This is a genomic window from Microcystis sp. BLCC-F209, assembly GCF_041928595.1.
GTDB lineage: Bacteria > Cyanobacteriota > Cyanobacteriia > Cyanobacteriales > Microcystaceae > Microcystis.
Genome location: NZ_JBHFLL010000290.1, coordinates 1 through 48,129, shown reverse-complemented (window position 1 = coordinate 48,129; position 48,129 = coordinate 1). Strand labels below are relative to the sequence as shown.

The window sequence follows — 48,129 nt, the reverse complement described above, 5'->3', positions numbered from 1 at the left end:
ATTTTAGCAAATGGAGAGAATTCTTGTCCATTAAGAAATGTTACAAATTACATGGGTACATTAAGAAAAGTTAAGCGGGTGCATCCATTGATGGATAAGGGTTTTCGGCTATTGTAGTATATATGTATGGGGAAAGTTCAGACATAACACAAACCGAAGAACCTAACTGATTACTGATAACTGATTACTGATAACTGATAACTGATAACTGATAACTGATAACTGATAACTGACAGCTATAAAAAAACCGACCAACAAGAGAGAATTCCTGTCAGTCAGTCGGTGATGATAGGCTGAATTTTAGTCAGCTTTATTTCTTAGCGGGGGCAGCCTTAACGAGTTCCAATTCACTTTCAGCGAAGTTATTGGTATTCAGTCCACCGGCGCTACCACTAAAACCGTGGTAGTTAACAGTGTTAAAACGGACGATAACGGGATAGAGGATACCACTTTTATCAACACTGGCTACGGTTCCTACATCGTTGTACCAGTAAGACTCTTTCCGTTTGACTCTAACTTCGGCTCCGCGTTCGATTCCAGGCATAGCTGTTGTTTTTTTTTAAGGGTTTAGTTAACAGGTTACAATCAGAGCGAATTTGCCGAAAGGGTTTTTACTTTAAGTTTTATTGCAAATCTTGCCACTCTGTTTGGACGAAATGCCCCGAACGTCCCCATAGGTCTGCCTTTGGGGCAATATTAACGATTGTTAAGTTAAAGGGAATGGCCGTAGTCAGGTATTTTTGGGCCGACATTCCCACATCTGGCCCGATTTGAAAAGCGGCTGCAGTGGCTAAACCTAAGCCTAATAACTGAGAAATCGGACCTCTGGGGAAGATAAGATGAGTTCCTAAGACTAAGCCGGCGGTTAAGGCTAAAGTTACCGATAAATTGGTGCCACAACGCGGATGTAGTGCCAATTGCCCCTCGCCATTTTTGAGACGATGAAGAGCCTGTTTGGCCGCCATTTGCAGTTCATTTGTATTAACCTGTCCGTAGAGATAAAAACCCCTATCGGTGGACAGTCCCCCCAGGGCCTCGTTATCCGCAGGGGAATGGTCAAAGGGTGATTGACGACGGGCAGCCATTTCGCTTAATACCCAGACGGTGGCGTGTTCCAAGGCGTGAACCTGTCGCAGGGTGAGAAATTCTTTCAAACCGGGGATAAAGCCGATTTGTGCCAGTAAATCGCTGTCTTGCCGGGGGGAGGGGTTTAACCAGTCAAAAGAGAGGTTAGAAGGGCTACTAGGGGTCATAAAGTTGTGGTAGGGGGCGTTTTTTCGAGGAGGACGAGGGTGCTATAGGGTTGCAAGGCGGTGTCCCAGTAGGTGTCTTTAATGGGGATTGACCAGGGTGGTTTCGGCAAAAGGTGGAAAATCTGGCCACAGGGAAACCGCTGCTAGTTCTTGCTTTAGGTAAGAAGCGAAATGATTCCAGTTATCTGGATTGCTGGTCTTGGTCATAGAAACTCTAGTCAATTAGCTGTCTAAATAGGCGTTAATGATAGCAAGAGCCACTAAGGGAGCGGTAATTGTTCTCAAAATGCGTTTTCCCAATGATACAGGTAGAAAATCAGCGGCGAGCGCTTGTTCTATTTCTGCCTCCGTCCATCCCCCTTCCGGTCCGATGGCCATGGTTATCTCGGTTGATGTTTGCAATTGAGAAAGTAGCGGGGCCACTGTTCTACGGGTAACACCAATATAACAAGTTGTCTGTGGGTTAGCTCCCCGCTTAAGGATGGCTAAAAATGATTGTGGTTCTTCGATAATGGGAATAATCTGTCTTTCTGATTGTTCTACAGCTTCCCGGGCAATTTTTCGCCAACGGTCGATTTTTTGAGGACTAGGATTGACTAAACCCCGTTCTGTCAGCAGCGGGATAATCCGATAAACTCCTAATTCGGTGGCAGCGCGGACGATATCATCAAAGCCATTTTTGGGAATTGCTACCATTAAATTCACTTGTACTGGTAGTTCGCTAGTTTCGTTTATCGCTTCTAAAAGATGGGCCGAATTATCAATTATTTCTGCTAACCACGCTTGTCCTTGTCCATTGAGGGCAATAAAACGTTCATGGGATTTTAAACGAACAACTTTTTTAAGATAATGACTTTGTTCGGGTGTTAAGGTAATTAACCCGTTTTCTAGGTTGTTAAAATCAAGAAGAAGACGGTAATACAAGGCGGTTTAGTCTATATTGATATTGTGATTAGGATCACTGTCAGCTATCTATTTTAGCTTTTATGGTGTTTTTGTATAGGGTTGAGAGTAGATTAGCTTATAGCAGTTATCTTAATGATGAAGTACGTAGTTTTCCTTTTGGGTAGTCAGTCGTCAATACCAAATTAGGTTATACTTCCTGTTGATGACAAAGGCTATAACTTACTATGGCCTCACCTACTCATATCTGTTATAAAATTTATCCTCATCAAGGTATCTCTTGGCAAATAAGAATTAAGACTTGACAATCTCCACTCCCCAACCCCTAACCCCCAGAAAATCCATGGACATCACTGCTAAAATTAAAGATCTGGCACAAAAATATGATATACCTCCTCAACTGCTCAAAGAAGCCATGGCTTTAGAAGTGGAAAAATTTGCTCTAAAAAATCGGCGGCTGTCACCTAAAATTATCGAACTTATCGAAAAATATACCGACTCCCCACAATCATAAATTTTATAGCTCTCTTGCATAATTTATTTTTGGTAAGTAGGGAGGCACAATTATTTGTAGGATGGGTTAGCGGTAGCGTAAGATGATCAGGCGTTGGTTTTCATGCTTCAAACCAACCTACGTTCATCTTATATTTAATGCCACCCACCCACTTAGTTTAAAAACGACAAAAATAAATATCAAGTTGCATAAAATCTCTAAATAAACCATTTAATTGGATTATTATTCATTCTTAATTCTCCTGATTACTGACTACTGGTTACTGAATCCTACCCAACCACAAAATTTTTGATTTTTACAAGAGTTATTATGACTTTGAGACTGAAACAAATTCGCTTAACTAATTGGAAATGTTATCCTAGTCAAAATATTACTTTTAACCTGCATCCCGACAGAAAAATTCAGATTATCTTCGGTAATAATGGCCACGGTAAAACTTCTCTGATGACAGGGATTTTATGGTGTCTCTATGGGGTAGATATTGTATCTAAAGAGACTCTGAAAACCTATTTTTATCGAGGTAAGGATGATTCTTCATCAGCAGAAGAAAAAGAAATGCGGGTAGAATTAAATTTTACTAAAAACGAGAAAAATTACTTTATCAGTCGCACAGCGAAACTAAAATTTAATGGTAGCAGTTCCTATCCTAGCGTAGAGGAAGCATTATTTTATGAAGATGGAACCATGAGAAGTAACTCTAGGGAATATATCGAAGCATTGCTTCCTAAATCTATTCGAGATTTTTTCTGTTTTGATGGCTCAAAAATCGAACAATATACCCAGATAACTCAAACTAAAGAAGCAAAAGAAGCAATTGAAAAAGTTTTGGGTATCCCTGAATTAAGAAACCTGCGCGATGATACAGAAAAAGCCTTACAAGAATTAGAAAAACGTTTAAATAAAGCAGAGGGAACCAGTCATGATTTTAGAGATAAGCTGCAACAATTGGGAGAATTAGAAGAAGATATTGACCTTAAAAAAGGTCAGCTTAAAAATGCCAAAGATAACGAAAAAAATGCTGTAGTTATTCATCAGGATGCTCAAGAAAAAGCTGCTCAGATTGAAAGTTTACAAGAAAAATTGGAGGAAATTCATGATTTAGAGAACAAGCGTATTGATTGGCAATCTCAGTTAAATAACCTACAAAAGTCTATCGATTCTTGGTTAAAAAAAGCTGCGATACCTTTGCTGATTAACTTTGTGCAGGAAATGGCTGACGATTTACAAGTTACTAGCTTAAAAAGCACTTCTAAAACTAATTCTACAGCAGTTTTAAAAGCAATACTTGAGGATAAAAGCTGTCTATGTGGTCGTTGTTTAGATAAAAATTCTCGTGATTTTATCCTTGAAAAAATTGCCGAACTAGAGTCCTTAGAAGTGGACAACGTCACCAGAATAGAAAAAGAGCAAATTAGAATTGATTTACAGGGAATTATCCGAGATAATGCCAAATTTAGTAATTATAGTCAATGGTTTTTACAAAGAGATCGTTTAGAAGAAGAAATTGAAGAAATTAATCAACATATTAGACAGCTAAAACGGGAAAGCACAGGAATAAATCAAGACTCGGTGAGGGAGATTTGGCGAAAAGTTATCGAATCGGAAGGAAAAGTTAAGGAGATTGAAGAAAAGATCGAACGCTTGCAAAAGGAAATCGAAATCAAAGAAAAGCAATTAGAAAATTTACGCAAAGAAGTGGAAATTTTAGCTAGTGAAAATCAAACCACCTCGATGTTATCTAATCAGGTTAAAATGGCCAGAGGTTTAAAAAATGCCACTAACGAATTAATCGAATGGCATATCGATAATTCCCAAAAAATGATTAATCAAGTAACCAGCGATCGCTATTTACAAGTAACCAATAAACCAGAGGAATATAGAGGAGTAGAAATCACTCCCGAATACACTTTAGGAATCCGTACCATCACGGGAAAATTATTAAATCCCGATGTCTTAAGTGCCGGAGAAAAGGAAGCTTTAGCCTTTGCTTTTATCACTGGTTTAAATCAAATAACCGATACTTGTGTACCCCTAATTATGGATACACCTTTCGGCCATTTAGACAAAGAACATCAAAAAAATATTATTAATTCCCTCCCTAATTTAAACTCCCAAGTAATTATTTTAGCCACCGATCGCGATCTTCCCGATCGACTTTTAAATCTGCTGCTCCCCTATACTACTGATATGTTCAAAATACACCGTTTGGCTGCCGATGAAGATGCTTCCGTGATTGAAGTGATGGAGAGTTACTAATGCAGAGAATCGATCCCAGTTTGAAGATTTATGCCTCAGAAACTTCCAGAAATTATCTACAGGTACTAAAAGATAATAAAACCTTTGAGCGCATGGTAGATGCTTATTTATTCGCCGCTGCTTTTGCCATTAAACAAGACTTCAGTATCTACGGAACCACTTTGAGCAATCGACAGGATTTAATTACTATTAGCCAAATCGAGCCAGAAGTTATTTTAGCTTTAACCGCGGGAATTTATATTATCTGTAAAAAGAATTCCTATCCTCAACCCAGCGACGGTAAAGAAGTTTTAGATAAGATCTGTCAATACGCAGAAGTGGGATTAAGGGAATTAAAAGAACGCTGGCAAGGCAAAGTCAGCAATCAAATCCAAGCTGACATTGAGAGAATTATCAATAATCTCTAAAATTCTCCCTATCTAACTATCTTTTTTAGCGATAACGACAAATTAGATTCTTTCCACACTGCCAAAAAAGACGGGTTCCACACGAATAGCAACGATACTAGCCGGACGTAAAACCATATATTCCCCTTGGATATTTCTGATCGGAACATTGATAAAATCGAGGGAATCGGCTTTCGGAATTAATTCGTTACTGTACCACTTTTGAAATTCTTGGATGGTCAAAAAACGGACTTCCTCGCGATGTCCACTGCTTAAGAACAAATGTACAGCGTACTCGTCAGCTTTTCTACTCATTTTTTTAACTAATCAGATGGAATTTTTGTAATAAAGTTGCCATTAAAGGCGGAAAAGTGAGACGCAATTCGCTCAGATCCGAGAAAATTAATTTTTGGTAGCTTGGCAGGTCAAAAGCTAGTTTACCCTTTAATTCCGCCCGATTTTGATAGGTTAGCAGAATTTGTCCGCCCTGTTTACAAGCGATCGCATAACCTAATTCTACACCCACTAGGGGACTAGGCAGTAATTCCGTTTCCTTTTGGCTAATCGCCGTAGCATCGGCAATAAATAATAAACTTTTGCGAATTTGGCGTAATTGACTATCACTCAATCTGGTGACATTGCCCTCAGTTCGGGGCGTTTCTTCGATTTTTAAGGGCAAACGGGAGCGTTTATTGAGATTTTCGACGGTTTCGGTCAAAACTGTTTTTAAAGCGGTGCTAGAGTCCTTAAATTGGCTTTGGGAGCTAAAATAAATGACGGGATCCAACCAAGCGCTGAGGTCCTGTTTAGTAAAATAAATTTCTTGGGAAATCAGGTCAATATTCGAGATGACGTAACCGCCACTACCTTCGAGGTAAAATTCCACCCTTTCCCCTTCTAGATAGCGTTGGAACCAGACAGAACCCTGTATTGTCAGACTATCATCGAGAAAATCGGCTCTTAAACCCGATTTTAAGAGACTATTGCGACTTAAGCGCAAGTCGTGGGGACGTTTGACAACCTCGCGGATAGGTTCGTATTGGTCCAGATACCAAGCTTTCAGGGCAATGATGGCCATAGGTGTGGCGATTAAAGACACTCACCCATTTTAGCAGTAAGCACCGATATCCTCTCCACATTCATCGGCAAGGTAAGAAAGAGCGCGAAATCTTAACATCATCAGGTTTTCGTAGAGGGGATTTAGCTTGCAAAGGGGCGGAATCTCTAGAATTTTCCAGCTAAATAGGGTAATTTTCCGCGCAAAGGGACATTGAGCCGGAATTAGACGACAAATTCGATGAGCTAGTGCGGGTGTATTAATCTCTAGGCGATCGATTCGTTGCCGCAGGGGTTGCCATAAATCCCATTTTGGTTGCGGTGACGGATTTTTCCGATTGCCTTTCGACCAAGGGGCGATCCAATTAGACACAATTATTTTATTTGTGGTATAATCTGATACATCAGCATCGGCCATAGCTTTATCTTCAATTGATTGACTCATAAGGTTCTATCTGAGACTACGGGAGGGCAAATGCTCTTTGCCTAAAATCCTCTAGGACTTTCGGACATTTGACCGCTTTAACGATAACATCTCTGGGATAAAATTACCCGTTAAGACTGCACGGGAACGCTGGGGCTGCGGCGAGGAAACTTGAACATTTGTACTAACTTTCCATCTCCGAGTTATCACCTGAAAGCTAATAGGCAACAGACGACAATAAGATAACGTCACCAGTGAGTTTAACTAGATTAATCTCTAAGCTTCCCCCAAAGATATTGGCTCTGATTAGAGCTATTTCTAGGTTAGCAAAAAGTCAGGTTTTTTCACGTCAGCATAGTACACTTTTTCTGGGTATAAAATGGCACCCAGTTTTGTCAAAGATACGCAATGCAAGGGGTGGGGTGTGGGAATTATCAATTATGAATTATCAATTATGAATTGGGTAGTTGGCTCTCTTAGGTTTGGTGGGCAAAATGTATTCTAAGATACAGTCCTGCTGGCGGTCGCAACGCGCTCGCTACGCGAGACCGAGTGGAAGGAACCACAAAGACACAAAGGACACAAAGATTGATCGATCATAGTGTAAGTTAAACTTATCACACAGAACCTAGAAGAGCCAGGAGTTTTTTGCTGTGAACTGATAACTGATAACTGATAACTGATAACTGATAACTGATAACTGATTTACATTCTTTCCAAAACGGGAATTCCCAGGAGATATAAGCCTAATTTTAGGGTTCTTGCCGTTAAATCACACAAAACTAAACGAGAGGTTTTAATCGGTTCTGCTGCTTTCAGAACGGGACAATTCTCATAAAAACGATTATACTTTTTACTGAGTTCATAAAGATAATCACATAAACGATTGGGTAATAAATCTTCTTCCACGGCACTAATTACTTCCGGCAGTTGCAGTAATTGTTTAGCCAGAATTAATTCGCTTTCATCCTTGAGAATTAGCGGTGAATTGGCACTTAAATCCTGAAAATTAATACCACCTTCGCGACTGATACTCTGAACCCTAGCGTAAGCGTACAGCATATAGGGGGCGGTGTTGCCTTGCAGATTGAGCATTTTGTCGTAACTGAAAACGTAGTTACTATTGCGATTTTGGCTGAGATCGGCGTATTTAACGGCACTTAATCCGACAGTTTCGGCAGTCTTAGCCATAAAATCGCTGGTTTCTTCTCTTTCCTCGCTTGTCAGTCTTTTTTCTAAGTCAGCTAGGGAACAGGCGATCGCTTGATCGAGTAATTCTTGTAATTTTACTGTCTCCCCGGAACGAGTTTTTAATTTTTTACCATCTTCCCCTAAAACTAATCCAAAAGCGACGTGAACCACTGCCACATTATCGGGTAAAAATCCCGCTTTTTTAGCCACCTGAAATACTTGGGCAAAATGGTTAGCTTGTCCAGCATCGGTAACATAAATTATTCTTTCGGCTTTATCTTGACGCACTCGATAACAAATTGCTGCTAAATCGGTGGTAGCGTAATTATAACCGCCGTCGGATTTCTTGACAATTAGGGGCAGAGGATACCCCTCTTTGTTGGTAAAACCATCGAGAAAGACGCATAAAGCGCCGTTGTCTTCTGTTAGCAATCCCTGTTGCTCTAATTCTCTGATTACTGTCTCAAGGTAGGGATTATAAAAAGATTCACCCCTTTCGGTTAGTTTTATATCGAGAATATCATAGATTTTCTGAAATTCCCGTCGTGATTGTTGACAAAGTAACTGCCATGCTTGACGACTTTGAGGATCACCCGACTGTAATTTTACTACGGCTTGGCGGGCAGTTTCTTTAAAGTTTTCGTCTTCATCAAAACGAATTTTGGCCTTTTTATAAAAGCTAACTAAATCCCCTAAATCCAGAGCATCTGCTTGGGTTAAAGCACTAGGATAAGCTTCTTGTAGATAGGTGATTAACATCCCGAATTGAGTCCCCCAATCCCCGACGTGATTAAGACGAATTACTTGATGATGACGAAATTCCAAAATCCGAGCAATACAATCACCGATTATAGTCGATCGCAAGTGACCGACGTGCATTTCTTTGGCAATATTGGGACTGGAAAAATCGACAATAATTTTTTGACTGGGGTTAGCAGCGGCAACTCCTAAACGGTTGTCAGTAATTAGGTCTTTTAATTGGGTTTCTAGATAACTGGGTTTAAGGGTAAGATTGATAAAACCGGGTCCGGCAATTTCGGGGGGTTGACAGAGATCATCTATCTCTAGATTTTTTAGTAAAGTTGTCGCCACTTCCCGGGGTTTTTGTTTTAATTCTTTGGCTAAAGAGAGGGAAATATTACATTGATAATCGCCAAAACGGGGGTTACTAGCGGCCACAATTAGGGGATCGGTAGCGGCGAAGTTTTCCCCAAAGGATTTAACTAGGGATTGGGAAAAACGTTCTTTTATTTGTTGGATAATGGCAGTCATAGAGAGAATTTAGGAATGAATGTTAGAAATCTATGGGTAATGAGGAAATTTATCTTGCTCTCATCTTGAATAGAATTGAGCCGGACGGGGTATTATGTCCATTTTCTTGGTACATTATAAGCATCAAATTTAGTATCTTTACTAATTAGAATTAGTGATCTGTTTAGAGACTGAGCAATTAGCATTCTATCAAATGGATCACGGTGATGCAAGGGTAAAGTACAAATTTTTAGAGTATCAGAAAATGATATAGACAGTAAGGTTATATCTGATGCTTCTAGTTTAGTTTCAATGGTTTCATAACTTTTTTGTAGGGCTAACTTACCTAAATTTAACTTAATCGCGATTTCTCAGAGACTAACAATACTGACATAAACTTCAGGAGCAAAATCAATTTCCTCCCGAAGATTATTAGGCAAGTTAGAATCGTTTTCAGTTAACCAGATGAAAGTATGGGTGTCCAGAAGAAAAGATGTCATCACATATATTCCTGAAAATCTTCCAAAGACTCATCAAAATCATCGGACAAAGGTAAGGTAAATGTACCTTGCAAAATTCCTGAACGACGTTTTCTAGGAGAAGGTTTCTCTATAATAACATCTGATTGATAATTGGCCATCAAATATTCAGCATAGTGAAGCAGTTCTATTTTTAATAACTCTGGCATTGCTTCGACAGTTTCTAAGATTTTTGTGTCTATATTCATAGGTTTGGCATACTTAATCTCAGCAAATTTTTACTAATTACTTATTCCTTAACCAATAAAACCACGGCATAAACTGCGATACCTTCTTCTCGTCCCACCGGTCCCAATTGTTCGTTAGTAGTGGCTTTAATTCCCACCTGGTCAGGATTAATCTTGAGAGTTTCTGCTAATTTGGCTCGCATCGCACTGAGGTGAGGTTTCATTTTCGGTTTTTCGGCGACAATTACCGAATCAATATTATTAATCTGCCAACCTTTATCGATAATTAATTGATTAACTTGTTCTAATAATTTTAAACTATTCGCCCCTTGCCATTGTGGGTCTGTGGGGGGAAAATAATGACCGATATCGCCTAAACTAAGCGCACCCAGCATGGCATCCATAATAGCGTGGGTTAAGACATCGGCATCACTGTGACCCAATAAACCCACAGTATGGGCAATTTCTACTCCTCCCAAAATTAAAGGTCTTCCTGTTACCAATCGGTGGATATCGTAGCCGTTACCAATACGAATATTCATAGAGCAGTCCTCATTGTCGGTGTTTCTGCAAATGTGAGATGCACCCAAATTGCGGTAGAATTTTCTTGGGGATAATCTCCTAACTTCTGACTATCCACTGCCGATTCCCGCAAAGGATAGCCATTTATTCTATCAAATTGAGAAGATATTAGGTAAGAACTAACTAAACACAATTAATTACACATATCTAACCACCTCTTGCCTTTTGCCTCTTGCCTTTTGCCTATCCTAACCAAAAAGTTAATTTTATCCTACTTACTTATGATAACACTTGTGACTATATTTTTCACTGCCTTGCTGGCAGTTACGGATTTTACTTACCAAGTTTTGATTCATTTTCCCATACAAATCATCAATTTTTTGGGGTCGTTGTTGTCCTATGGAGTAATCGGACTGATAATTTTTGTCCTAGTCTGGATTGTGGGTGACTGATTTCTCGGTAGAAAAAAATGAGAGAATCAGCCTTAGCCAATTCTCCCCAATTTAAGCCAACTTTTAATTTTTACTGTTCACTAGCCACTGCTTGGGGTTGTCCTTGCGGTTGGAATTGGAACATGGAATAAACCACATTGCGACGGATATCAATCATCATTTCTAAAAACATCTCGTAACCTTCCTGTTTATACTCAATTAGGGGGTCTTTTTGACCGTAACCGCGTAAACCAATCGACTCCCGTAAAGCTTCCATAGCTTGCAGGTGTTCGCGCCATAACATATCGATTTGTTGCAGGATAAAATAACGTTCGGCATCGCGCATTAAACCGGCGCGAATATTATCCACTTGACGTTCCTTAATTTCGTAGGCTTTGCGAACTTCTTCGTGTAGGAACATCTTGATATCATTGACACTCATATCCTCGACATCTTTAGCGGTAATATCTGCCAATAGATAGACGAATTCCTGAGATTTACTAATCAGTTTTTCCAAATCCCATTCTTCCGCCGGCAGTTCGGGATTAACATAAGCCATGACGATTTCATCCATGGTTTTTTCGGCGTATTGCAGCACCTGTTCTTTTAGGTCCATCCCCTCCAAAACCCGACGACGTTCGGCATAAATAGCGCGCCGTTGATTATTCATCACCTCGTCGTATTCAAACACCTGTTTCCTGGCATCATAATAGAAGGTTTCCACTTTTCTTTGCGCTCCTTCCAGAGAACGAGTTAACATTCCCGATTCAATGGGCATATCTTCTTCCACCCGGAAGGCATCCATTAAACCCGCCACGCGGTCGCCCCCAAAAATCCGCAATAAATTGTCTTCTAGACTTAAAAAGAAGCGTGTAGAACCGGGGTCGCCCTGTCTGCCCGCCCGGCCTCGCAATTGGTTGTCAATACGGCGGGATTCGTGGCGTTCCGTCCCGATAACGTGCAGTCCGCCTCTTTCTACTACCTCATCGTGTTCTTTACCCGTGTAATCTTCATAACTTTTGCGAATTAATTTATAGACTTCGCGTAACTTTTGAATAACTGGGTCATCCGTGGGGGCTTTTTCGGCTGCGATAGCGATTTTTTCTTCTACTTCTAATTCCGGTAAACTTTGAGTTCCGTGGGTATCAACGGCAAATTTAACCGCTTCTTTCAGGGCATTTTCTACCTCTTTCGGTAACTCGGTGGGAAAAATTTCCGCCGAGGCGCGCCAGTTTTTTTTCTTCTTACCCGGGGCGAATCCCTGCGGGCGATTGCGTTCTCCTAAACTGGGTAAACTAAAGGCCAGATTGTCATCCTCGGGCATAACTAATTTGGGCATTAAATACTCGCGAATTTTCAATCGGGCCATATAGTCGGAGTTACCACCGAGGATGATATCGGTTCCCCGTCCCGCCATATTCGTAGCAATAGTTACGGCCCCGGCCCGGCCTGCTTGGGCGACGATTTCCGATTCCCTTTCCACGTTTTCTGGACGGGCATTAAGTAAGTTATGGGGAATCTTTCTTTCCTGTAATAACAGCGAAAGCACTTCCGATTTTTCCACACTGGTGGTACCGACTAAAACCGGGCGACCCTGTTCGTGCATTTGTTGACATTCTTCGGCGACGGCGTTCCATTTTGCCTGTTCATTTTTATAGACCACATCGGCTAAATCTTGCCGGCGAGAAACGCGGTTAGTGGGAATAATTGTTACTTGCAGGTTATAGACTTTTTCTAGTTCCGTTTCTTCGGTTTTAGCCGTCCCGGTCATGCCAGATAATTTCGGATAGAGTAGGAAAAAGTTTTGATAGGTAATCGTGGCTAAGGTTTGGGTTTCCTGTTGAATTTCTACCCCTTCCTTAGCCTCCACTGCCTGATGTAAACCATCGCCCCAACGTCGCCCCGGTAATACCCGTCCCGTGAACTCATCAACAATAACAATTTCACCACTGCGGACGATATAGTTAACGTCTTTTTTCTGGAGTTCTTTGGCACGAATAGCGTTAGAAATATAGTGCGCCCAGGGATTTTCTTGGTCGTATAAATCGGTAACTCCTAATAGTTCTTCCGCTCTTTTAAAGCCTTCATCGGTCATTAAAACGTTACGGTCTTTTTCGTTAACTTCGTAGTCTCCCGGTCCGTCTTCTACTTTTTGGCGCACTAATTGTTTGGCGATTTCGGCGGCGAGAATATATTTTTCTGTGGGTCGATCGATCTGTCCTGATATAATTAATGGAGTTCTGGCCTCATCGATAAGAATGGAGTCCACTTCGTCGATAACGCAGTAGTTAAAGGGTCTTTGGACAACTTCCCCCATCACTGTAGCCATGTTATCGCGCAGATAATCAAAGCCGAGTTCGCTGTTAGTGGTGTAGGTGATGTCACAGGCATAATTTTTCTTTCTTTCTTCCGGACTCATGCCGGCTTGAATTAGTCCCACACTTAACCCTAAAAAGCGGTGTACCTGCCCCATCCACTCCGCGTCACGACGGGCGAGATAATCGTTGACGGTGACGACGTGAACCCCTTTTCCGGTCAATCCATTCAAATAAGCGGGGAGTGTGGCAACTAGGGTTTTTCCTTCCCCGGTTTTCATCTCGGCGATTTGTCCTTTGTGCAGTACCATTCCCCCCAATAACTGCACGTCAAAGTGACGCATCCCTAAGACTCGGATTCCCGCTTCCCGGACAATGGCGAAAGCTTCGGGGAGGATTTCCTCGAGAATATCCTCTCTTTGCTCATAATTTCTCGCTTTGTCCAATCTTTCCTTAAATTCGCTGGTTTTGCTCCTTAATTCCTCATCGGACAGGTTTTTAATGTCTTCTTCCAGCAGGTTGATTTCGGTGACGAGGGGCTGAAATTTTTTAATTTTGCGGGCGTTGGGATCTCCGAGTAGGGCTTTTAACATAGCAGTTTTTATTCTCTCGCTTCGATTGGCTCTTGATCTGTGGTGTTAACAATTGTATCACTCTCGTTGGGAGTAGAGAGTCATTTATCGCTGAAAAGGGACTCTTGCCAGTGGGCAAAAATTAAGTTAGAGATGGTATCTTAGAGATAAGAATATACTGATCTACTTTGATTCCCTAAAACCTTAAAAAACTTAGTATTGCCGACAAAGGAGGGTGAAACCATGACAGAAAGCCTTACCATGGCAGCCCTCTACGGGAAACTCTCAAAAATCGGACTAAAAAAAGATTATGTCCGAGAAAATGGCTTGCCCAGTTGGTGGGATGATGAACTCAATGATAAACCCGTTGCAGTCCTAGAAGGGGCAGGTTATATCGCCAAAAAGCTCAATCTTGACCTCTCATCCTTATTAACCCCTCAAGAAAAGGTCAAATTTAATCGACCTCCTCATACTAAATTTAAACAGCACAATAGCCAAAATAACCAACATCCCCATCTAGCACAAGCTTTAGCGAGTCGGTTTGCTGAGTTAATTTCCTTGGGGGTTGAAGTTAATTATACCCCTTTATCTAAGGATGCTAAAACCATCAGAGAAGACATCTTAAGTCACTGGCCAAAGGTTGACTTGACCTCTCTTTTAGATTATTGTTGGTCTCGGGGAATAGCGGTGGGATACTTTGATCATTTTCCTGACAAAACTAAGAAATTTGCTGGATTAATTCAATGGTATTCCACTTGTCCTGTAATTATTCTTAGTTCAAAATATCAACAGTCGGCAAGACTCGCTTTTGACTTAGCGCACGAATTAGGACATTTAGCATTAGCACATCTAAAAGATGGGGTATTAGTTGATGAAGACATTAAATTTGATAATGATAGCGAAGAAAAAGAAGCTAATCAATTTGCCACTGAATTACTCCTAGGTGATTGTGATAACTGCCTTGGGGATAGGAAATTCCCAAATACTGAAAAATTCAGTATATATGTTCAAGAACATTTTATCTCTCATCATCCGGATATTGATATATGTGCAATTATTCTGAACTATGGATGGCATAACAGGCGCTACTTTGCTTTAGCCATGGCTACTTTAAAATTATTAGAACCCAACCCAAATGGCAATAAGATTATTAATGAATATTTGGCCAATCAGTTAGACTGGGATAAATTTGATGACGAAACCTACGAGTATCTAGAAAAGGTGTTAGGAGTTTAACCTTGATAGGTTCTGTTTATTGTTTGGATAATGACATTATCCTAAAATTGTCCACCTATGGCTTATTTGAGAAAACCCTCAATACCTTTGGAGTTGAAATTAATCAAGTTAAAATTCTTCAGACATTTCAATATAAATTTAAAAGGCAAGCGCAACAAAAAAGGAAGAAAAACCCTGTTAAATATAACCTAGAATACGCTTTATCTGTGGTTGAAACCTGCGATAAAATATCAATCAATAATATCAATCAAGAGGATTTTATTCAATTACAGAAAATCGAAGGAATAGATATAGGTGAGGCTATTCTCATCAGTTATGTTAGCTACTTGAATAAACAAAATAATTTAAGCTATTTACTCACGGGAGATAAACGCTGCTTGAAAAATTTAAATGTTCCTGAAACTAATCAGATTACTGACTACCTTCAAGGTAAAATATGGTGTTTAGAACAATTAATTTTAAAAGATATTGAAATTTATGGATTTAAGTGTATTCAAGAGAAAATTTATCCCGTTCGAGATTGTGACACTAATCTTAAATTTATATTCGGTTATAGCAGAGAATCAGCAGAGCAGGAAGTCAGAGAATTGTTAAAAACTGAAATTAGGGAATTAAGAAAAGAAACGGGAAACTTACTTTATCCCTACCCTCCAGGATAGCAAAATTTGTTGTTTATTTTCGTTGATACAGTCCTGTCAGCAAGCGAGTGGAAGGAACCACTCCAGACACAGAGGACACGAAGAATAAGAGAGCATCCTTGGGAGTGGAGAATCATTTAAGTAGGGAGGCACAATTATTTGTAGGATGGGTTAGCGGTAGCGTAACCCATGCAGGCGTTGGGTTTCATGCTTCAACCCAACCTACGTTCATCTTATATTTAATTCCACCCACCCACTTATCGGTGAAAAGGGACTCTTGCCAGTGGGCAAAAATTAAGTTAATCTTCTCTCACCGGTGGCTTAACTAAAGGGGAAACCACCATATTTATTGATAATTATATCTATAGTTTCCATAATTGCGATCGATTCGCCCAAAATGGAGATAATTTGTTGATAATGTTCTAGGTCATCATAGCTAAGGTGGCGACCTTTGCGGTCTTTTAGCCACTTCTGACACACTTGATAACCGCCGATATAAAAGTTCCAAATTTGGGGCGGAATCCCCGCAAAATACTGGTCAGAATTAATCGAAATTTGTTGTTTATTTTCGTCATATTTCACCTGTTCGACTAGATTGGAACCCGCCACGGGATAGCTACTAATTTCTTTTCCCGTTGCTTTCATCAGGTGTAAATGTACTAATCTGTCACCTTTTTTGACTAATTCCCAGAATAATTCTTGATTACTGGTGAGAGGAACACGAGGAAAGTCTATTTTTAAAAATTCGGCGTAACGTTGGCGATATTGGGGAGAGTGAAAGACAGCATAGATATAGTTAAAAATGTCTTCTGGTCCAAAGGTTTTCTTTTTGTCTCCTTTGCCATCACTGATAAATTCTAATTCAAGTTTTGCCGAAAGTTCCTTAATAAATTCAGGCGCTAGATTGGGACGGCGTTTTATTTGCATTTCACCGAATAGAGTTAGTTGATCACTTGGATAAAAGTAAAGAGGGAAAAGATAAGCTGAACCTTTATTGCTGACAGTTACCCGATTATCAATTACATAATCAGTGGCAATGGCATGATTAAAAATAGATTCAGCAACTTGTCTAGTTGTAATCAAACCTAAATTATCATCAATCATATTATTCATAACTTCTTGCTTAGGTCGATCTACTAATTCCTGATGCTGAAAATATTTTCGGATGTCAAAGGGACGATATAAACAATTGATTATTTTTTCTTTCCAATAGTTATCTTTAGCAAGAGTTTTCCTTTTTTCTCTTAGATTCCAATCTTTTCTATCATATTCTCCATAAATAGATTGAAAATCAATTTCAGAAATATCTAAGTTTCTAAAATCATTGATACGTTTTTCTAAATTATCTATATCTATATCAAAAACTAATTCATCTCGGTGGGTTTTAATTCCAGTTGAATTAACTGGCATAATTTCAGTAATCTTCCAAAATTGATCGTATTCCGAGCGCAGATTAATATTCTGAGGTTTAAATAGATAAAAAGGAGAATCAGGTTGTAATTCCTGCCAAGAAGTAGAATAAAGATCATTTTCCTCTAACCAGTGATACTTACCACCGACAATAACTTGATTCTCAATTATCTCTCTTTTCCCCCATAAATCAGCATGATAAACTTTAGCTAAATTTGAAGAACTATTGTGATATTTAATAAAAATACCAATAGCTACACCTTGCTGAATATCAAACACATTTTGATCCAGTGAACCGTCGGGACAGATTTCTTTTTTCTTACTATTGCCGTGTAAATCGAGAATATAAATATCATCAAAAGTTTTTAATAAACTTTGACGCATTCCCCGAAAAGTTAGATTATCTAAATAGCTGTGATTAGTTATAAATGCAAAAACTCCGTAACCAGTGGATGACAATCGATACTGAGCAAAACGAATAAATTTTACATAATCATCAAGTAATAATTTAGAGTTACTCTCGCCTAATGGTTTTCCATCTAATTGATAATAATCTCTGACCAAATCTATAATCCACGGATCAGTATTCTCTGAAACCGCAGAATAGGGTGGATTGCCTAAAATAACCATAACTGGCATTTCTTGCTTAACATCTTTTGCCGCGGCTGCTTCATCGCGAATGCGATTTAAAAACCCATCAGCAGGGGGAATTTGAAAAGCTTCCTGTAGGGTGTTGGTGAGATAGATTCCCAAGCGTTCATCGGCACTAAAATCATAGCCTAATTCCTGAAGTTGTAAACCTAATTTCATGTGTGCTACGGTGTAGGGAGCCATCAGTAATTCAAACCCAAAGAGACGGGGTAATAAATGTTTACTGACATAACTAGACCACATCCCTTTCTGTTGACGAAAACTATCATAGATATGGTCGATAACAGAGTGTAAAAAAGTGCCAGTTCCCACAGCAGGATCGAGGATTAAAACTTGGTGAACTTCCTGAGTTTCTTGGCTATTATTAGGATTTTTAATCGTAATTTTTTTGGCATCGGCCAAACCTTTAGGAATCTGAAACTTATTTTTTAGAATATAGTCCACACTGCGAACCATGTAAGAAACCACGGGTTCAGGGGTATAATAAACCCCCCTAGACTCACGCATTTTACTATCGTATTCGGCTAAAAAAGTCTCATAAAAGTGAACCACAGGATCCTGCTTGCGCGTGCGTTTTCCAAAGCTGCCCAGAATCCCCTCCATGTCCGTTTGTTGTAAAATAGTCGCTAGAGTATCCACGGCCCAAGTAATCCGCTCATCTAATTCTGTACCAGCAATTTGATGAAAAATTCCCCGCAAAAAAGGGTTAGTTTTCGGGAGGCGAAATGCTGCTGTTTCCCTGGAAAAAGAACTTATTTGATCCGTATTACAGCGTGCTGCGAATAAACCATAACAGATTGTTTGTGCATACATATCCGCGAACTGCGCTTCATTGAGATCACTAATTAAAACTCGTTGAAAAGATTGCAATTGTTGCCGCAACATTCCCCCGCAATCTTGATCTTTTAAAGCTTGGCCGATTGCATCTCGAATTAACTGCGCTAAAGCGGCCATTTTTTTCGCTAATTCTCGCGGTGTTGTTATCTGAATAACTTTTGAGAGGAAAAATTGACAGAACAATTGTTCTACTTGTAAAATACCCTGGGAATCAGGTTTAATTTGCTTTTTTTGATTAAGACTTGCCACGGCAGCTGATAGACGCAATTCTCCCGATACATACCAACGAAATTCTAAATGATCGGTGATAATTAAATTACCTAAAGCCTGTAAATAACGTTTTATTTGGGGAGTATTTTCAACCTTTTTGAGAGAAGTTCCGATATCTTTTGCTTCCAGATGGCCAATTTCTACCATACCCTGATTAATCACAAAATCTGGAGCGCCACAAGCAATCCTTTTGGGTTCATTGAGAGCTTGTAGGTTATTATTTAGGGATTCAATTAATTTTTTTAAAGCAGGACGATAACTGTGTTCTGTGGCGTTACCCTGTTGATAAATGCCTGTGATTTCCTCTAGATATTTTGGCAGTGAATTACTCATTATCGTTGCGACATACAAACGTTCTTCTCTAGATAAAATATAACCTCATTTAGCCCCAATGTCCACTGAGATGCCCTCATCCTACTTTATGGCTGCATCTGACATTTGCAGAAATACCGACAATCAGCAATTATCAGTGATTCTTGAATTATCACAGATATATCAGCAGCTGCCTGTAAGCATCCCACCGAAAAGCTAATGCGCTGCCGGGTTTGGGGGGTTCTACCCCCCAAAAGCTGGGATTGAGTAATAAAATCGGAAGTAATGCCCAATTTTATCAGAGAGTTTTTGCGTAAAAATCCCAACTTGCTAGATTTACAAAAATAAGATGTACCCTGCTTTATCCCTCTCCTCAAGGATACCAAAGTTAGCTAAAATGAAATAATAGGCGATAATCTCATCTCAACAACTTCACCAAAATATTAACGATGGTCGATGAATTGTACTGTACGAATAGCTTCATCTATGGCAGAAAACTGACTTGGTTTGATCACTGCTTTCATTTCTAAGATCATCATTGTTGATTCACCTCAAACAATTTATTTTGTGCTAACTTTACAGTACAGATTGTCAAGATTTTAGTGGACACTGAGCTTGTCGAAGTGTCGTGCTTCGTGTCCCTGAGCTTTTACATTGAGCCTTTTTACATTAAACCTCTTGCATAATTAATTTTTGAGGGTTCAAAAACGGTAAGTAGGTGGGTGGAATTAAATATAAAATGAACGTAGGTTGGGTTGAAGCATGAAACCCAACGCCCGCATGGGTTACGCTACCGCTAACCCATCCTACAAATAATTGTGCCTACCTACTTAAGAATAAGGATTAAATTGCATAAAATCCTTAAATAGACCATTTAATAGACCATTTAATTGATTATTGTTTATTCCTAATTCTCCTGACTCCTGACTCCTGACTCCTAACCCTAACAACAATTTTTGATTTTTACAAGAGGTCTATTGAGCATATCGAAATGTGTCGAAATGTGTCGAAGTGCTGTTTTATATTGGTCGGGGTTTTATCCCGTCCCACTAAGCGCGAGGGTCTCCACCCCGACATTTGAGATAAAAATTCTGCGCTATCCATAGCGTGGCAGAAAATGGGAGTTAGAAGACAAAACAGGATAGACTTTTCTCTAGTCCGATCGATTTTGAGGGCCATGAAGGATTTATTGGCAATTTTTAGCAAGGAATTAAGCTCTTGGTTTCGGCGCTGTTGGTTAGCGCTACTATTAACCGGCAGGGTTTTTTACTTCCTATTCACGCGCAAACCCGATTGGCGCGTCACTCAAGAACAAATGGTGGCAGCTGGGCCCGCCTCACTGATTATCGCTATGATCACGGCTGCGGTGATCGGCATGATCTTTACCATCCAAGTGGCCCGGGAGTTCCAAGCCTTGGGCGCCGGCAGTATGGTGGGGGGAATTTTGGCCCTTGCTCTCGGTCGGGAACTCTGTCCGATTATGATGGCGATCGTGGTAGCCGGTCGGGTAGGATCGGCTTTTGCGGCGGAAATCGGTACCATGAAGGTGACAGAGCAGATCGACGCACTCTATATGCTCAAAACCGATCCCGTGGAGTATCTGGTGCTGCCTCGTTTAATTGCCTGTTGTCTGATGGTTCCCGCTTTGAGTGTTATGGCGTTGCTGATCGGTTTGGGTAGCGGTTTGCTGGTCGGCCAAAGTTTATACGGCATTGCCAATTCAGTTTTTCTCGACTCGGTTCGCGGTTTCCTGCGTGTGGGAGATGTGCTGAGTGGACCGGTTAAAGGGTTGGTTTTTGGGGCTTTAATCGCGATTATCGGCTGTAATTGGGGTTTAACGACCGATGGCGGTGCTAAAGGAGTCGGCCAAGCTACTACCGCAGCCGTAGTCACTATGCTCTTAGCGATTTTTGTATCTAATCTGCTGATGACTTGGATCTTGTTCCAAGGAGCCGGCAATAGTTCGGTTTTATTTGGACAGTAATTTCAGTTAAAAACGCTCATTTTCTCGCCATTGTTCTCAATTCTCTACTGACCGAAAATCTAATCAAGCTTATCCTCAGTTTTATAAATTTTATCGGGAAAGACTGGGGATATGGGCAGATAATTCGGCAGCAATGCCACCTATAGGCCGATTTAATTGACTTAGAAGCAAATTGATGGCTTCTTCTTGTCTTCCTTCCTCAACAATTGTTGAATATTGATTATCCCTAGGTTGAGATTAAATTATCTCCTATAAGTAGGTGGGTGGAATTAAATATAAAATAAACGTAGGTTGGGTTGAAGCATGAAACCCAACGCCCGCATGGGTTACGCTACCGCTAACCCATCCTACAAATAATTGTGCCTACCTACTTAACTATCGGGGAAATGTTTGGCAAGACAATCGGAACAAATTCCTGCTTTGCTAAAATAATCTCCATAGTCTTGTACGTTAGCTGATGCTTGACCACAGTAGGAACAAATTTGAAATATCGTTGCTATCGTTCTCTGTTCGTCAACATCGTCAAAATCAGAAAAACACTCATTACTGAGAATTTCGCCGATATTGACATCGCAAAGGTATGATTCTTTAATTATGTCCAAAACTATCGACTGTTGTTCCTCAAAACTTAGGGACTGAAACGCCTTATTTTTCAAATACAATCGACCTAACATTGCATTGACAGCATAACTAGCTTGATGATCTGACATAATGATAATAGAAGGAATTAAGAGCAGAAAAATAAGCCCAGTAATTTCAGTTTATAGGTATAAATTAAGGGCAAAATAGCCGATTGTTTTGATTTATATCCTAAGACATAAATTGCTATAATGTCCATTCTACAAGTCTTTGAGTCCATCCAAAGCCAAGGAAATAGGCTAAAATAGCTGAAACTCTTGGCAGTTCTAATTTTTGCCAAATAATGATCCAACCCGGTAGCTCCGGGGGTAATCTCAGGAGGATAGAGGTAATGGCCAATTCAGATTCATCCGCCTCAACGGGGGAAAAATTTACTCACAATCCCGCCAGTTTCTTGGCCGCTGCCGGGCAAGTGGCAAACCAGATCGCTCGGGCGGCAAAAACCGCGGGCGAAGCGGCCGCCCAGCAATGGCAGGCAGCAAGCGACTCCGTTCTCGAAGCCGCTAACCCCCTCCTCAAAGCTACCCAAGACACGGGCCAAGTTCTCATGGAAACGGCGGTGGAAGCAGTCAAACCCCTGACCGAACAGGCCAGTCAAGTGGGGCAGACCGCCCTGGAAAAGGCAACGGCAACCGCCGACTCCGTCGTCTCGGCCACCGGGCAAATCGCCAGCCAAATCAGCCAAGCAGTGGATCCGGCGGCCGTTGGCGGCGCTTTCCTGGGAATGTCGGCAGGACAAGTGGCCGGCGGTGTGATCGGCGGGGCGATTGGTTCGGCACTCGGACCAGGGGGGGCGGTTTTGGGCGCTCAAGTGGGTGCTTTTGCCGGCAGCACCACCGGAGCAAAGTTAGGCTATGATGTCACCCACGAAATTGTCCACCCCGAGCCCGGCAAGGCTCAGGCGGGAGCAAATCCCATCGAGATCGCAGAACACCTGAGCAAGAAAAGCGGCGAGAAGCTCGGTGAAACCCTGGGGACGGCGGGCGGCGCAATTCTGGGGACGGTCATCGCCGGGCCCGCGGGCGGCATGGTAGGCGCTCTGGCCGGAGAGGTTTTCGGGGGACAGTTAGGGGAAAATACGGCGGTTGCCTTTAATCAACAAGTGGAGCGGCAAGGAAAGCCCTCTGAGGAAGCCTCCCCCGAGCAGACAGACGTGAGGGATTGGACGATCAAGACGGGCAGTAGTTTTGTCGGGGAAACAGGAAGTGCTTTGGTCGGGAGGGCGATCGGTAAGCTCGTGGCCGGTGCGGCGGGGGCAGAGATCGGTCGGAGCTTGGGTGCGATCGCTGGGGAGCGAATCGACTGGACCTCTCAGCCTCAACCCGGTTCGCTCCCTCGGCCCTCCCAAGAGGGTCAAGAAGAACCCCCCCAGATCAGCTAAGAACAAAATTTTGCCCTTGCTGCTCACTGTCCGAAGTTATTCCCCTTCCTCTCTGCTCTCGCGCTCGACTTAACAAGGGTTTGCGGCAAAAAGTTTTTCGTGGGGGCAGGGTGTGGGGAGAAACAATTCATAACTTGAGAGTTAATCACACTATTAAAAACGGATTTGGTATCACTCCAAGGGTCGGCACTTTTTGAGGAAAAAAAAGTCTAAAAACCTTGTTGGATAAGGTTTTTAGATTTATTCGGCCAACCCTAACAATATCCAGTTGACCACAACTACCCCTGCACCACCTGTTTAAGGGTGGTAAAGGTTTCTAGGTTGATTAAGCCCCGACGCTGGCCTTTTTGGTTGGAAATGCCCAAAAATACCGATTCTCCCTGTTTGGGATTGCGATCGAATCGGGGGGAAGAATTGATATAAACTAAAGCACTATCGGACTCCATGGCGAATTGACGACTTTCTCGATAGGATTCGGTGACAATACAATCGGCATGACCGCTACTATACTTATTAATCCAAGCGATCGCATCAGTAAGGGTATCCACTAACCTAAAGGCCACCGTTTTTTCTAAATAGGGTCTTTGCCAATCATTATCGGTGGCCATGGTTAAATGTTCCGGAAAATCCGCCGCTAATCGGGTATCCCCCCGCAATTTAAAGCCTTTTTCCTGCAAACTTTTAAACAAACGACTTAAAGTCGAAGAATTCTGATGGGGACTAATTAAAACTTTTTCGATCGCATTAACCGGATCGGGTATGCTGCCATGACTATCGATAATTACCTGACGGGCTAACTCCAAATCGCCACTGGGAGACCAATACAAATAACAGTTTCCCATGGCCGCACGCAAAACGGGAACCGTGGCCAATTGACTCACCTGACCGATTAAACTAGGGCGACCGTAGGGAATAATCAAATTAACATAATTTTCCTGGGTCACTAACTCCTCTAGGGAGGGACTACAATCACAGGGTAAACCACTCAGACAATCCAGCGGTAAACCCACATCTTGCAATGCTTCTTGGATAATTTCCGTAATCACCCCATCGGAATGACTAGAAGCATTGGAACCGCGAATAATCAAACTATTGCCACTTTTTAGGGAAAATCCCGCCGCTACCATCGCTAATTCCGGAAAACCTTCATAGACTAAGGCAATCACTCCTAAGGGCATCCTTTGGCAATAGGTTTGGGAAGGATTAAGTTGATAGGCCGCGTTAATTACCTGTTGCAGCGGATCCGATGCTTCCGCTAGTTGTTGTAATACCTCCACCGTCGTCTCTAAACGTTCGGGAGTTAACCTTAACCAGCGAATCATTTGTTCTGAGACAGCCATCTCTCGACTGACTTCTAAATCGAGGGTATTGGCTTCTAAAATGCGATCAAAGCCAGTTTTAATGCCCTTAGCGATCGCAATTACCCCGCGATTTCTTTCGTTGCCATTAAATTGACCTAGAGCCAGAAAAGCATTGTATGCTTGCTTAAAGATCGTCAGGGGGGTTTTGGGGGAACTTTCGCTCATAAATTGATAGATTGATTGTTGTCTAGCGTCGATAGGCTAACCAAAAGATGAACGCAGGCAAAATAACTAATAGCATAACTAGAATTGCCCCAAAAATTACGCTTACCCCCGGCGGTGATTTTAAAATTAAGGGTAGCCAGACGATCGATAATAACAGAATTATCCCCATCATCAGGGGTAATACCTCTTGCCCAAGGCGCTGATTGGTACTCACCCAACGAAATCCCGTCCAGCGCCAAGTGCGTTTATAGGGATAGTGGGGGGCTAATTGTTCGATAATTTGACCGTTTTCCTGGAGCACAAATATCTGTTGACAGCGATCGCAACCAAAGGCATCGGTCAATAAAATTGGGCATAATCTCCCTTTCCGACGACAGGGACAGGGATAGTCTTGGTGTTGGTCGATTTTGGTATATTTATACGGTCGCACAAGCTAAATTTTTGTTTATAAACGGTTGTTTTTAGTCGCCTGCGGTCAATAGCTAAGGGATTCAACGGTTGCCCCAAATCCTCAACCCTATTGCTCACGGGTAATTCCCATCTTAAGGGATGCCTTTGAATTATTCACCCCAATATTAAGATTTATTTCCTGATTTTTCTAAGCGGGCAACGCGATTCGAACGCGCGACATTCACCTTGGCAAGGTGACGCTCTACCACTGAGCTATGCCCGCAAGCCTTTTTTTTCGCACTCTTCCAATCTTGCCAAATCTCAGCGCATTTGTCAAGTGGTTTGGAGTATTTTTTTACAATGATTCATTTTCCGGCAAGTCCCCCAAACCCGTAATAGCTTCGAGAACCACTTCTATCTTCGCCTGTAGTCGGTTGAACTGATGTTCCAAGCGATCAAAACGCTTGTCAATGGCGGCGAATTTTTCATCCACTGCGGCAAATTTTTCATCCACTGCGGCGAATTTTTCATCCACTGCGGCAAATTTTTCATCTATATGCCGTTCCATAGCCTCAAAAGCTTCTGTAATCCGCCCCTCTGGTTCTAGGTCTAATTCCAGAGTCTTGATCCTCTCGACAGCGTTGACTAATTGCCGTCTGAGTTGGTTAATATATTTGTTCTGTTCAGCTTCGCTCATCAGTGGAACTCCGGGGGAGTGGGGACAGCTAAAACCCTCAATGCTGGCGGAATTTTCCTAGCCTTCTATCAGTGCCTGTTGGGGATTATTTTGCAATAATTCTAGGGGTTTATCTTCATCCCGGGGACGCAATTGACGCATGAGACTAGCCATTTCTAGGGCAGATAGGCCATAATTCCAGCCCAAATTACTTTTAATACCGGCCCGTTCGAGGGCCTGTTGTAGAGTATCAGTGGTGAGAATACCGAAGACAACGGGAACACCCGTCTGAAAAGCGGCCGCAGCGATACCTTTAGCGGCCTCGGCGGCAACGTAGTCAAAATGGGGCGTTTGGCCGCGAATAATTGCCCCTAGACAAATAACGGCATCGTAACGGTGGGAAAGGGCGACTTGACGGGCTACCATTGGCACTTCAAAGCTACCCGGTACCCAGATATAATCCACTTGAGTGCCATCGGGATTAACATCAACCCCGTGACGCTTGAGACAGTCTTGACAGCCTGATAACAGTTTATCGGTGACGAGATCATTAAAACGACCAATCACGACCGCAAAGCGCAAAGAGGATATATCCTCGGTAAAATTTCCCTCAAAAACAGTCATAAGGTGTGGGGTGTGGGGTGTGGGGTGTGGGGTGTGGGGAGGTGGGGAGATGGGGTAGTGGGGAGGTGGGGAAACTGTCTCATCACCCTATCACCCTATCTCCTCCTGTCTCCTGACTGCTGATCAAGGCTAAATCACTAAAAAGTTTAAAATAGCGACGGCAACCACTAAAATTGCCCAAATTGCCGAACCCAGATAGAGAAGGGGTTTCGATTGGTCCCAGTTTTGGGGGGAAGCATAGGCAACGGGGACACCAATTACCATCAGCAAGGAAAATAAAACTAGGGCAATGAGAAAAAATTGAAAAACAATAGACATGATTGGGTTCTCCTAAAGCAGTTGATCTTTATTTAGATAATTCTCCCAGATTTGATACTTGTATGGAAGAGCCTCGCTTCCACTCAACCTTAACTGGACGATCCTTCCTCTAACTCCTGCCTGAATCAGGGTTTAAAGGATATATCCCCGTCAGACCGAATCCACGAGCATATTAATTTTACTGCCAGTGACTATCTAACCGCAGCGGGGCTGAAAACTTTTTTCCATTGTCTATCCTTGCCAACAACAGCAGGGCAAGGGTTAGGTGGGAAAAGGGACTCTCTATGATCCCTTACCCAGATTAGCCTATTTTGGCGTTTTCGCCAAACCTAGCCTATAAAGGTCTCCAGACTGCTGAACTGCTAAAAGCTAATGGTCAAGCCCCCCAAACGGATGCCGGCACCGAAAATGACGAATAATACTGCTAGAGTGGTGACGGCGACTATGTGCAGGGCGAGGAAATTTAAGTTTTCCTCGCTCAGTTGAGGAAGGAGAAAAAAGCGGGAATGAAGGGCCAAGATGAGAGTTAAGAGCAGTAAAGCTAACTTAATTCCTATATAAACCGACAAAAAACTATCAAATGACCAAAAATCACGAAATCCGGGCAAATAAATCCAAGTCAGTCCTAGGCCTGTTATCACCTGCAACAATAGCGCAGATAACCCAAAACCTTCAAAATATTGCTCAAATTGACGAATTCGGTCTGGTTCTCGGTTTTTGAGGGCCTGGGGTAGAACGGTGACTGCCAACAATAAATGACCACCGGCCCAGACGGTCGCCCCTAGGGTGTGGAGAATTACTAAAATTTTGAACAACATCGGTTTCTCTCAGTCATGATTTGCTAACTTATAGTTCTTGACCCGGTTATTTCCGAGCATTTAGTAACAATAGATACAGAAAAAATCTCGATAACTTCTCCTTACTAAAAAATATGGATTTAATTTTATGTCATCAAACGGCGGATTTTGACGCTTTGGGGGCAGCGGTGGGTTTATCGTTGCTGAAAGCGGGTAGTCGCATTGTGTTAACGGGGGGAGCGCACCCAACAGTGAGGGAATTTTTAGCCCTGCATCGGGATGAGTTCGCTTTAATTGAAATGCGGAGTGTCAATCCGGCCCGTATTCGCTCTTTAATTATCGTTGATAATCAGTGGCGGGAGCGTCTGGGAAAAGCTTCCCAGTGGCTCGATTTAGACCATTTACAGGCGATCGAATTGTATGATCATCATTTGGATAGTGAAAGTGATATTCATGCCTCTAGCGTCCATTTAGAAGGGGTGGGAGCCACCACGACTTTAATTGTCGAAGCTTTACAAAAAGCCCAGATTAAACCAAACTCGATGGCAGCGACGGTAATGGCGCTCGGTATTCACGTTGACACGGGTTCCCTGACTTTTGCCGGTAGTACCCCCAGGGATGCCTATGCTTTGGCCTGGTTAATGACCTGTGGTGCTAACATTAAAACGATCGCCCAATACTGTCAACCGAGTTTTTCCCCGCGCTTACAGGAGTTATTTAGCCTTGCCTGGGAAAATCTAGAGATTAAAACGATCCATGGTCGTAAAATCGCCCATGTTCTCCTCCATACTGCCGATTTTATCCCCGGTTTGTCTAGTGTAGCCGAGCGCCTACTGGAATTATCCGATAGTGATGCGCTACTTTTCGGCCATAGTTATAGTAAAGACGAGGAAGATAATTCCCGACAGCGTTTAACTGTGATCGGTCGCTCTAGGATCGATGGAGTGAATCTATATCAGCTTTTTTCCCCCTATAACGGCGGTGGTCATGCTCAGGCCGCTTCGGTGAGTTTTCGCGATGTTCAGCCGGCACCACAGTTAAACCAACTGCTGGGGGACTTAATTGCCCAAATTCCTCCTTCTCCCACCGCGAGGGATTTAATGTCTTCCCCAGTGCGAACAATTCGTCCCGATACTTCTATATCTCAAGCCGAGCGCATCCTTTTCCGTTACGGCCATTCGGGTTTATCGGTGGTAGATGAACAGGATCGCTTAGTTGGGGTGATTTCTCGTCGTGACCTCGATTTAGCTCTCCATCACGGCTTTTCTCACGCTCCTGTGAAGGGATACATGACTTGTAATCCGAAAACTATTACCCCCGACACTTCCCTTCAGGAAATCGAGTCACTGATGGTAACGTATGATTTAGGGCGTTTACCTGTACTAGAAAACGGGCAGTTAGTCGGTATCGTCACTCGTACAGATGTATTAAGACAGATTCATCAAAATGAGCGGGTGCGCTTTGAAGGGGTTGCTTTGGTTTCCTGTCTTTTACCAGCGATTAAAGAGCGTTTAGAGCCGATTTTATGGTCATTCCTGCAAGCTGCCGCCACTGCCGCTCAACAACGGGGTTGGCATCTCTATCTGGTTGGGGGTGCGGTGCGTGATTTACTTTTAGCCACAGAAAGGGATACTTTATTGTTACAGGATATCGATTTAGTGGTGGATGGCTGCCATCGTGCCGCCAGTGTGGGTGCGGGGGTGGAATTGGCTAATTGTTTACAGGAAATTTATCCGGGGGCCCGGTTATCGATTCACGGGGAATTTCAGACGGCGGCTTTGTTATGGCACAAAGATGAGCGTTTTGGCTCTTTATGGGTGGATATCGCCACGGCACGCACGGAATTCTATCCCTATCCCGCCAGCAATCCCCAAGTGGAGGCTAGTTCGATTCGACAGGATTTGTATAGAAGGGATTTTACGATTAATGCTCTGGCAATTCGCCTAACTTCGCCGAAAGAGGGGGAATTACTCGACTTTTTTGGCGGTACGTTGGATTTACGCGCCCAACAAATCCGGGTTCTCCACGCTAATAGTTTTATCGAGGATCCGACGCGTATCTATCGAGCGGTGCGTTTTGCCACTCGGTTAGGATTTGTTATTGAACCCTTGACAGAAAGCTATATTAGGTATGCGATCGAAAGTGGAGTTTATGAGCGCTCACGGCAACAAAATCAGAATGCACCTGCTTTACAGTCCCGTTTAAAAGCGGAGTTGAATTATATTTTAGAGGCGGATTACTGGGAAATTGCCTTAGAAAAGTTGGCTGAGTTGGGGGCTTTGCACTGTTTACACGGGGATTTAAGTTTAAATCGGGCTTTATGGCGACAATTGCGCTGTCTCAGTCGTTGGTTAGATTGTTTAAGTCTGGAATTGCCGGTGAATGCTTGGTTAATGCGGTTGGAATTATTAATCGCTTCTCTGGCTGTGGGGGAAAGAATAGCGATCGCTAATAATTTACAATTGCCCAAAGATAGTCTGGGGCGTTTACAAAAACTAGAAGTTATGGAAAAGGAGATTAGCAATAATTTTGCTTATGATCGACCCATTAGTCAAATCGTCAGCTTTTTCAAGGGTTATCAGGTTCCTAGTTTGTTACTGGTGGCGGTTAGGAGTCAGACTAGGATGCGGGCTTTAATCTGGCAATATTTAACTAAATGGTCGCAGATTGAGGCTCCTATCGACGGCAATGACCTAAAAGCTTTGGGTTATCAACCGGGTCCCGGGTTTAAATCGTTACTTGCGGCAGTCTTGGGGGCGACTTTAGATGGAATAGTCAGCAATAAAAGCGAGGCTAGGGCTTTTATTGCTAGATTAACTAAGTCAGCAGATTAGGTATCGGCTGCCCCTTCATTTTCCGAAGATTGTCTTTGATCGCTGGAATAACCGCCTCTACCTCCTCTGGTGGTGGTACGATTAGACGCGGCCCGGAATTGACGAGCGTAGGCGCGGTTGCGTTCAGCTTTTTCTTTTTTCAAATTACGACGTTTAGCCACAAGAATCTCCTTGGGATAATAGATAGACAAGCGGGGAAACGAGCGCTCGCTTCCCCTATTGACATTGACACTCTCCGCACTTTTCGGGCGGAGATTCTTGGGCTGAATCCTGCCTCTACTAGCAACGCTAATTTTGGTCTTACAGTTTCATGTCTAGTCCGACTACACCTATAAGGCCAGCACTCTTATGGACTACTCCCCAAGCGTAAATTTCTGTGTGTCCCACAGTATTTAATTGTTTGGCGTTCTGACAGTTTGGACTTAATTGAACACCATTGACTGTCAGAAATTTTGAGATGACGGAGTAGGACGTTTAACCTGTTTGCTCACGTTCTCACGGTCGGAACCACCTGCAAACATTCTACCACAAAGCCGTCCTTTGAGGAGGGGGTTTTAAAACCAAACCTCCGATAACCTAGAATGGTTACGATCGGGGATTAGTAGCGACGATCTCGACCACGATCGCCGCCAGCGAAGGAAGGTCTGGGTTCTTTTTCACGAGCTTGATTGACTTTTAATTCTCGTCCCATCCATTCGGCACCGTTAAGAGCGGCAATAGCGGCCGATTCTTGCGCTGGGGTTTCCATTTCTACGAAAGCAAACCCGCGTTTTTTTTTCGTTTCCCGGTCGATAGGAAGGTGAACGCGCTTAATTTTACCATATTCGGTAAAAACCTCCACTACGTCTTCTTGGTTAACCTCGAAGGGGAGATTACCAACATAAATTGACATAAAAGCTATCCTTGCACAGATAAAAACAACAGATTTTTAGAGAACCAAGATTTCGGGAACTAGCTGAACCAATACTAAACAGAAACGCTTTGACCATTAATACTGACAACGAGCCGCAGTGCCGACTTTTATTCTCAACTTCCATCCTAGCATATAGCTATTAGCTTTGATCGATGCTGCCGCTCTCGCCACCCGAGCAGATAAACTAGACTAGAATGCTGCCCTATAAAATGCCCTAATTATGAGTTTATCCCCCCATCCGATCGAAACTGCCCTAAAAACCCTGGCAGGGAAAGCGGAAAATTCCATCGAACAAACAACAACCCTAGAAGACTTAGAACAGCTAAGGGTGAATTATCTGGGTAAGAAAGGAGAATTATCGCAGATTTTACGGGAAATGGGCAAATTAACCCCCGAAGAGAGACCGCGCCTCGGTGCGATCGCTAATGAGGTCAAAGAATTAGTACAATCGCTGCTGGAATCCCGGCGAGAAAGTCTCCAGAATGCCCAAATTAAGGCGAAATTAGCGGCGGAAACCCTCGATGTCACCCTGCCTGCTCTTAGCCGTCCTTTAGGGCGAATTCACCCCTTAAATAGCACAGTTGATCGCATGATCGATATTTTCGTCGGTCTGGGTTACACCATCGCCACTGGGCCGCAGGTAGAAAGCGATTATTATAATTTTGAGGCTTTAAATATCCCTGCTGACCATCCGGCCCGGGATATGCAGGATACTTTTTTCTTGAGGGATGGTCGTTTATTGCGGACCCATACCTCCCCGGTGCAGATTCGCTACATGGAAAGTCACGAACCCCCGATTCGGATTGTGGCCCCGGGCCGGGTTTATCGTCGCGATACCGTGGATGCAACCCATTCCGCGGTTTTCCATCAAGTGGAATTATTAGCGGTGGACCGGGGATTAACCTTTACGGATTTGAAAGGAACAATTAAAGAATTTCTTAAGCAAATGTTTGGGGCCGATTTACCGGTTAAATTCCGCGCTTCCTACTTCCCTTTTACCGAACCCTCGGCCGAGGTAGATGTACAGTGGAAAGGCAAATGGTTGGAGGTGATGGGCTGTGGTATGGTGGATCCCAATGTCTTAAAAGCAGTCGGTTATGACCCCCAAATCTATACGGGTTTTGCTGCTGGTTTTGGCGTGGAAAGATTTGCTATGGTATTACATGAGATAGACGATATTCGCCGTTGTTATAATAGCGATATCCGCTTTCTCCGCCAATTTTAGGGGGATAAACCCGATGGTCATGAGTGAAGATTTAACCAAAAAAAGACTCCTATCTGTGGCTTGTCATGCTTCGATCTTTTTGAGTGCTACGCTGGTATCGGTGGGGATTCCCTTAGCTATTTATTTCATTTCTGATGATGGAACGGTGAAGGAAAACGCCAAAGAAGCTTTAAACTTTCACCTGAATATGTGGTTATACTACCTAATTGCTGGGATTCTAGTTTGGGTTTTAATCGGTTATTTGCTCTTACCGATTCTTGCTGTGGTGAATATTGTTCTTCCCATTCTTGCTATCCTGCAAGTCTGGAAAGATGCCTATAAGGTTTTCCGTTATCCTTTTATTTTCAGGGTTCTGTAATTAATTATCGGGGTTGAAACCTGTTCAACCCTTTTTTAGTCCTATTCCCACTAGAAAAATAGCCTCTGGAGTTTATGACTAAAATTGTCATCATCGGTGCGGGGATAGTGGGGGCCACCATTGCCTACGAATTAAGCGCCATCGAAGGATTAGAAATTACCCTCATCGATGAAAAAAAACCGGGACAAGGAGCAACTGGGGCTGCCCTAGGGATTTTAATGGGGATTATCAGCCATAAAACCAAAGGGAGAGCCTGGAAACTGCGGCAAGAAAGTTTAAAACGTTACGAAACCCTCCTTCCTGAGCTAGAATCCCTCACCGGACTGACTATTCCCTGTAACCGTGATGGTATTGTCCTCCTGCGATCGAGTGCCGAAGACGAAGAAAATTGGCGCAAGTTAGCCCAAATCCGCCAAGAACAGGGATATTGTCTAGAAATCTGGGATAAAGAGACTTTGAAGCAAAAATGTCCCCAGGTGGCCGGGGAGCATCTCCAGGGTGCTATCTATTCTCCCAGTGATCATCAAATTAACCCAGTCCTGCTCACGGAGGCTCTCGTCACTGCTGCGGCAAGAAGGGGGGTAAAATGTCAATTTGGGGTAAAAGTTGAAAATTTCGGGAAGACAGAGCTTCAAGACTCTAATTTGAGGCAATGCACCCACGTTTATAGTTCCAATGGTATAGAGGAAACCGACTCTTTGATTCTTTGTGCGGGAATTGGTTCCACTGCTTTAACCGAAACTCTTACCCATCCAGTGGAAATCCGACCGGTTTTAGGGCAAGCTTTACAGATCAAATTGACTCAGCCCTTAGAAAGTTCCGATTTTAAGCCGATTTTAACGGGAAATGACCTGCATATTCTGCCTTTGGCCCGAGCAGAATACTCGATTGGAGCAACGGTGGAATTTATGGACGAAAAGGGCGAAATTATCGCCGATACTGCCCTGTTAGAACAAGTATATCAAAAGGCGATCACTTTTTGTCCCTCTTTGGCCGCGGGTGCGATCGTGCGTACTTGGTCCGGTAAGCGACCGCGACCGGAGAAAAAATCCGCTCCCATCATCGAATATTTGCCCGGATACGATAACGTTATTCTGGCCACGGGACACTACCGCAACGGGGTTTTATTGGCCCCCGCTACCGCTAAAATCGTCAGGGAAATGTTAAGTGGTAAGTTAGCTATCGATCGCTAAATTAGTGGCTTGCCGATGTAGTCCCCTTAATCTCTCGGATTTGAAGAGCGGGTGTTTACTCATCTTGCGCTGATAGGAAATGCGATCGAGATACTGTTCGATAAGCTTGTTGAGGATGGTTCCTTAGTTGGGGGTGTTTAAGCTCCAGCAATCCCTCATCTATCATCGGGTTGACATAGTGATTACGAATAGTATCAGGTTCTCTTCCGAGCAGTTGAGCTAATGTTCCGAGGGGTAGATATTGTTGGGAGCATAGTTCAAGAATCACTTTTCGTACCGAGTCTTTACTAATGCGGCCTTTTCTGCGTATGGGTTCAGCAATTGCCTCTAACTGTTGGTAATGTTCGGAGCTTGGTGGGTAATGTTCGGAGCTTGGTAATAGAGAAAGTTGCGCTGAAGAATTCTGGTTCGGTAGGGTGTAGCGTGTTCCCCGACACTTACCTGACTGGTGTAACCAGCCATTTTGAACTAAATTACGAAGGCGTTCGCTAATATCTCTGGGATGTTCTGATCGATAACGCTGAATGTCAGTATTACTAATTTCCTCAAACTGATGCGCTAATACTAATATTATCCTATCAAGATCACCTAACTGACGGTAAGCATCCCCGATAATCCTTTTTAATTCCACTTCAACTGCTTCGGGAATAAAACTTGTCATCGGTAAATTAACAGATGTAACTTCTAGGTCAAGTTTTTCCGAAACTAGGGGACTCAACCATTGTTGTTCTTTCCAAGCACGAAGAATTTTCCCAAATCCAGAGCCAGCTTTTTCACCTAATCCGAGCATTTGAAACATTTTTTGTAGATGAGGATTACGAGGATCGCTAGTACCGCCTTCATAGAGACGCTGTAGGGGAATTCTCAGACGACCGGGATTAGAAAACAGATAGCCATCGATAGATTTTACCACCTTTATAGGCCGTGACGACTGGTGATCGGCGTGGATTAAAGTATTAACTAAAGCCTCTCTTAAAGCTTCATGAACATGGGTTTCATCTTTACGAACGGCATCTTTGTCTAATTGAAAAGGAACATCTAAATTATTAATTAATCTGCCATAAACACGATAATAAGAGTTAAGTAAATTAGCTTCCCATTTACCATCAAGAGTTAAGCGATATGTCCATCTTTTTTCAGGATCATCAGATAATTTTTCCTGATAGTCGAGACTATAATGGGGGAAAGCATCTAAAATACTGCGTTCTCGTCCAAACATGAGTAAACCCGCTACAGTTAATCCTTCTTTGCTAGAATTTCTATCTCGTCGCCATCCTCCTAACTGATGGAGTAATTGTTGATCATTGTATGCTAACCAAGGATGATCGGGTTCGCGATTGCTGAACCGTTGGCGAAATACTTTCAGAGTATCAGGATCAATATCGTTGAGATTAAAATTATCTAAAACTTGAAAATCTTGAGGTTCATTGCTGGCATCGCGAAACATTTGCTCTATTTCCTCCTTATGACAGCGATAATCTCCCTCATAATTTCGCTTATATGTACCAGTCATTGGGTTATTGTTAATATATACAGGACGCTGAGTTCGGGTAGCTCTAGGAATATGAATAATGAGAAGCTGATATTCATTAATCTTTTTTACTTCTACGTCTGAATTAGAACAGATAGATATATTCAGTTTTTGTCGGTTGTTGTGGTTATCCCAAAACTCTTGTTGAAGATTTTTAGGGTTACGCACTCCTGTAATTTCTAATCTAGGTTTCTTTTCGCTAACACCCAAAATAATGTAACCGCCATCGGTATTAGCGAAAGCTGAAAGAGTTTCCCAAATGTCTTTTGGCAAGCCTCCCTCGGCTGATTTAAACTCATATTCTTGGTCTTCTCCAATATCAATTTGCTGCAGTATTGTGTCAATTTCCATGCTAAAATTCGGCGATAAATTTATGGATGCAGTTTTTGCGGTGAAAATGAGCAACTAGGCTGAGTTCTAGGTCGGCTAAAACTCTGAGACTATCGTCGGCTGAAAGTTCGATGTAGAAGTCATGGTAAAAGATACTTAAACAAAACTGATCTTAAATCGCCAATTCAAAAATGAAACGCACGACTCCTTAAGAGTTGACAGAGAAAGGCTCATGAGGTATTGTCCGATCAATGCAACAACAAATCCCAAAAACTAAGCCACCAACACCTTAACATAGAACAAAGAAACTTGCTCTACCAACCTAGTCAAGAGGGAAATTTATCTCAACGGCAAATGGCCGTCTTGCTCGGATGTCATCAAAGCACGACCAAAGGGATAATTAAGAAGTAATCAAAGTTGCCTCGGATGCTATCTAGCCGATGACCCTATCTGAACAAGAAAGACAACAACTCTGTGACACTGCTCGGGAAGTGGCGAAACTTTCCTATTCTCCCTATTCCCGTTTTCGCGTGGGGGCAGCGGTCTTGACAAATAAAAAGATTTATGCTGGTACTAATGTGGAGAACGCTAGTTATGGCTTGAGTTTATGCGCGGAAAGGGCAACTTTAGCGCAAATAATCGCGGCAGGCGATCGAGAAGTACGGGCGATCGCTATAGCCTGTATCGATGGGGTGGACAAGGATGATATTAGTCAGTTAACTCCCTGCGGAGCCTGTCGTCAATGGATAGCCGAATTAGCGCCGCAAGCAGAGATTATTATCTGTGGAACCCAGCAAAATTATCGTTTTAATCTCTCGGATTTACTGCCTTTTTCCTTTCGTTTTTAACTGTGGGTAAAGTATAGGGTTTAAGGTACTACAACGCTATCGCCTTGAGGCACTTTTGGCTATGAGGTAATTAATGTATGCTGAACAAACCGAAAGCATAAATACGGCAACATCTTTTGTTGCGGCGCTATGATCAATCAGTGCATGGCGTATTCCCGATTCATCGCTTGTGTATCCATATAACTTGGACAAAGCCTCCTTTAGAACAGGATGAAGATACCCGATTTCTTCAATTTTCTTGATTGATTTCCCAAGTGTAGCTTTTGGATCACCCGTAAAGTCTCTACAGGCAGATTCAACCGCAGATATAGATTCTTTTATTGAATTACGATAATCTGGGTCTTCTCTATCGTAAAGAAATCTAACGGATGTTGTTATATGTGTGGCAGCACCAGCAAACCGATTTTGGTTTGCCGCATTTTCAATAGAATCTATTGTATGTTCATCAATTAAGTCTGCTACCTTTCCATCAACAATTCTATAGCCACAGTTGTCTCGTTCCATAACACTGTTCATAAATTCGGTCATACCCCTAACTATGTTTTCGTCCTTTTCATCAAAAGAATATATCAGGCATTCGATGAAATCGTAAACCTCGTACCACTTAAACTGGAAAAAACGCTCACGGATAAATTCAACAAGTTTAGGCCAAGAAGTTGGGCATTCATCAAGTGGCATCTTAAAATAATTATGCCATAACCGCCTTAAGACAATCACATGGCTACAATTGCCTTTCTGGACGTAGTACAAAGAACCCGGTTCTACAAATTTTAATGATATAGCAGACCATAACCCATTACGCAATCCCCTATCCATAGAATCTATCTGGACAGGAACCTCCGTCGGTTGAATATTTTTTCGTTGTGAAAATGTCATTGTGTTCTTTTTGGATAATTTTGTCCCCTAACTATTAATTCAATTATAGCAATTCTCATCCTGTTGAAGTACCAAGTCTCTTGTTTGAGAAAACAGGGAACAGAGAAAAAGGAGTGAGAAATCAATAGTTTAAGTGAGGTTATATCATGATACTGGTAAACTCTCTGGGTAGATTAAAAAGACAGGGTGAGCGTATCTCAAACGCTATTGACAATTGGCCAATTTTGTGAGTCGCTTGCTGTGTAGGCATTTCAAGTAATACCAGTCAATCATAAAAGTTACGAACTCGACCCATTTGGTCGATTATTGCTTAACAATTGAGATGGCAAATTATAATCAAATATGCCTGAATTGTCCTCTGGGTAAGCAACCTCAATAAACTTCATTTTGTCAAGGATTGTCAAGATGCACTTACCCTAGATTAGAGAAACCAATTTTCAATCACTAAACCCTGAAAATCTTTAAAATCGTCAACATTATTGGTAACTAAAGTCAAATTGTTGGTAAAAGCAATAGACGCTATTTGAGCATCGACAAAGGCAGGACTCTTACCAACTTTAGATAACCTTGCCCTTTCCCGTGCGTGATATTGGGCTGATTTTAAGTCATAATCGAATAAAGGTAGATTGGCTAAAATAACATTATTTACATAATCTTCTAGGTCTTGGCGTTTTTTGGACAAAGGAAGTCGAAAACAACCAAATAATAGCTCATGGATAACCAGAGTAGCTGTGGCTATTTCCCGTTTAGATAACCTGAGCTTTGTCATGACCTTCTGATTAGGTTGAGGTCGTTTAGCCTCTGACAAAACATTAGTATCTAGTAAATACTTGAGAGTCATAAATGAACATCTCTCCCCGTTGACTTGTCCCGTAAATTATCAAAAGTATCATCATCAAGACTTGCCAAATCTACCCTTTGCCTAAAATCTTGCAAGGCTGACCAAAAATCATTAACCTCTCTAATTTCTACTAATATCTCTTCATTATCGGGAAAATCAACTTCCTCTAATAACTCAATAATTTTGCCTTTTTTAATTCCTTTAACTAACATAATATCAACTCCTTCTAAATGATCTGTATCGTAGAATTCAACATAGAGAGAATCATCAAAAATAGTTTTTGCTTCCTCAATTGAGACTTCGTGCTTTGATAGATTGCGTTCTGCCTTATTTTTATCCCAGTCAAACTGCATAAAGCCATTATACTGCTACTCACTGAAACTGATGGCACATTTTTGATATGTTTTGTCTATTACTTGAACGGGATATATTCAACTGTATTGAACCATAGATCTGGTTGAAAAGCCCAAGTAAATTTCCACTGGGGCTAAAGCTGACGAATATTACTAAAATCTCGCTAACTTGAAGATATGCTACTTGTCTTAGGCTGCTTCATCTCCAACACTTAAGGGGCTAATAACTACATTTTATCTTCCCCCGTGGCGACATTTTTAAATCTTTCTTGGGCAGCAGAAAAAGCCTCTTTCATCACCCTTTGAATCCTCTTAGGATCGGGTTTTTTACCCCCCATTAAATCGCCAAAATAGACACAAGCGCCCTCTCCTAGGGCCCAGGTATAGGCAGCGGACCAAGAAGCGGCGATAACACTGCCAAAACCGGGGATAAATTTCACCAATTCCCGGCCGATGGCCTGGGCTAAAAAGCCGCCAGCGATCGCACTGACGACTCCACCGGCTTGGGATGGAGTTAAGACTTGACCGTATAATTTGCCTAAAACCCCCACCATTGACACTTGTAGGGCGGTTAACACTGGCATAGTCGCTAAGGGTAAGGGAATCGCCGCCAAGGTTCCCGCTATGACAGAAAAGGCCAACATATAGCGTCGGGCCACGTCCCGATAGAGATGGCCTAATTTATTGCTGGTTTCCCGGTCCAAAAGTTGGTGGATGGTGTTAGCCTCGGCTTTTGGCAATAAATCGGCTAAATTGTCCCTAAATGCCTCTAAACCGTAAAAAACGGGGTTATAACCGTCTTCCTCTAGGGTGAAATCTATCAGCACAGAATTGTCGTATAAATCCTTAAAAGTTTCTTTAATTTCTTGATAGGCGCGATTGATATCCTCGAAATCGGGAGGATAAGGGGGATGATCAACGGTATTAGGAGGATAAAGCTGATGAAGACAGGTGACAGCCAGTAAACAGGGGATTTTAGGATATTTTTGCCGCAGTTGTCTGGTAATTTCCAGAAGGCTATCGGTGGCAAAATCATTAATTTTTACCGTCACGATAAAAACTTGGGCGCGTCCCGTGTTTTCGCTTAAATCTGCCAATAATTCCGCGATTACTGTGTCTGTGTGTTGATAGGCATCCCCTAACCCCACCGTATCGGTAAAAATCAACAGGGGTAAGTCTTCCGCTGGGTAGGAGTAGCGCTGGGTGTTTTGGGTGTGGGGACGGAAACCTTGCCCGACTATTTCCGCCGAAACTCCCGTTATTCCCCTAATAATCGCACTTTTTCCCGCTTGCGGTTTGCCGATTAACAGCGCTTCGGTGGTGGGTAATTCTTGACGGACTTTTTCTAAAATTTCCGCCACTTGAGTGTCACTAACACTAAACCATTGCAGGACAGTATTAGTCAACTGGTCGATGGGGAGTCTTTTCATCACTTCCCCCGTGAGACTATTCCAAGTATTGACCAAAGAATCAATGGGCAGTTTATCAGTCATGGGGATTAGAAGGGTTTATGATAACTAAAATAGAAATTTTCAGCGATAGAATCAGACGATGACAAAAGCCGCAATTAGTCCGCAAGATTTATCATGGCCTTTTTGGCCAATTGTACCACTTTATCCCTATGGTCAAAGACGGACAATTCGCCAAGAAGTGGTGAAAGATACGCTCTGGACATTTGAGCAATTGCAGGGTATTTTCTATGTGGTTGTGCCGATTCGCATGACGGTAATTAAGTTAGCATCCGGGGGTTTATTTGTTTATGCACCAGTGGCCCCGACTCCGGAATGTATTCGCTTAATGCGTGAGTTGGAAAATGAACACGGGGAAGTTAAATATATTATTTTGCCGACGATTTCTGGGATTGAACATAAGGTTTTTGTCGGTCCTTTTGCCCGTTATTTTCCTAAGGCTATAGTTTATGTTGCTCCTAATCAATGGAGTTTTCCTCTTAATTTACCTTTGAGTTGGTTGGGTTTACCAGCAAAACGAACGGAAATTTTACCCTCTGACTCGGCAACCACTCCTTTAGCAAAAGATTTTAGTTATGAAATCTTACCCGCAATCGATCTGAATGTGGGATACTTCTCGGAGGTGGCTTTTTTTCATCACTACTCTCAAACTTTGCTGCTGACCGATGGCATTATTTCTATCCCAGAAAATCCTCCCGCTATTTTAGAATTAGACCCCTATCCGCTGCTGTTTCACGCTAAAAATAGTGCTAAGGATCTGGTGGAGGATACTCCAGAAAATCGCCGTCGGGGTTGGCAGAGAATTTGTCTTTTTGCTCTTTATTTTCAACCTCCTGTTTTAGCTGTTCCCAATTGGATTAAGGTGTTTCGAGATGCTTTTAATGCTAAGGAAAGGAGTAAAAAAGCCTATTTTGGTTTATTCCCTTTTCAATGGGGTGATGATTGGCAAAGGACTTTTTTAAATTTGCGTCAAGAGGGGAGGTTAATAGTCGCGCCAATTTTGCAAACTTTGATTCTTAATCGCAATACTGACGAGGTGAGTCAATGGGTTGAGAGAATTTGCCAATGGCCGATTAAACAGGTTATTCCTTGTCATTTTGCTAGTCCAATTCAAGCTGATAGTCAAGAGTTTCAGCAGGCTTTTTCTTTCTTGTCAAAAGATTCTTATTTACCTAAAGATGACTTAGAATGTTTAGAAAATATTGATAGTTTTTTAGTGCGCTGGCGATTGACTCCTCCCCCCGATAAAAAATTGTAATTTATGGCTAAGAACTGCTATAATATATGCAGTTGTTCGTTGATTGCTAATTAAGGTTATGCAAATTCCCGAAAATCACAGTAATGATGACATCAGAGAAGCGTTGATTCAATTAAGTGATGAAGTTAGTGATTTGCAAGAAAAATTCAGCCAATCACAAGACGCATTCAGTAAGTGGCGAGATGAAATAGGACAAAAAATTGATCGCATAGATTATAAATTTGATGCCTATCAAAAAGGTACAGATGGTATGGTGAGAATGGCTACTACTATCATCATTGCCACCGCTTCTGTGGTGGTTTTATCTAGTCTTAGTCCTGCGGTGACAGCAATTATCACCGCTTTATATTCTGCTAATGCTCATTAGACCTCTTGTAAAAATCAACATTCGTATTGTTGTTAGGGTTAGGAGTCAGTAGCCAGTAATCAGTAGTCAGGAGAATTAAGAATGAATAATAATCAATTAAATGGTCTATTTACAGATTTTAGGCAATAATCCTTATTTTTTTCGTTTTTGAACCATCAAAAATTAATTATGCAAGAGGTTTATTAATTAATTTATCACTAAATTCCGGTGCGTTACTACCTTTCCTGAATTTTTACCCGTTGGTTTAATTGATTCATAGCCAGAGAAATCACCAGATTAAAGAATAAATAGGTGGCCATAACTACTATTAACATCTCTACAGCTTTTCCTGTCTGATTAGCGATGGTACTAGAGATAGCATAAATATCATTATAACCAATAGCGATCGCTAAACTAGAGTTTTTAACAAGGTTTAAACATTCATTAGTTAAAGGAGGAATAATCACTGGCAAAGCTTGGGGAAAAATCACTAATCTCATCACTAATAAAGGTTTTAATCCCAAGGCTTTAGCTGCTTCCCATTGTCCCAGATTAACCGATTGAATCCCCCCCCGTACCGTTTCCGCAATAAAGGCAGCTGTATAAACAGTTAAACCGATTAAGAGGGTGGCAAACTCGGAAGAAAGATGTAAACCAAAGTCAATATTTTGATTAAGAGGATTAACTTGGGGACTTTGCCATTGTAAACCCCAGATTAGAGGAATTATAGCTAGGATTAGTAGGCTAGTTATACATAAACCAAGTTTATTTTTTAGGTATGAAAATACTGAGATAATTATTCCTAAAATAATGACAGCAAAGGTTAACCATGTCCTGAAACTATTAGCGGGAAAAGGTAAATAGACTCCTGAGTTATTTAAAAACACCCTGCCAAAAAACTCTAGAGAGTCCTCAATCTTCGGCAGTTTCAGAAATACGGCAAAATACCAGAAAAATAATTGTAATAATAGAGGAGTATTGCGAATAGTTTCCACATAAATTGTTGCTAACTGACGAATTAACCAATTATCCGACAAGCGACCTAACCCGATGACTATTCCCAGACTAATCGCCAAAAATATGCCAGTAATCATAATGCGGAGGGAATTAAGCAATCCCACCAAAAGAGCGCGAAAATAGGTATCGGTGGGACTGTAGGCAATAGGAGAGTCACCAATAGCAAAAGAGGCTGGTCGGTCGGGATCAAAGAGAAAGCCAAAGCCAAAACTTAAGCGTAGGCGTTGGAAATTAAGCACTAAATTGCGACCAAAAAACCAGAAAATTAGACAGACAATTAGCAGGATAATTACCTGTAGAAAAATCTTCTGAAATCGCTCATCGTACCAAAAAGAATTTTTTTGAGGTAAAGTCATAATGGGTGCATCTCAATTTGGTCGAAATATCTATATTACATTTGGGCGCACGCAGTTCGATAAACTCACTGACCACGATGCGCCCCTACCATTGGCGCGATAATATTATTGTAGGGGCGAATGGCATTCGCCCTCTTTTAATAACTTCTGCTGCTCACCAATATGTGAGAGAAAGTCACAAAGATAAGATGCACCCAGTCATATTTATTGTATAGTCCAGAATTTTTCACAAAAGAAATCGGTGACTTTTGGCCACCGATTGAGAAAATCAAAACATATTTAGATAACTCCCAGACGGGAAAGACCGAGGATGACACCAGCGCCGAGGACATGACCAAAACTGGTAGTACCCAGTAAAGCGCCTAATCCCATACCACCGAATAAAGCGGGGGAAGGTAAAGCAGGACCGACATTTTGTTGTTGAATAGTCGCTTTACCGAAAGCAATAGCGAGAATATTGCAGATAATCATGACAATCGCCACTTTGGGACTCCATTCGCTGGAACCTTGCACGGCGGTGGCGGCCATTAATAGGGTTGAATACATTGAAATTCTCCTGAACAGGTCGTTTTAAGTTTTTAATCTTAAAGGTAGTTTTCACCCCACATCACGCCCTGTTGCAATACTTAATAATCAAAAGCACAGGAGTCAACGATACGGCCGATTTGTCTCCACTTATGAACTACTAAATTAGTACAAATTCAAGTTTAAGCCTACTTCTCTAGCGAAGACGGCTAATCCTTTCTTTTCAATGGTTTTGATAGCTTTGGTGGAGAGGCGTAGTTTTACCCAACGGTTGCCTTCCGACCACCAAACTCTTTTCCATTGCAGGTTAGCTTCTTGTAATTTTTTGGTGCGACGGTGGGAGTGGGACACTGCATAGGCGTTATTGGCCTTTTTCCCCGTCATAGTACAGACTCTAGACATAATTTGCTCCTGTGCGATCGATGTTTGTCAATAGTCAACCTTTCTAGTTTAACTCAAATCTCGCCAGATTATGCTTTGACGATCAATTGTACCATAAAAAAATTATGCAAAAGGGATTTTTTTGATAATTATGACTCTTTCAGACAGCCTTGCTACCTCACTCCCAAAAATCAGTCGTTAAAATCCTCTGCCAATCCCTCCCATAGGGCCATTCCTCCAGAAAAGACAGCGCCTTATATTCACCGTTTTTGCGAAATGCCTAACGCCTCTACCTCCTCAATCAAATGCTCCCAATCCAAACTAGCAAAATCTCTTGCTTTCAGTTGTTTAACCGTTTGCTCCACCCAAAGCAAAATATCCTCTTAGTAAAGTGATGTAACCATTTGTCTTTGCCAAAATTAATCACGTCTTTTTAGTATAGTTTAGTCCACCCAACAGTAAATCCTCTGCCTAAAAATCAGGCAAAAATTTTATCAATGATCGCACCTTAACTAATGAGAAGATAAGGGATAAGTCGGTTGATTAGGGTTTTTATGGTAATTCTTGAAGCTATGAGGTACAATGGGGAGCAAATAGACAAATAATAGAACTCGAAGGAAACTGTCTGATCATGGATAACGCCAAGATTCATCTCGAAGAAATGGCCAGAGAAATAATCGAACAAGAACAAGCTAGACTCATCTATTTACCTCCTTATTCTCCCGAATTCTCTCCTATTGAAAACTTTTGTTCAAAAGTCACAGCGATGTTAAGAAAACTGAAGGCGAGAACTTACAAAAAAGAAATCAAAGCATTCGTCTCATATCAGCCAGAAAAGCCAATGAACGGGAGAGAAAACCCTATGAGCAACCCTGAATTTTCCCTTGATATGCCTCTTAAAGAGCGACAAGAGAAATTTATGCAAATGTCCGATGAGGATATTGATTATTCAGATATTCCTCCCCTAGATGATGAATTTTTCAAGAATGCTAAACTGGTTAAACCAAATCCACAAACAGAGCAAATTAGTATCAGGTTGGATTCAGAAATCCTTGAGTGGTTTAAGAATCATGCTCAAGAAAAGAGCTATCACGTCCTGATTAATGATCTATGAGGACCCTGCGTCAAACATCAATCGCAATAGCCGATTATCTACCGAGTAAAGAACCTCAAAGGAATGATTTCTTTCATCATCAACCGGTTTCTTCTTTCTTGATTGTTTGTGGTAGTCCTAAAGGCTGAACTTGATAATAATCATAATTATAGGCGCTCACACTTTTCAATTATCAACAATAAAACAGCGATCGCCTTTTTCCAAAAATATCAACCGCAATCGCTTTGGGAAAAGATATTTTATACTAAGCCAGTTATTGCTTAGAATGAAGCATATAACTAAATGGAGTAACAGTAATGTTAGTTTGCTACGCTTTAAGTGATTATATCCAAGAAGCTCTGACTATTTCCCAAATTGAACAGTTAGAAGATGCTAGTTATGTTGGTACAATTCCTAACTGTCAAGGGATCATTGCTTTTGGAAATACTTTTGCAGAGTGTCAGGTTGAGTTACGTTCTACCCTGGAGGATTGGGTTTTATAGGGATTAAAGTTAGGTCATACTTTGCCTGTCATTGCAGGAATTGATTATCAATAGGGAGCATCTCATTTATGCAAGTGAGTAATTATACTTGTCCCTAAAACTGGTTTCTAGCAAGGCTTTTAAAATAGCTTGACATAAAACCTGATTTAGAGGTTACAAAGGTGAGATGCTCCCCATCAATACATGAAAAAAGTGTTCTTTTTGAATCGATTGGCGGGGGGATTGGCTTTTGGCAAAGCCTCCAGAAATTGAGCAAGCGGGAGTTAACGATCTCGATGGTTTGGAGGTGTGGGGTGGCCTAGCAGATGCGACTCCTGATGATGCTGATGTGTACTCTTTGCTGGGAGGTCCCCTCATTAACGGTACGAGAACGTCATTATGGTACTACAACGGTAGTGTAACCCACATTCCGCACTTTATGATTAAGTCGCAATAATGCCACCAAGAAAAACTGATTGAACGACAAAATTTGTTGAGATTGTAGAATTTTTACATCTGACTTCACCAAAAATAATTTGACAGAAGCAAGAGTCGCTCAAGTTAGACATGGTTAAACTAAAGTGTCCTAACTTATTAGACACTTTTCGGGGAAAAAGTTTTTTCTGGAATTGGCTTAAACTGAATTTGTCCAATTTGATTCTCAACTTACTCGGTAGTAATTTTGGCAATAAATCGAAAAATATTGAAGAATATCAAGAATCTCGTCAGTTAAATTACTGATGTGGCTTTGAGCATTAATCTTCACTAAGTGAATTCCCTGTAAAACCTGAAATATCCATCTCAAAGTTGGTTTATCTGTGGCTTTACCAAGTTGATTTTTGACTTTTCCTCCTTTCCTTTCCTTTCTAGTTCCCCTCTTAACATTCTTTGTCCCAGACTATATACTAATAAGCATATTCCCATTAAAAAACCCATTATTTCTATCCTTTTTGGGTTTTTCACAAAGACACTATCTGCTAGAAATAAGGGGTCTTTAATGAATGTAAATCCTCGTTCACAAGATTGTTGTGCTTTATATTCATCAAGCATTTCTTCCGCCGATAGGTTTTCCTTGTCGAGAACATTAGTAACGATAATAAATCTTCCTGCTCTTTCTGTTTCGGCTTTAATAATTTCAGCTTTTTTTTCAATTACTCCTTGACAGCTATAGACTTTCTCCTTCTTGTTATTGAGGATTTCTTGATATTCTAATTCTCCTAACTCATGATATTTTAAAGTTTTATTAAATTTCTTCACTTCGAGTTTCAATTCAGTCAGTTTAGGCTTTTTCTCTGCTGCCAATTCTTTAATTGTTTTTCAATTTTTTCCTTCTCCTTCCTTAACTTGTCAGACAATTTTTCCAAGTTTGAATCTTTTCTAGCTGCACTCTCTACGATAAGCCATCTTTGCCTAATTCCGTGATAATTTACTGGCTTTTCTTAGTATTTATAGCCCTTTTTTTGACTTAAATGAAACTCAGCTTCCTTAGCTTTTTCTACAATTTTTTTTCGCATTTTTTAAGCTAAAAAGTACTCTGGTTAACCATTTTATTTCTCCTAAACTCTGAAGATTTTTGGCGGTGTATAAGGCACTATCTGCTACCTATATTGTCTCCAGATTCAGGTTTTTTTGATAAGCTTTTATGATTAACGGAAAAATATTTTTGTCCGACTCGTTCCCTGAACCTGTTCTCATTAGCAAAGGAACATCCCCATCACTACTTACCATCAGATCTAGCATAAACTGTTTTAAGTCAGGTCTTTCATCTTGCGAATATCCATAAGTAATTTCGATAACATTTTCTGAGTTTTCTTGCTGATTTTCTTCCTCTTCTTCTTTGAGCTTGTATTCTCCATGAACGGACACCGAAGCTCGAATCTAGATGACTGTATTTAGTATTTATTTCGTACTTATTGGTCGTATTTATCGCTAAACTTGTCCAAGTTTTTTCTAGACCCTATTTATGTAGATAATCCATAACTCTGCCGATTTTATCGTCATTTATCTCTTCGGATTTTATTCCTTTTCCTAATAAGTGTTCTATCGGTTTATCTTCAAAAAACTTGGGAAACAAATATAAAGGTTTACTAACAAATCCCAAACCATTTAGGATGATGGCTTTCACGATTGTGCCAGCACTAATTTTCTATCTCTTGTCTATTCCTAATGCTTCATTGACTAAATCTTCGATTTCTAATTCATCAATAATTCCCGCAACTATCCCTAAGTGATCTAAGTTTTTTACCTTGATTTCCTGGTTCATTTTTTTTCTCTAGGTATGAGCGGTTCACTTTAATTATTATCTCATCTTTTTCGTCTCAGGTGTTTGAATATTTATACTTAGCTATCTCAAGAGCTTTCCGAGTATTTATACTTAGTGGTTTGCTCAACTTTCTCTGTCCTTCCCTTTGTGTTTTTCAACCTGCGGAAT

The 48,129-nt window shown here is 41.6% G+C and carries 48 protein-coding genes, 1 tRNA gene and 6 pseudogenes; 19 read left to right on the top strand and 36 right to left on the bottom strand.

Annotation, left to right across the window (positions count from 1 at the left end; genetic code table 11):
* Nucleotides 1–310 precede the first annotated feature (310 nt).
* From ACE1AQ_RS18690 to ACE1AQ_RS18675, 4 genes are all read right to left on the bottom strand, one after another.
* A complete protein-coding gene (locus ACE1AQ_RS18690) occupies nt 311–544 on the bottom strand; it encodes a photosystem I reaction center subunit IV (protein ID WP_002800416.1) in 234 nt (77 codons plus the stop codon).
* Nucleotides 545–623: 79 nt separating this feature from the next.
* Entirely contained in the window at nt 624–1,253 is a 630-nt protein-coding gene (locus ACE1AQ_RS18685) for a DUF6391 domain-containing protein (protein WP_008200845.1), read from the bottom strand.
* Between the two features lie 78 nt (nt 1,254–1,331).
* On the bottom strand, nt 1,332–1,460 hold the full coding sequence (locus ACE1AQ_RS18680) for a hypothetical protein (RefSeq protein WP_255348753.1): 129 nt from the start codon (nt 1,458–1,460) through the stop codon (nt 1,332–1,334).
* 15 nt (nt 1,461–1,475) lie between these two features.
* On the bottom strand, nt 1,476–2,177 hold the full coding sequence (locus ACE1AQ_RS18675) for a 16S rRNA (uracil(1498)-N(3))-methyltransferase (protein ID WP_008200848.1): 702 nt from the start codon (nt 2,175–2,177) through the stop codon (nt 1,476–1,478).
* Between the two features lie 322 nt (nt 2,178–2,499).
* Here ACE1AQ_RS18675 and ACE1AQ_RS18670 point away from each other — a divergent pair, with 322 nt between their 5' ends.
* The 3 genes from ACE1AQ_RS18670 to ACE1AQ_RS18660 all read left to right on the top strand — a co-directional run bounded on the left by ACE1AQ_RS18670 (nt 2,500) and on the right by ACE1AQ_RS18660 (nt 5,333).
* On the top strand, nt 2,500–2,670 hold the full coding sequence (locus tag ACE1AQ_RS18670; RefSeq protein WP_008200850.1) for a hypothetical protein: 171 nt from the start codon (nt 2,500–2,502) through the stop codon (nt 2,668–2,670).
* Between the two features lie 309 nt (nt 2,671–2,979).
* Entirely contained in the window at nt 2,980–4,926 is a 1,947-nt protein-coding gene (locus ACE1AQ_RS18665) for an AAA family ATPase (protein ID WP_008200852.1), read from the top strand.
* Nucleotides 4,926–5,333 carry a hypothetical protein gene (locus tag ACE1AQ_RS18660; RefSeq protein WP_008200854.1) on the top strand — a complete coding sequence of 136 codons (408 nt, stop codon included), beginning with the start codon at nt 4,926–4,928 and terminating at the stop codon, nt 5,331–5,333. Before ACE1AQ_RS18665 ends, ACE1AQ_RS18660 begins: the two co-directional genes overlap by 1 nt.
* A gap of 42 nt (nt 5,334–5,375) precedes the next feature.
* Here the strand turns inward: ACE1AQ_RS18660 and ACE1AQ_RS18655 are convergent, their stop codons facing one another.
* From ACE1AQ_RS18655 to secA, 8 genes and pseudogenes are all read right to left on the bottom strand, one after another.
* Complete coding sequence (locus ACE1AQ_RS18655) at nt 5,376–5,627, bottom strand: hypothetical protein (RefSeq protein ID WP_008200855.1); 252 nt, start codon at nt 5,625–5,627, stop codon at nt 5,376–5,378.
* 4 nt (nt 5,628–5,631) lie between these two features.
* Nucleotides 5,632–6,390 (bottom strand): hypothetical protein, encoded by a 759-nt coding sequence (locus ACE1AQ_RS18650; RefSeq protein WP_008200857.1) that lies wholly within the window; start codon nt 6,388–6,390, stop codon nt 5,632–5,634.
* 30 nt (nt 6,391–6,420) lie between these two features.
* Nucleotides 6,421–6,813: a Mo-dependent nitrogenase C-terminal domain-containing protein gene (locus tag ACE1AQ_RS18645; protein WP_008200859.1), complete on the bottom strand. Its 393-nt coding sequence runs from the start codon at nt 6,811–6,813 to the stop codon at nt 6,421–6,423.
* Between the two features lie 684 nt (nt 6,814–7,497).
* Nucleotides 7,498–9,255, bottom strand: coding sequence for an arginine--tRNA ligase (gene argS / locus ACE1AQ_RS18640; RefSeq protein ID WP_106908239.1), 1,758 nt, complete (start codon nt 9,253–9,255; stop codon nt 7,498–7,500).
* A gap of 92 nt (nt 9,256–9,347) precedes the next feature.
* Nucleotides 9,348–9,734, bottom strand: a pseudogene (locus tag ACE1AQ_RS18635) (type II toxin-antitoxin system VapC family toxin).
* Nucleotides 9,734–9,961: a DUF2281 domain-containing protein gene (locus ACE1AQ_RS18630; protein ID WP_008200865.1), complete on the bottom strand. Its 228-nt coding sequence runs from the start codon at nt 9,959–9,961 to the stop codon at nt 9,734–9,736. Before ACE1AQ_RS18630 ends, ACE1AQ_RS18635 begins: the two are co-directional and overlap by 1 nt.
* Before the next feature lie 41 nt (nt 9,962–10,002).
* Nucleotides 10,003–10,482, bottom strand: coding sequence for a 2-C-methyl-D-erythritol 2,4-cyclodiphosphate synthase (gene ispF, locus ACE1AQ_RS18625; protein ID WP_110544973.1), 480 nt, complete (start codon nt 10,480–10,482; stop codon nt 10,003–10,005).
* A gap of 502 nt (nt 10,483–10,984) precedes the next feature.
* The gene (secA, locus tag ACE1AQ_RS18620; RefSeq protein ID WP_110544975.1) at nt 10,985–13,801 is read right to left on the bottom strand and encodes a preprotein translocase subunit SecA; all 2,817 of its coding nucleotides are present in this window, start codon (nt 13,799–13,801) and stop codon (nt 10,985–10,987) included.
* Nucleotides 13,802–14,023: 222 nt separating this feature from the next.
* Between secA and ACE1AQ_RS18615 the strand changes: the two genes are divergently transcribed.
* Complete coding sequence (locus tag ACE1AQ_RS18615) at nt 14,024–15,016, top strand: ImmA/IrrE family metallo-endopeptidase (RefSeq protein ID WP_110544977.1); 993 nt, start codon at nt 14,024–14,026, stop codon at nt 15,014–15,016.
* Nucleotides 15,017–15,018: 2 nt separating this feature from the next.
* A complete protein-coding gene (locus ACE1AQ_RS18610; RefSeq protein ID WP_110544979.1) occupies nt 15,019–15,675 on the top strand; it encodes a hypothetical protein in 657 nt (218 codons plus the stop codon).
* Between the two features lie 300 nt (nt 15,676–15,975).
* Here the strand turns inward: ACE1AQ_RS18610 and ACE1AQ_RS18605 are convergent, their stop codons facing one another.
* Nucleotides 15,976–19,155, bottom strand: a complete 3,180-nt coding sequence (locus ACE1AQ_RS18605; RefSeq protein ID WP_374808978.1) for a type ISP restriction/modification enzyme — start codon at nt 19,153–19,155, stop codon at nt 15,976–15,978.
* 425 nt (nt 19,156–19,580) lie between these two features.
* Nucleotides 19,581–19,673, bottom strand: a pseudogene (locus ACE1AQ_RS18600) (transposase); the annotation flags it as partial.
* Nucleotides 19,674–20,311: 638 nt separating this feature from the next.
* Here ACE1AQ_RS18600 and ACE1AQ_RS18595 point away from each other — a divergent pair.
* On the top strand, nt 20,312–21,118 hold the full coding sequence (locus ACE1AQ_RS18595) for an MlaE family lipid ABC transporter permease subunit (protein WP_008200884.1): 807 nt from the start codon (nt 20,312–20,314) through the stop codon (nt 21,116–21,118).
* Between the two features lie 90 nt (nt 21,119–21,208).
* Here the strand turns inward: ACE1AQ_RS18595 and ACE1AQ_RS18590 are convergent, their stop codons facing one another.
* Nucleotides 21,209–21,325, bottom strand: coding sequence for a DUF4351 domain-containing protein (locus ACE1AQ_RS18590; protein WP_071989031.1), 117 nt, complete (start codon nt 21,323–21,325; stop codon nt 21,209–21,211).
* Nucleotides 21,326–21,489: 164 nt separating this feature from the next.
* Nucleotides 21,490–21,828 carry a hypothetical protein gene (locus ACE1AQ_RS18585; protein WP_106908234.1) on the bottom strand — a complete coding sequence of 113 codons (339 nt, stop codon included), beginning with the start codon at nt 21,826–21,828 and terminating at the stop codon, nt 21,490–21,492.
* A 260-nt stretch (nt 21,829–22,088) separates the two neighbouring features.
* Here ACE1AQ_RS18585 and ACE1AQ_RS18580 point away from each other — a divergent pair, with 260 nt between their 5' ends.
* Nucleotides 22,089–23,138 carry a hypothetical protein gene (locus ACE1AQ_RS18580; protein WP_008200889.1) on the top strand — a complete coding sequence of 350 codons (1,050 nt, stop codon included), beginning with the start codon at nt 22,089–22,091 and terminating at the stop codon, nt 23,136–23,138.
* A 278-nt stretch (nt 23,139–23,416) separates the two neighbouring features.
* On the opposite strand, the gene ACE1AQ_RS18575 is transcribed toward ACE1AQ_RS18580, so the two are convergent.
* From ACE1AQ_RS18575 to ACE1AQ_RS18545, 7 genes are all read right to left on the bottom strand, one after another.
* Entirely contained in the window at nt 23,417–24,664 is a 1,248-nt protein-coding gene (locus tag ACE1AQ_RS18575; protein WP_008200891.1) for a glutamate-5-semialdehyde dehydrogenase, read from the bottom strand.
* Nucleotides 24,665–24,686: 22 nt separating this feature from the next.
* Nucleotides 24,687–25,094 carry a hypothetical protein gene (locus ACE1AQ_RS18570; RefSeq protein ID WP_008200892.1) on the bottom strand — a complete coding sequence of 136 codons (408 nt, stop codon included), beginning with the start codon at nt 25,092–25,094 and terminating at the stop codon, nt 24,687–24,689.
* 171 nt (nt 25,095–25,265) lie between these two features.
* Nucleotides 25,266–25,337: transfer RNA gene (locus tag ACE1AQ_RS18565), tRNA-Gly, on the bottom strand.
* A 72-nt stretch (nt 25,338–25,409) separates the two neighbouring features.
* Nucleotides 25,410–25,751: a hypothetical protein gene (locus ACE1AQ_RS18560; protein WP_110544983.1), complete on the bottom strand. Its 342-nt coding sequence runs from the start codon at nt 25,749–25,751 to the stop codon at nt 25,410–25,412.
* A 57-nt stretch (nt 25,752–25,808) separates the two neighbouring features.
* Nucleotides 25,809–26,354 (bottom strand): 6,7-dimethyl-8-ribityllumazine synthase, encoded by a 546-nt coding sequence (gene ribH / locus ACE1AQ_RS18555; protein ID WP_008200898.1) that lies wholly within the window; start codon nt 26,352–26,354, stop codon nt 25,809–25,811.
* A gap of 129 nt (nt 26,355–26,483) precedes the next feature.
* Entirely contained in the window at nt 26,484–26,672 is a 189-nt protein-coding gene (gene psbZ, locus ACE1AQ_RS18550; protein WP_004160875.1) for a photosystem II reaction center protein PsbZ, read from the bottom strand.
* Between the two features lie 362 nt (nt 26,673–27,034).
* Nucleotides 27,035–27,490: a CopD family protein gene (locus ACE1AQ_RS18545; RefSeq protein WP_008200901.1), complete on the bottom strand. Its 456-nt coding sequence runs from the start codon at nt 27,488–27,490 to the stop codon at nt 27,035–27,037.
* Between the two features lie 113 nt (nt 27,491–27,603).
* Here ACE1AQ_RS18545 and ACE1AQ_RS18540 point away from each other — a divergent pair, with 113 nt between their 5' ends.
* Nucleotides 27,604–30,303, top strand: a complete 2,700-nt coding sequence (locus tag ACE1AQ_RS18540; protein WP_110544985.1) for a CBS domain-containing protein — start codon at nt 27,604–27,606, stop codon at nt 30,301–30,303.
* Here ACE1AQ_RS18540 and ACE1AQ_RS18535 read toward each other — a convergent pair.
* Together ACE1AQ_RS18535 and ACE1AQ_RS18530 are read right to left on the bottom strand one after the other, a co-directional pair.
* A complete protein-coding gene (locus ACE1AQ_RS18535; protein ID WP_002733784.1) occupies nt 30,300–30,464 on the bottom strand; it encodes a hypothetical protein in 165 nt (54 codons plus the stop codon). The genes ACE1AQ_RS18540 and ACE1AQ_RS18535 overlap by 4 nt on opposite strands.
* A 437-nt stretch (nt 30,465–30,901) precedes the next feature.
* Complete coding sequence (locus tag ACE1AQ_RS18530; RefSeq protein ID WP_008200907.1) at nt 30,902–31,195, bottom strand: RNA-binding protein; 294 nt, start codon at nt 31,193–31,195, stop codon at nt 30,902–30,904.
* A 241-nt stretch (nt 31,196–31,436) separates the two neighbouring features.
* On the opposite strand from ACE1AQ_RS18530, the gene pheS reads away from it, so the two are divergent.
* The 3 genes from pheS (at nt 31,437) to ACE1AQ_RS18515 (ending at nt 33,992) form a co-directional block, all read left to right on the top strand.
* The gene (pheS, locus tag ACE1AQ_RS18525; RefSeq protein WP_008200909.1) at nt 31,437–32,441 is read left to right on the top strand and encodes a phenylalanine--tRNA ligase subunit alpha; all 1,005 of its coding nucleotides are present in this window, start codon (nt 31,437–31,439) and stop codon (nt 32,439–32,441) included.
* Nucleotides 32,442–32,454: 13 nt separating this feature from the next.
* Complete coding sequence (locus tag ACE1AQ_RS18520) at nt 32,455–32,799, top strand: DUF4870 domain-containing protein (RefSeq protein ID WP_080754337.1); 345 nt, start codon at nt 32,455–32,457, stop codon at nt 32,797–32,799.
* Nucleotides 32,800–32,873: 74 nt separating this feature from the next.
* Complete coding sequence (locus ACE1AQ_RS18515; protein WP_110544986.1) at nt 32,874–33,992, top strand: FAD-binding oxidoreductase; 1,119 nt, start codon at nt 32,874–32,876, stop codon at nt 33,990–33,992.
* A gap of 55 nt (nt 33,993–34,047) precedes the next feature.
* On the opposite strand, the gene ACE1AQ_RS18510 is transcribed toward ACE1AQ_RS18515, so the two are convergent.
* Nucleotides 34,048–35,874 (bottom strand): RNA-binding domain-containing protein, encoded by a 1,827-nt coding sequence (locus ACE1AQ_RS18510; protein WP_288125293.1) that lies wholly within the window; start codon nt 35,872–35,874, stop codon nt 34,048–34,050.
* Between the two features lie 219 nt (nt 35,875–36,093).
* Here ACE1AQ_RS18510 and ACE1AQ_RS18505 point away from each other — a divergent pair.
* Nucleotides 36,094–36,295: pseudogene (locus tag ACE1AQ_RS18505) on the top strand (helix-turn-helix domain-containing protein); the annotation flags it as partial.
* A complete protein-coding gene (gene cdd, locus ACE1AQ_RS18500; protein WP_008200919.1) occupies nt 36,294–36,701 on the top strand; it encodes a cytidine deaminase in 408 nt (135 codons plus the stop codon). The pseudogene ACE1AQ_RS18505 and the gene cdd, both read left to right, overlap by 2 nt.
* A gap of 36 nt (nt 36,702–36,737) precedes the next feature.
* Here cdd and ACE1AQ_RS18495 read toward each other — a convergent pair whose 3' ends face one another.
* The 5 genes and pseudogenes from ACE1AQ_RS18495 to ACE1AQ_RS18475 all read right to left on the bottom strand — a co-directional run bounded on the left by ACE1AQ_RS18495 (nt 36,738) and on the right by ACE1AQ_RS18475 (nt 40,264).
* On the bottom strand, nt 36,738–37,577 hold the full coding sequence (locus ACE1AQ_RS18495) for an AbiJ-NTD4 domain-containing protein (protein WP_039899915.1): 840 nt from the start codon (nt 37,575–37,577) through the stop codon (nt 36,738–36,740).
* A gap of 421 nt (nt 37,578–37,998) precedes the next feature.
* Nucleotides 37,999–38,418 (bottom strand): type II toxin-antitoxin system VapC family toxin, encoded by a 420-nt coding sequence (locus ACE1AQ_RS18490; RefSeq protein ID WP_008200920.1) that lies wholly within the window; start codon nt 38,416–38,418, stop codon nt 37,999–38,001.
* Nucleotides 38,415–38,630 carry a hypothetical protein gene (locus ACE1AQ_RS18485; protein WP_024970209.1) on the bottom strand — a complete coding sequence of 72 codons (216 nt, stop codon included), beginning with the start codon at nt 38,628–38,630 and terminating at the stop codon, nt 38,415–38,417. Before ACE1AQ_RS18485 ends, ACE1AQ_RS18490 begins: the two co-directional genes overlap by 4 nt.
* A gap of 57 nt (nt 38,631–38,687) precedes the next feature.
* Nucleotides 38,688–38,771: pseudogene (locus ACE1AQ_RS18480) on the bottom strand (hypothetical protein); the annotation flags it as partial.
* Between the two features lie 227 nt (nt 38,772–38,998).
* Nucleotides 38,999–40,264: a YcjF family protein gene (locus ACE1AQ_RS18475; protein ID WP_008200923.1), complete on the bottom strand. Its 1,266-nt coding sequence runs from the start codon at nt 40,262–40,264 to the stop codon at nt 38,999–39,001.
* A gap of 58 nt (nt 40,265–40,322) precedes the next feature.
* On the opposite strand from ACE1AQ_RS18475, the gene ACE1AQ_RS18470 reads away from it, so the two are divergent.
* Nucleotides 40,323–41,498 (top strand): DUF4336 domain-containing protein, encoded by a 1,176-nt coding sequence (locus ACE1AQ_RS18470; protein ID WP_106908228.1) that lies wholly within the window; start codon nt 40,323–40,325, stop codon nt 41,496–41,498.
* Nucleotides 41,499–41,556: 58 nt separating this feature from the next.
* Nucleotides 41,557–41,865, top strand: coding sequence for a hypothetical protein (locus ACE1AQ_RS18465; protein WP_008200926.1), 309 nt, complete (start codon nt 41,557–41,559; stop codon nt 41,863–41,865).
* 215 nt (nt 41,866–42,080) lie between these two features.
* Here ACE1AQ_RS18465 and ACE1AQ_RS18460 read toward each other — a convergent pair whose 3' ends face one another.
* The 4 genes from ACE1AQ_RS18460 to ACE1AQ_RS18445 all read right to left on the bottom strand — a co-directional run bounded on the left by ACE1AQ_RS18460 (nt 42,081) and on the right by ACE1AQ_RS18445 (nt 44,497).
* Nucleotides 42,081–43,217, bottom strand: a complete 1,137-nt coding sequence (locus ACE1AQ_RS18460) for an amino acid ABC transporter permease (protein ID WP_110544991.1) — start codon at nt 43,215–43,217, stop codon at nt 42,081–42,083.
* A 279-nt stretch (nt 43,218–43,496) separates the two neighbouring features.
* On the bottom strand, nt 43,497–43,763 hold the full coding sequence (psaK, locus tag ACE1AQ_RS18455) for a photosystem I reaction center subunit PsaK (protein ID WP_002760753.1): 267 nt from the start codon (nt 43,761–43,763) through the stop codon (nt 43,497–43,499).
* A 144-nt stretch (nt 43,764–43,907) separates the two neighbouring features.
* The gene (gene rpmB / locus ACE1AQ_RS18450) at nt 43,908–44,144 is read right to left on the bottom strand and encodes a 50S ribosomal protein L28 (protein ID WP_004160843.1); all 237 of its coding nucleotides are present in this window, start codon (nt 44,142–44,144) and stop codon (nt 43,908–43,910) included.
* Nucleotides 44,145–44,383: 239 nt separating this feature from the next.
* Nucleotides 44,384–44,497: a DUF29 family protein gene (locus tag ACE1AQ_RS18445; RefSeq protein ID WP_255348754.1), complete on the bottom strand. Its 114-nt coding sequence runs from the start codon at nt 44,495–44,497 to the stop codon at nt 44,384–44,386.
* A 239-nt stretch (nt 44,498–44,736) separates the two neighbouring features.
* On the opposite strand from ACE1AQ_RS18445, the pseudogene ACE1AQ_RS18440 reads away from it, so the two are divergent.
* From ACE1AQ_RS18440 to ACE1AQ_RS18425, 4 genes and pseudogenes are all read left to right on the top strand, one after another.
* Nucleotides 44,737–44,934, top strand: a pseudogene (locus ACE1AQ_RS18440) (transposase); the annotation flags it as partial.
* A 30-nt stretch (nt 44,935–44,964) separates the two neighbouring features.
* Entirely contained in the window at nt 44,965–45,237 is a 273-nt protein-coding gene (locus ACE1AQ_RS18435) for a BrnA antitoxin family protein (RefSeq protein ID WP_306342890.1), read from the top strand.
* Nucleotides 45,238–45,533: 296 nt separating this feature from the next.
* Nucleotides 45,534–45,719 carry a type II toxin-antitoxin system HicB family antitoxin gene (locus tag ACE1AQ_RS18430; protein WP_110544993.1) on the top strand — a complete coding sequence of 62 codons (186 nt, stop codon included), beginning with the start codon at nt 45,534–45,536 and terminating at the stop codon, nt 45,717–45,719.
* 546 nt (nt 45,720–46,265) lie between these two features.
* The gene (locus tag ACE1AQ_RS18425; protein WP_008200938.1) at nt 46,266–46,439 is read left to right on the top strand and encodes a hypothetical protein; all 174 of its coding nucleotides are present in this window, start codon (nt 46,266–46,268) and stop codon (nt 46,437–46,439) included.
* On the opposite strand, the pseudogene ACE1AQ_RS18420 reads toward ACE1AQ_RS18425, so the two are convergent.
* Nucleotides 46,360–47,961, bottom strand: a pseudogene (locus tag ACE1AQ_RS18420) (IS1634 family transposase). The gene ACE1AQ_RS18425 and the pseudogene ACE1AQ_RS18420 sit on opposite strands and share 80 nt — an antisense overlap.
* Nucleotides 47,962–48,129 lie beyond the last annotated feature (168 nt).

What these genes read in the sequence shown, in the direction of transcription:
- ACE1AQ_RS18690 (WP_002800416.1), bottom strand. Translation starts at nt 544, where the DNA reads ATGCCTGGAATCGAACGCGGAGCCGAAGTTAGAGTCAAACGGAAAGAG.
- ACE1AQ_RS18685 (WP_008200845.1), bottom strand. Translation starts at nt 1,253, where the DNA reads ATGACCCCTAGTAGCCCTTCTAACCTCTCTTTTGACTGGTTAAACCCC.
- ACE1AQ_RS18680 (WP_255348753.1), bottom strand. Translation starts at nt 1,460, where the DNA reads ATGACCAAGACCAGCAATCCAGATAACTGGAATCATTTCGCTTCTTAC.
- ACE1AQ_RS18670 (WP_008200850.1), top strand. Translation starts at nt 2,500, where the DNA reads ATGGACATCACTGCTAAAATTAAAGATCTGGCACAAAAATATGATATA.
- ACE1AQ_RS18665 (WP_008200852.1), top strand. Translation starts at nt 2,980, where the DNA reads ATGACTTTGAGACTGAAACAAATTCGCTTAACTAATTGGAAATGTTAT.
- ACE1AQ_RS18660 (WP_008200854.1), top strand. Translation starts at nt 4,926, where the DNA reads ATGCAGAGAATCGATCCCAGTTTGAAGATTTATGCCTCAGAAACTTCC.
- ACE1AQ_RS18655 (WP_008200855.1), bottom strand. Translation starts at nt 5,627, where the DNA reads ATGAGTAGAAAAGCTGACGAGTACGCTGTACATTTGTTCTTAAGCAGT.
- ACE1AQ_RS18650 (WP_008200857.1), bottom strand. Translation starts at nt 6,390, where the DNA reads ATGGCCATCATTGCCCTGAAAGCTTGGTATCTGGACCAATACGAACCT.
- ACE1AQ_RS18645 (WP_008200859.1), bottom strand. Translation starts at nt 6,813, where the DNA reads ATGAGTCAATCAATTGAAGATAAAGCTATGGCCGATGCTGATGTATCA.
- argS (WP_106908239.1), bottom strand. Translation starts at nt 9,255, where the DNA reads ATGACTGCCATTATCCAACAAATAAAAGAACGTTTTTCCCAATCCCTA.
- ACE1AQ_RS18630 (WP_008200865.1), bottom strand. Translation starts at nt 9,961, where the DNA reads ATGAATATAGACACAAAAATCTTAGAAACTGTCGAAGCAATGCCAGAG.
- ispF (WP_110544973.1), bottom strand. Translation starts at nt 10,482, where the DNA reads ATGAATATTCGTATTGGTAACGGCTACGATATCCACCGATTGGTAACA.
- secA (WP_110544975.1), bottom strand. Translation starts at nt 13,801, where the DNA reads ATGTTAAAAGCCCTACTCGGAGATCCCAACGCCCGCAAAATTAAAAAA.
- ACE1AQ_RS18615 (WP_110544977.1), top strand. Translation starts at nt 14,024, where the DNA reads ATGACAGAAAGCCTTACCATGGCAGCCCTCTACGGGAAACTCTCAAAA.
- ACE1AQ_RS18605 (WP_374808978.1), bottom strand. Translation starts at nt 19,155, where the DNA reads ATGAGTAATTCACTGCCAAAATATCTAGAGGAAATCACAGGCATTTAT.
- ACE1AQ_RS18595 (WP_008200884.1), top strand. Translation starts at nt 20,312, where the DNA reads ATGAAGGATTTATTGGCAATTTTTAGCAAGGAATTAAGCTCTTGGTTT.
- ACE1AQ_RS18585 (WP_106908234.1), bottom strand. Translation starts at nt 21,828, where the DNA reads ATGTCAGATCATCAAGCTAGTTATGCTGTCAATGCAATGTTAGGTCGA.
- ACE1AQ_RS18580 (WP_008200889.1), top strand. Translation starts at nt 22,089, where the DNA reads ATGGCCAATTCAGATTCATCCGCCTCAACGGGGGAAAAATTTACTCAC.
- ACE1AQ_RS18575 (WP_008200891.1), bottom strand. Translation starts at nt 24,664, where the DNA reads ATGAGCGAAAGTTCCCCCAAAACCCCCCTGACGATCTTTAAGCAAGCA.
- ACE1AQ_RS18560 (WP_110544983.1), bottom strand. Translation starts at nt 25,751, where the DNA reads ATGAGCGAAGCTGAACAGAACAAATATATTAACCAACTCAGACGGCAA.
- ribH (WP_008200898.1), bottom strand. Translation starts at nt 26,354, where the DNA reads ATGACTGTTTTTGAGGGAAATTTTACCGAGGATATATCCTCTTTGCGC.
- psbZ (WP_004160875.1), bottom strand. Translation starts at nt 26,672, where the DNA reads ATGTCTATTGTTTTTCAATTTTTTCTCATTGCCCTAGTTTTATTTTCC.
- ACE1AQ_RS18545 (WP_008200901.1), bottom strand. Translation starts at nt 27,490, where the DNA reads ATGTTGTTCAAAATTTTAGTAATTCTCCACACCCTAGGGGCGACCGTC.
- ACE1AQ_RS18540 (WP_110544985.1), top strand. Translation starts at nt 27,604, where the DNA reads ATGGATTTAATTTTATGTCATCAAACGGCGGATTTTGACGCTTTGGGG.
- ACE1AQ_RS18530 (WP_008200907.1), bottom strand. Translation starts at nt 31,195, where the DNA reads ATGTCAATTTATGTTGGTAATCTCCCCTTCGAGGTTAACCAAGAAGAC.
- pheS (WP_008200909.1), top strand. Translation starts at nt 31,437, where the DNA reads ATGAGTTTATCCCCCCATCCGATCGAAACTGCCCTAAAAACCCTGGCA.
- ACE1AQ_RS18520 (WP_080754337.1), top strand. Translation starts at nt 32,455, where the DNA reads ATGGTCATGAGTGAAGATTTAACCAAAAAAAGACTCCTATCTGTGGCT.
- ACE1AQ_RS18515 (WP_110544986.1), top strand. Translation starts at nt 32,874, where the DNA reads ATGACTAAAATTGTCATCATCGGTGCGGGGATAGTGGGGGCCACCATT.
- ACE1AQ_RS18510 (WP_288125293.1), bottom strand. Translation starts at nt 35,874, where the DNA reads ATGGAAATTGACACAATACTGCAGCAAATTGATATTGGAGAAGACCAA.
- cdd (WP_008200919.1), top strand. Translation starts at nt 36,294, where the DNA reads ATGACCCTATCTGAACAAGAAAGACAACAACTCTGTGACACTGCTCGG.
- ACE1AQ_RS18495 (WP_039899915.1), bottom strand. Translation starts at nt 37,577, where the DNA reads ATGACATTTTCACAACGAAAAAATATTCAACCGACGGAGGTTCCTGTC.
- ACE1AQ_RS18490 (WP_008200920.1), bottom strand. Translation starts at nt 38,418, where the DNA reads ATGACTCTCAAGTATTTACTAGATACTAATGTTTTGTCAGAGGCTAAA.
- ACE1AQ_RS18485 (WP_024970209.1), bottom strand. Translation starts at nt 38,630, where the DNA reads ATGTTAGTTAAAGGAATTAAAAAAGGCAAAATTATTGAGTTATTAGAG.
- ACE1AQ_RS18475 (WP_008200923.1), bottom strand. Translation starts at nt 40,264, where the DNA reads ATGACTGATAAACTGCCCATTGATTCTTTGGTCAATACTTGGAATAGT.
- ACE1AQ_RS18470 (WP_106908228.1), top strand. Translation starts at nt 40,323, where the DNA reads ATGACAAAAGCCGCAATTAGTCCGCAAGATTTATCATGGCCTTTTTGG.
- ACE1AQ_RS18465 (WP_008200926.1), top strand. Translation starts at nt 41,557, where the DNA reads ATGCAAATTCCCGAAAATCACAGTAATGATGACATCAGAGAAGCGTTG.
- ACE1AQ_RS18460 (WP_110544991.1), bottom strand. Translation starts at nt 43,217, where the DNA reads ATGACTTTACCTCAAAAAAATTCTTTTTGGTACGATGAGCGATTTCAG.
- psaK (WP_002760753.1), bottom strand. Translation starts at nt 43,763, where the DNA reads ATGTATTCAACCCTATTAATGGCCGCCACCGCCGTGCAAGGTTCCAGC.
- rpmB (WP_004160843.1), bottom strand. Translation starts at nt 44,144, where the DNA reads ATGTCTAGAGTCTGTACTATGACGGGGAAAAAGGCCAATAACGCCTAT.
- ACE1AQ_RS18435 (WP_306342890.1), top strand. Translation starts at nt 44,965, where the DNA reads ATGAACGGGAGAGAAAACCCTATGAGCAACCCTGAATTTTCCCTTGAT.
- ACE1AQ_RS18430 (WP_110544993.1), top strand. Translation starts at nt 45,534, where the DNA reads ATGTTAGTTTGCTACGCTTTAAGTGATTATATCCAAGAAGCTCTGACT.
- ACE1AQ_RS18425 (WP_008200938.1), top strand. Translation starts at nt 46,266, where the DNA reads ATGGTTAAACTAAAGTGTCCTAACTTATTAGACACTTTTCGGGGAAAA.